Genomic DNA, 57,671 nt, shown 5'->3' with positions numbered 1-57,671 from the left:
ATTATTCAGCCAGCGCCGGCGTGTAAGATTCCGCGCGATTTTCCCTGAGGTCGTCTTTGCAATTGTGCGTGCGGGAACAAAGACAATAGTGTGGAGTGAGATGCCGCACTCTGCTTGGATCGCATGAGTAATTTCAGCGGGATTCGGGAGATCCCTGGAGTTATTTATCTCAGCCACTACCGCTAACGTTTCTCCCTTCGCACTCCCCTCTCCGTTGAACGCTACGACTCCTCCACGTCGTATCTTCTGCGAGGCCAGCTCGACAATACTCTCTATATCTTGCGGAAAGTAATTGACTCCACGGATGATGACGAGGTCCTTAATTCGTCCGCATACGAATAACTCGCCCTTCTCCATGAAGCCAAGATCGCCGGTACGAAGGTAGGCATTGTGATCAGCCGGGTCATGCGCGATGGTGTTGCCGAAAACGTTCCGGGTCAACTCGGGACGATTCCAGTAGCCCTGGCAGATGCTTTTTCCGGCAAGCCAGATTTCGCCTATTTTTTTGTCGCCCATCACAACGGGGGATTCCGGATCAACGATGCGCACCCGGATCCCGCGCAACGGTTTACCACAGCTGACCAAGCGAAGTTGATCGTTATTCGGTAGCTGAGCATTCTCGATATTCAGCGTACCTTCCTGAAGAAGCCGCTTGTTCACTATCACCAGCCGCCTTCCATGGTGCGTCACCGCAAGTGTGTTCTCAGCGAGCCCGTAGGCGACAACATGGGCTTGCCTTCGCAGTCCATAGCGAGCGAACCGCTTGAGGAAGCGGTGGTATGTTTCCGCAAGGACGGGCTCCGACGCATTCATCAAAATACGCAGTGAACCGAGATCCAGGTCACCTAGCTGGCCGGATGGAACCTTGTCCTCCCGCAGGCAGTACTCAAATCCGAAATTTGGGGAAGATGCGTAGGTTGCACGAACCCGGGTCAACGTCTGGAGCCATAAGAGCGGCCGTTTGAGAAAATCCATTGGTGAAAAGCCATAGATCGTTCCGCCCGTGATTATGGGGTACAGGTAGTACCCGATAAGTCCCATATCGTGGTATTGAGGCAACCACGAGACGCCGATTGGAGTGTGATCAATGGTGGCCCTGCAATTGTGAATCACGTTCTCGTGAGACACAATGACCCCTTTTGGATCGTTTGTTGATCCAGAGGTATATTGCAAGAATAAAACGGAGCCTGGCTCGTTACGAAAATTGTCCGACGCGCGTCCTCTCACATCGTCCGTCGTGACCCAGTCCAGATTCGGCAATCCGAGGGAACTGTCTGGGAGAAACGAAATCTGTTGCTGTTCCAGGAGCAACTGATAAGACCGGTAATACCCGCATGTAGTGAGGGCAATTCTCGTCTGGCAGTCATGCGCGACAAACGCGAGTTTTGCAAGGCCTCGCGAGCCATTCGCGTGCAGGGGAGGGTAAACCGGAACCGGGATTGCGCCGATACGTACGCATGCGAAGAAGGCTACGATAATTTCGAGCCCGGGCGGATAGACGAGTAGCACCCGGTCACCGCGCTTCAATCCTGTTTGGTGGGAAAGGTACTCCGCAAGGTGACGGGTGCGCTCACGGAAGCCCCAGAACGTATAGACATCCGTCTCTTTTCCATGGATATCGAGAAAGCTGCTGAAGCACTTGTCCGGGTGGATCGTCGCCCAGTACTCAAGGTAATCGATGATAGAGCTCATCTGATGCGGTACGTTACCGGACTGGGGTATGAGTCCCGGCGTTCCGGTAGCCGTCTCGGGCTTCCCTGTACCCACAGTCATTGAGAATCTCGCGGCATATATCCCGGTTTTTGTGCCCTGGTATGTTGTGAGCTCGATCCGCCGGCAACTGCCTCCTTGCCGACATTACCCAACGGGTGGCTGCTCATTATCGATCCTTGGTAAATCGGGTAATTCCACCGGCCTGGGACTGAGGCAAGGTTCATAGTTGCACGCGGGTTTGGGTTTTTCAGGGGGGCAGCACCGCTCGATTTGTGTGCGAAGCTCTGCGAGCCGCTGGCGTTCCAGCACCGCTTCGGGATGTTTGGATTCCTCGATATCCCGGATGACATCCGCGTCATCGCGAAGGCTTGTTTGCAGCTGAGTCTGTATCGTGGCTTGGGTAAGTATTCCGCATGTGTTTTTCGAAATATGCTCAAGCGCGCAGATCATCGTATCGGCCTGCTGCGTCAGGTGAAAAAGTAGCTTGACCGCTTCAATGTCGATCTTTGCAATGGTATTTAGCGCGTTGATAGTCGCAGCGAAACCGGCTTTGACATCGGCGTCGAGGGTGTCGACGCTGGCCTTGACCTGGTTGGTCGCACTGATTTCGGCGACACCATCTGCGTGAATCTGACCGAGCGTGGTGTTGACCGCCTGGAGTTCGTCAAAGACGTCGTTAATTGATGCCATGATTTAGTACTCCTTCTTTTCAGTGGGTGTGATGGTGGCCCGTATAACATTGCCATGAGCACGAAGGCGCTTGCGGTGTTCAACGGGATTTTCTTTGCCAAGGGAGGGAATCGGTTCGGGTGCGCTCTGGATATGAAGATCGACTCGGTCAATCTGCACGATGGGTTCTTCCACGAACGCCATGCCGAACCCTTGCCCGGGTATACGCCGCCGCATGACTGCCGGAACCGGTACGTCTAGCGTGGCGCTGCTTCCGGCATTGACCAGTACTTGCTTCGGTGTGCGTGGATGGTTCGAGATCATCTTGATGCCGGGCGGTAGCTCAGGAGTATGTTCCGTAAGATAGAGCGTGAGTACGTGAGTGGTCGTGTCATAGTCATATGCGCGCCGGCTTGCCCAGACATGGAGCGGTTTATCGCCCGGATTCTCGACCTCGACGGCCAGATGCAACTCTTCGTGGACGCCTCGCGCCGCTTCGGCTTCGGAGACCGGCGCCGGGCGGCGAATCGCGGTGCCAAGTATCTTTAACTGTTTCTCCTTACCAACAGTTTTCGATTGTTTGATCATCATGTACCTCGTTGTTGGATAAAACCGTGTCGTTCGAGTATGGCAACGGCCTCCGGCCATGCAGTTGCCAGCCGCGTACCAATTTGCCGTCGTGCTGCCGGCTTGAAATTGAAAAAGCCCGCCAAGCCACCGAGATCCAAGTCAAGCAGTTCTGTATCGCTTGGCCGTGCGAGTAGCTCCAGCGGTGCGGTCGCAAGCCATTGGGCTACCTCGTCGGCTACATCGTGGTGACGCACTGCCGATGTCCATACGCGCACGAGCGGGTCGAGGATCGCCCACGAGGCGAAGCGCAATCTCGCCGCTTGTTGAATTCGGGGAGCGAAATCGATCAATAATTGAGGGGCATCCGCAGGCAACGGTTCTCCTGAACGGAGCGTTTCAAGCAGGGTTACGATTGAAGACCCGCCGAGAAAACGCGGGCACGCCTTCAAAACGTCCCGCTTAGCCTGGCTGACCGCTTTCTGATCGGCCTGTTCGAGAGCAAGAGCCCCGGCAAGGGTATACCAGGCGAGCAATGGCCGCACGACGATCCACAGTACCGCCTGCCGAGCAAATGCATCCTGCTCAAGCTCGCCCGCAATTCCCGGACTGAACTGAGCATACTCGTCATAGATCACCGAAATGAGTTGAGCACTCAGCCCTGACACGCCGGCAACATCATCCCGTAGTTGTCTGAGACGGTTAACCTCGGCCGATTCGGACGAACCTGTCGTGACTGAAACGATGAAACAGCCACCATCATCGTTACCCGCGGCGCAACCGCCAGCGGGCGGGCCCCCATCGGGACCGCCGTCGCTCCCGCCGCAATCAGCGCCGGCAGCGCAATCTCCATCGTGATTATTGACGTCTCGCAGGCATAATCCGAGCACGCCACGCATGACGTTCTCATCGGTTGTGGCCGGAGGCTCATCATTATCCTCCTGTGTGCCCGTCACTTCGCGGAAGGCGTGAGAAAGTTCATGATAGAGAATGACGGGATTGGGTGCCGTAATGTGATTTCCGTCTGTGTCAAATAGGGCAAGCCCCGCTCCACAACACTGGCTAACATCACAAACATTGCGAATTACGGGCGAGGGGCCGCTCTCGTCAAGGTAACTCAACGCGTTCCCCGTAATATCCAAGCCCGAGTATGGATCGATTCCGCCGTTTAACGCTGTGATGATAATATCCTGGGTGGTTACAACCGGCGCGCCGAAATTGTTGTTCACGAGCTGGTTTAACCGATCGGCCGTCGCCGGCTGACCTGTGGTTTCATCATACGTAATTTGGAAGACAGTAGAGTCGCCCGGAACATCGGTCAGACCGAGGCCGCCGTCTTCCCCGGAAATTGTGAAGAGATTAAAAAATGCCGTCCCTGACTTTCCAGCTAGATCGAGAAAAATACTCACTTTCCTAACCTCCTCTGCGGCTCATTTGAAAGTTCACTGCCTACGTAAAACAACACTCCGAAAAAAACCTTCGGCGTCCACTCAACCGCCACCCGGATATTTCGACGTTCTTGTCACACCTGCTACTTCTCCCAATCCAAGTCTGAAATTCCTGTAACGCTTTTTTTAAGAGTAGGCGTAATTTATTAGATGTCAACCCAGATATCGGCACGCAAATTGCCTGAATTGGGGCATGCAAAATTGGAGAGGCGCTTGGTATTGTGAGACGCTAATTTCCAGCCAATAATTTAAGATGGTAGCCTGCGATAAAAAGGAGCAGGTCGACGGTTCACCAAAACCCTCATCGTCATGCTGTCAGTCCCCTTTTCATTGGTGGGAGGCGTCTGGCTGATATGGCAGCTTGGCTACAATCTCAGCGTTACGGTAGCAGTGGGCTTCATTGCACTCGCGGGCGGCAGCCGACGGTGACCGACCTCTATACAGCGGTGATGGAAAGTGTGGTAGAGCGTGTGCGGCCAAAGATCATGACTATGGCGATCATGGTGGGTCTGTTACCGATCATGTGAGACACCGGTACCGGTTCGGAAGTGATGCGGCGCATTGCCGCGCCTATGGTCGGGGCGTGGTGTCGTCCGCGCTGCTCACCTTGATCGTAATTCCCGCCATTTATGCGATTGTCAAGGAATGGAGCTTGCGCAAACAAATGGATTTATGACGCATAATTAATATAGTTTTCACAAGGCATAAATTAACCCACTTTACCGGGTGTTTCACTCAAAGAACTCTCTTTAACTTTAATATGTAATATTATGAAAAAAATGATATATCTACTATAGATAATAGAAGTGAAGAGAAGCGTAACCCATCAAAGATCAGCTCGGTAGGGCGGGTTGAGCGAAGCGGAACCCGCCAAAGCAACTGTGACATTCACCGCAGCTATCGCTTCGATTCAAACCGGTAAAGGGAGAATTAAGGATGCCCGTTCGGAAATGGATACAGGCATTGAGACAACCCCGAGGTATCGACTGGCATCGGGACCATCGGAGTTTCGGGCCGAAACCCGGAACTACCGAGATTTCGAAAGCGGCACTAACTACTGGATTCAGGATCAGTTTTCATAAAAACGGGCTTCTCGCTGGAGCAAATCGTCGATTGTGATGCCTACCGGCAAAAAACCGTCGAATACCGTCCCCAACCTCTTCGTCTTGAAGAATTCCGTATCGGCTCTATAAGCTCTGGGTGGTAGCGGGAAATATTGGGCGCCTCTCACCAGGGCGGAGGCATTTTTGATGTAGAACGTAACAAACTCCTTGACTTCAGGTTTCTCGGCTTTCTTCATGTTCACGTAGATAAAAATGGGCCGGGACAAAGGTCGATAGGTTCCGTCTTCCACCGTTTCGACCGATGGAACGATTCCTTCGCCTCTACCATCGTCTATGGCGACAGCCCTGACTTTCTCCTGATTTTCTATATAGTATCCAAAACCGAAGAACCCCAACGCGTTCTTGTCGCTCGCCACGCCCTGGACCAATACGTTGTCGTCCTCGGATGCCGTAAAGTCGCCGCGGATGGATCTTGCCTTGCCGACGATGGCTTGCGTAAAATAATCAAACGTGCCGGAATTCGCGCCGGCGCCGTAGAGCTTGAACGCCTCATCTGGCCATGCCGGATTTACCTGGCTCCATCTGGTGATTTTACCTTGAGCGGCGGGACTCCATATTTTCTTCAATTCGGCCACAGTCATGGTTTTGGCCCAGTCATTCTTCGGATTCACCGCTACTGTTATTGCATCAAATGCCACCGGCAATTCGACATATTCCACGTCGGCCTTATTGCAAACCTTCATTTCCTTTCCCTGAATGGGACGGGACGCATTGACGATGTCTATTTGACCGCGGCAGAATTTCATGAAGCCGCCACCCGTACCGGAGACGCCGACCGTTACTTTGATCGCATTTTTTTGGGTTGCCTGGAAATTTTTAGCCACCGCTTCGGTAATGGGATACATGGTGCTCGAACCGTCAATTTTTATAATCGCATCGGCGCCTGCAAAGCCAGCAGTGCTGATTAACGCACTTGATACAGCGGTCATGCCTAACAATTTAACGATACGTGAAATAAACATTTTTTTTCTCCCTTCGGTTAACTCGGATTAGTCGCCACACATCACCGCCTAAGGCCCCTTGTTACTCCGCCCAGTGTTCACACAGTTTCATGTAAAGGGATTACAGTTTCATGTAAAGGGATGAAACGTGTGAAATGGCTGGCGAAGCGTTCGTCAACTGATAAATATCAGCGTGACATGCTCATCATGGCAGTGTTCCAGCGAAACGTCGAGAAGTTCCTCCTGCCTCGCCGCAAGCTCATCAGCAATGATCAGCTCGGGTCTCGGGTGCTCGGTGCACGTAACCGGCAACACAATAATTCACCTAAAATCCATTCAAATATCAAAAAGTTGGCCTAATATGAATCAGGGCCGAGGAAAACGAGTTCAGTTCGGTGCGTCCTGGTGAGCACTGCCTTGCAAGCCTGTTCCACCTATGGGAGATACTCTCCAAGAATCAGCGATGAACATGGATCCGAAACATTCACACCCGCCACACGCAGACGATCAGCATTATCACGATCACCAGCCTGTGGATTCTGCGCCGCCAGGCGTTGAAGCGGCGGCAGCGGGAGCTCAATGGACATGCCCCATGCACCCGGAAATCGTACGGGATTCAGCGGGCGATTGCCCCATCTGCGGCATGACGTTGGTGCCCATTGCCGGTACAGGTGCGGGCGTGGGCGAAGCGGATGATTCCGGGTTGCACGATCTCGCACGGCGATTATGGGTCGGTGTCGCATTGTCATTCCCGCTGGTGCTGGTCGCGATGTCGCCGATGATCGGCATTCGTGAACCGTTCGGACTTGAGCCGCATTCACGTGGATGGATCGAATTCTTGCTGGGAACCCCCGTTGTGTTGTGGGTTGGATGGCCGATCTTGCACAAGTTCTGGTTGTCGCTTATCCAACGCGCGCTCAATATGTATACGCTGATCGGTCTGGGAGTGGGGTTGGCGTATCTTTTCAGTCTGGCTGCCGTGCTTGCGCCTGGCTGGTTCCCATCAGAGTTCCGCGAGCACGGCGGCGTGGTGAGTACCTATTTTGAGGCTGCGGCTGTTATTGTGACATTAGTGACACTCGGCGAATATCTCCAGACACGGGCGATGGGTCAGACCAGCCGGGCCATTCAGCAATTGCTGACGCTTGCGCCCAATCAAGCCTGGCGTCTGCGCGAAGACGGGATGGAAGAACAGGTGCCACTTGAGGCGGTGGCGGTGGGAAACCGGTTGCGCGTAAAGCCGGGAGAGAAAATTCCGGTCGACGGCACTGTGCTTGAAGGCGCCAGCCGGGTGGATGAATCGATGATAACCGGCGAGCCCGTGCCGGTGGCCAAGGCTGAGGGCGATAAAGTCACCGCCGCTACGATGAACAGCAACGGCTCGCTGGTCATCCGCGCTGAGCGCATAGGCGCAGACACGCTGCTTGGGCGTATTGTTCGCATGGTCAGCGAGGCCCAGCGCACCCGCGCACCGATACAACGTCTTGCCGACACCATCGCGGCGTATTTCGTCCAAACCGTTATCGCTATTGCCATCGTTACCGCGCTTGCCTGGTGGTTTCTCGGCCCGGAGCCAAGATTCACCTATGCGTTTATCAACGCCATTGCGGTCCTTATCATCGCCTGTCCGTGCGCCGTCGGTCTCGCTACGCCCATCTCCATGACGGTGGCGATGGGGCGGGGCGCCCGAGCGGGCATTCTGTTCCGCAATGCGGAAGCAATCGAACGCATGCGTGACATCGATACCGTCGTGGTGGACAAGACCGGTACGCTGACCTTGGGCCGACCTACGCTAACGGATTTTGATGTGGAAGGCATTGCGCATGACGAGGCGCTTGCGCTCATGGCAGGGGTGGAGCAGCTTTCCGAGCATCCAATAGGGCAAGCAATCGTCGAGGGCGCCAAGGCCCGCAATTTGAAAGCCGGAGCCGCGGAAGCTTTCGATGCAGTCAATGGCCTCGGCGTGCAGGCCGATATCGGCGGCAAGCGCGTGCTTGTCGGTAGCCGCAATTTCCTCGCGCAGCATGATATCGATACGCAGCGCTGGGAAGCGCGTGGGGAAGCTTGGCGGACTGAAGCCAAGACGGTAGTGTTCCTTGCGGTCGATGGCATCGCCGCCGCCATTGCCGCAGTTGCCGATCCGATCAAGGATGGCACGCCCGAAGCCATCGCGACGCTTCGCAGCATGGGCGTGCATATCATAATGCTGACGGGCGATTCAAAACGCACAGCCGAGGCGATTGCCCGGAAACTCGGTATTGATGAGGTGCTGGCTGAAGTGCTTCCCGAGCACAAGGCCGATCACATAAAGCGGCTGCAGGCCGAGGGGCATAAAGTGGCGATGGCGGGGGATGGCATCAATGATGCGCCTGCGCTGGTGCAAGCAGATGTGGGGATCGCAATGGGCACCGGTACCGATGTGGCCATGGAGAGCGCGGGCATCACGCTTGTCAAGGGCGACCTGCGCGGCATCGAGCGTGCCATGGCACTATCGCGCGCCACCATGCGAAACATTAGGCAGAACCTTACCTTTGCATTTGGCTATAACGCCCTTGGCATCCCCCTGGCAGCCGGTGTGTTTTACCCCGCTTTCGGTCTGTTGCTTTCACCGATGTTTGCCGGTGCGGCCATGGCGATGAGTTCGGTATCCGTGCTAACCAATGCCTTGCGGCTTGATCGCGTCAAATTATGAAAAAACGGATGCGGTCGCCGATTTTTTACGGATTTATTGGTATGCTCGATCAATCTGGCAAGCTGCTGCTTATATATCGCGAGAACCGGGCAGGGTCGGAGGCTGCCCGACCAGATGGCCGAGCAGATGAAGAAATAGCGTTTGATAACCAGTATGGAGACCATCATGAAATCACACGTATTTTTCGCCATTCTGGTTGCCCTCGCCCTGTCGGCCTGCGCGCATATCGATCCTCATCCGATGGATATGAGCAGCGCTGTCCGCAACGCCAAGACCAGAGCAGACCATAACGCGCTGGCCAAACACTACGAAGCTGCAGCGGAAGCCATGCGTGCGCGAGCACAAGAGCAGAAAAACGGCCTCGCGGAATACCGGGAGCATGGGTACTACTATGGAAGGCAAACTGAAGATCTGGAAGAGCATGCCAAGGCTTTGGTGCGCGTGTATGAAAAAGCCGCGGAGGCCAACATGAGCATGGCGAAAGTTCATCGCGAGATGGCAGAGGAGGCGCAATGATGCCCGCAATAGGCTTGCCTATCATCGGCTTGGCTCATGATTATGAATGAAGCAGAAACAACCCGCGGTTACCGTGTTTATGCCGGCTGATAATATACCAATTCTGGAGTCGATACTGACGTGCCCCTGCTGCGGGTACGTCAAACGCGAGATAATGCCGACGGATGCCTGCCAGTTCTATTATGAATGCAACGGCTGCCGGTCTCTGCTGCGCCCGATCCCTGGCGATTGCTGTGTCTTTTGTTCTTTTGGGACTGTCAAATGCCCACCGGTCCAGATGCAATCATGCCGCTGCGGATAACAAGCAGGGAACTCAATAAAAACCGGCAGGATCAGGCTGGATTGTTACAGGTATTTTGCTATTGGACGCAAGCCAGACGGCTGCGGATGCGAGCCGGAGTGAGTTACAAGGCTCATGATTAGTAACGCCCCATAACAGAATGGCTAGCGATGCCCGCCGAAGCAGATCATCGCTAGCCTATCGAAGCTGGCGACGGAGCTTGATGCCTCCCCCATGAAGGACTTCGCCAGCACATCGACACTTACCCGTGTCATCGTAGCTTAGCTTTATCGCCTTAGCGTATCCTGGCGCACTTTCCAGCAAAGCCATACGATAACGCAGAATCTATAATGGAAGCTTATCTCTTGTGTTTTTCAGCTTCCTTGTTTGTCAATTTCCTTGACTGAACCATATTTCATGTAACAGCTTCCTTTTCCATTGCTCTTTGCTGCCGAAATAGCCTAGGGGCGGCGGGACGCACGCCACTGCTTCATCCGTTTCGAGTGCATGACTTTATACCCGAGCAAGCTCAATAGAAGCACCACGATCAGCGGCCCTATCGCGGCACGAAAAGTTTTCGCATAATTAACCAGCTCTACGCGCAACGGATATTGATAGCGCACAGGCGGGACGGCCTCTCCAGTAATGAATACCGTATATTCACCCTTATCCAGACTGGTCTCTCCCTTGATCACACCGTCAGGGTGGTAGGTCGGATGCAAATAGGTCACTGTTTCATCTTCTGTCTCGTGGCTCCCTTTGACGATTCGTACACCTATCGGTATGTCACGGAGCGCGGGATCCACGAGGTCCACCACCAGAAAAGTGTCGCCCCCCTTCGGAATTTCGGTGCAGTACTGATCGCTGGGCTCGTACTGAGGCTGGTAGGCGCTTAGATGCACCATGCTGTTGTCGCCAAGCCGGCGCATGCAGGTGTCTTCTTCCATGGAGACTCTTCCATGCGCAGCCACCACACCGCTGTAGAGCGCTGCGGCGAGCGCAAGAGTCGATACGCCGACCCGTATCACTTCCTTGATCATCATTGAATTACTCCTCTCTGTTTATAACGCTCGCCCCTGCAATGAACCCTTCTATGAGTTACGATTTAGCAGAGGCCAAGCCATTGTCTGGTGGAAGAAATCTCACTCGCACCAGCCATAATGATTTTTCCGGAAAAGCCCGGATAAAGTAAAATACGCTTTGAGTCCTTTACAGCAGCATTAGCTGTCTTGCCGGCTTGGCAGGATAATTTTAAGACGCCCTACATCTGTAAAAATTCGCCCCGCCGCCAAGTTTATTTTATCCTGTATATGAGTTGCGCAAGGAAAGTATAATTGATTAATTGCATAGTGCAACTAAAATAATACGCTGAGGCTGTCATGGTTAAACAAGATCAGATCAAACGCTCTTCCTGTCCGGTCAGTTGTGCACTCGATATCTTGGGCGACAAGTGGACCCTGCTTGTCATTCGCGACATCATGTTTATGCGCAAGCAGTATTTTGGGGATTTTTTGACATCACCGGAGAAAATCGCTTCCAACATACTTTCCGACCGGCTAAGAAAACTGGAAGAGTCCAATATCGTTTCACGCCAGCGCGATCCCGACAATGCGCGTAGAGTGATTTATACACTCACCGAGAAAGGCCATGATCTGTCGCCAGCAATCCTGGAGTTGTTGCGCTGGGGCTCCAAGCACGATCCTGCGAGTGATGCGCAAGAATTTTTGAGCCAGCACTCAAATGCGACCTCTCACAATTAGTAGTTGACGCAAGATCAAGCTCGCTATGGATTGCGTGGAAGAGGGCAGTCTGTGGCAGGGTCTTTGAGCGCGCACGTTATAAAACTTCAGTAAAAAATCATATTCGTTTTACTTGCCGATTTCTTGTACCACGGGGTATTTATGGCCCATCAGTCGGAAAAGCACAAAATGCTCACCGGGCAGTTGTACCGGTCCAGCGATGAGTTGCTGTGCAGGGAAAGAAGGCACGCCAGAAAATTGCTGAAGACATTCAATGATACCTTGCCGGACGAGCTTGAGAAGCGATCGATCATTCTGGGGGAGCTACTCAGTACGTTAGGCCAGCGTGCGGTGATTGAGCCGCCTTTTTTTTGCGATTACGGCTATAACATCCACATCGGCGATAACTTTTATGCCAATTTTAACTGCGTGGTGCTCGATTGCGCAGAAGTCACCATAGGCGATAACGTGTTTCTGGGCCCCGGTGTTCAGATCTATACCGCAACGCATCCGCTGGTGGCGGAAGAGCGTAATACCGGGCTGGAAGCGGCTAAGCCCATTGAACTGGGAGATAGCGTCTGGATTGGCGGCGGTGCGATTATCAATCCTGGTTTGACGATTGGCCGAGGCACAACCATTGGATCGGGCAGCGTCGTAACCAGAAATATCCCGCCGAACGTTTTCGCTGCCGGGAACCCTTGCAGAGTAATACGGCATCTTGGTTAACCGGCATTTCTGCTGGATAAACACGTCTGAAGCGCTTTTTCTTATAAACCGGAGAACTAGGAACAAGGTTGGGAATTGCTGCAAGGATAATACCGGGATTTTTATTTGCCACGGTCTAAAATTACCGGCGACCTCGTCGCCGCTTACCGCTCAGCTCACTATCGGGTTGACCAGCAGGTTGACTGCCGGACAGACCCCGGTGCGATTATCTTGCGCGTAGATCAGTATTCCGAACCGCTATCGCGGCTTTTTTCCGCTTCGGGTCATCGATGTGCCGCGTTCATCACTGCTTGCAATCCATTTGGGCAAATTCAGAGTCCTGAGACAAATCGGGAGGCTTGTGTGCATCTTTTCGGCAAACTGTGCAGCCTGGTCGGGCCCGGCCGGACTATCGAGGGTGAAGGCTTCGATCCCTCCGGGAAGTGGCCGGCCGAGAAGAGCTTTCTTGCGCTTGGGCTGGATCTTGAGGCATCGTGTGCGCTTGGGAAAGAGTTTGGCCAGAACGCTATAGTATGGGCTGGCGCCGACGCCGTCCCCAGACTGATCCTGCTCCAATAATCTCCTCATATATTTTAATGATATTAGAATAAGTGATGATATCCAGAAAAAGCCTTCCAAACAAATCGTTGGAATGCTATTATCAGGTTGTTTCTATCTAGTCAAATCCAGATAAAACCCGAATGGAATAAAACAATGAATATAGAACAACTGAATGCCGAATACGGAATTGCCGACCAGGTTAAATTCATCGAAGGTGTGGGAGGATTCCCTTTCATCAAGATTGATAACGTCAAGGCAAGCGCTCTGATCTCTATTTATGGCGGCCAGGTCTTGTCCTTTCAGCCTGCCAATGAGCCGTATAACCTGATGTTTCTCAGCAATGCTGCATATTATCAGGCGGGTAAGAGCATCAAGGGTGGAGTGCCGATCTGTTGGCCCTGGTTTGGGCCGGACCCCGAGCAACTGGGGCGCCCAGCCCATGGTTTTGTGCGAAACCGGCTCTGGAATGTGATGGAAGCCGAAGTCACCGCGAATGGGGAATGCAAGATTACCCTGGGTCTGACAGATACACCCGAAACACTGGCGATATGGCCGCATTCATTCAAACTTTCGCTGGAAATTACTGTTGGGGAATCGCTGAACCTGGAATTGATTACGCACAACCCGACAGCCCATACATTTCACGTAACTCAGGCGTTGCATACTTATTTCAAAGTAGGGCATATCGATCAGGTAGCGATATCGGGTTTGGAGGGGATCAAGTATATCGATAAAGTTGACAATGGCCTCCAAAAGTTCCAGGCAGGTTCGATAATAATCGATACGGAAGTCGATCGTATCTACCAAGGCACACACGGTGAGGTGCTGATCGATGACGTAGGCTTCGGCCGCCGGATACGAATCACATCCACAGGGAGCAAAACCGCGGTAGTGTGGAACCCTTGGGCAAAAATTTCGGCGGAAATGGGCGACTTGAAAGATGACGATTACGAGCGCTTTGTGTGCGTAGAAACCGCCAATGCGGGCGTGGATATCCTGCAAGTCGATCCGGGCAGGGAAGTGCGATTGGCGGCAAACTATCGCATAGAACAGCATTTGACGGAGTTCGAGAGCGAATTTCCATCTGCCGCTTAGCTGAATACTGCCAAGTACCGCGCCGATTCAAGCGCTTATTTCTTCCCACAGTTTCTGCAGCCGTTTGGCGGAAACGGGGTAGGGCGTTTTCAACTCCTGAGCAAATAGCGAGATGCGCAGTTCCTCGATTTGCCAGCGGAATCCGGCCAGGGCCGGATCGCTGATTCCGGCCTTGAGATGTTTTTCCATACGCTGCTCATACTGGTTCCATAACCCGGCAATAACGGCGCCGTGGCGTGCGTCACGCTCCGGGTTGGCCGCGTATTTATCCAGCCGCAGAATCATGCCTTTCAAATAACGCGGCAGATGTGGCAGCTGCTCCCATGGGGTGGTATTTAAAAAACCGGGATAAACGAGGCTGTGCAGTTGAATGGAAAGCTTGTCCTTAAGTTTAGGAGTAGCTGATCCCGCTGTAGAAAGACTGCTCGACAATGCCTGGCATTCACCCGCGATACTTTGTACCGTCCGGATAACAGCTTCAGTCACGGCGGGTAGCCGTGCTCTCGCCCGTTGCCGCTGGGCAATAAACTCTTTTTCGCTGCGCGGCAGCGCATCGTCGCCGATGAAAGCGCGATCGGCGATAGCGTCCAGCATGTCTTCCCTGAGTAGTTGGGGGCTGATAAGGGTTTGCAATTGCAATACAGCCTGGCTCTGGTATCGATTTTGTCCTGACAAATCTTTTTCCAATCGCTTCATTTGCTCCTTGAGTTCGAAGCGCAGCAACTGCCGCATTCCTCCGCGCATATTTGTTTGTGCCGCATGGCGCGTATCGAACAAATGGATGGCTACTTTTTCCTCTCGCGTGACCAGCGCCGGGTAGCCGGTCAGTTTCTTCCCATTCCGGATAAAAGTGATTTCTTCGGGCAGGTCGCCAAAATCCCAGCGTTTCACATCGTCACGCTCGATTGGGCTGCGCTCGCCCGAATCGAGCCGGGCGAATGTCAGTTGCGCGGCCTGGCCAAGTTGCGCCTTGAGTTGCGCGAGATCACGGCTCATCGCCAGTTCACGCCCTGCATCGTCCACAACGTTATAATTCATCAGCAGATGCAGCGGGGGCTTTTCGTCGTGCCACCTATCCCGCGAAACGGTGATTCCTGTCTTGAGCGAGATAAAATCCGCCAATGCTTCAGTCAGAGGCGTAGGTAAAGGCACAAGGGCGGAAGCTGTAACCGTTGACTCATGGCGTTCCAGAAACTGCGTCACGAAATCCGGTATCGGTACCAGATGGCGGCGTATCTGTTTGGGAAGGGCTTTCAAATACCAGGTTATTTTTTCGCGGATCAGCCCCGGGACGAGGCTGTCGAACCGGGCCGCCTGAAGCTTGTTGAGCAGCGGTAACGGCACGGTAATGGTGACGCCATCCAATAGATGCCCTGGTTCGAAGCGATAAGCAAACGGTAGCCGTACTCCATCCACGACCGTGCTATCGGGAAAACGCGTTTCCGTAACGTTACCCGCCTCATGACGCATCAGGTATTCCCTGGTGAGATAGAGCAGGCGCGGGTTTTCCCGCTCGGCCTGCCTGCGCCATTTTTCGAATGTTGCGCCGTTGCATATCCCGTCAGGGATGAGGTCGTCGTAAAACGCAACGATTTCCGCTTCATCCACGAGCACATCCGGGCGGCGTGTCTTGTGCTCCAGCGCTGCGACATCGGCGATGAGTTTGCGGTTATGCTGATAAAACGGCGCCTGGGTCACGTATTCACCCGCCACCAGTGCCGAGCGTATAAAAATTTCGCGGGCTTCCTTCGGATTGATGGCGCCGTAATAAATCCGCCGCTTCGGCATAATCGTCAGGCCGTACAGCGTTATGCGCTCGAATGCCGACACCTGTGCCGGTGTCTTCTCCCAGTGGGGGTCGAAATAGTGCTTCTTGCACAACCCGCCTGCGATTTTTTCCACCCAAAGGGGGTCGATCCTGGCCACGCTGCGTGCGTAGAGTTTTTTGGTTTCGGTCAGTTCGGCAGCCATTATCCATTTAGGTTTGGCCTTTTTGAGTACCGAACCCGGAAAAATAGAAAACTTGATTCCACGCGCTCCCTGATACTCGCCATCCTCGTCGGCCTTGAAGCCGATATTGCCGAGCAACCCCGCCAGAAGTGCGCGATGGATTTCGTCATAATTCGCGGGAATCTCGTTTGGTCTCAGCCCGAATTCGGCCACCAGCGTATGTAGCTGACCATGGATTTCACGCCACTCCCGCATTCTGCGGTGGGATATAAAATTTTCCTGGCACTGCTCCATCAGTTTTCGATTGGATTTTTTATGTTTCAACAGTTCATCGAAGAAATCCCACAGCTTCAGGTAGCCGATGAAGTCGGACCGCTCATCTTGAAAGCGCTGATGCGCCCTGTCGGCGGCCTCTTGCCGCTCGAACGGCCGGTCGCGCGGATCTTGCATGCTCAAGCCGGACGCGATGATCAGCACTTCGCTCAAGCAGTTCTCTTCCTTGCCAGCCAGGATCATGCGTGCAATCTTGGGATCGATAGGAAACTTGGCCAATCGCCAACCTATGCTGGTCAGCGAATTGCTGTCGTCTACAGCGCCGAGTTCCGCCAGTAATTGGTAGCCATCCGCGATCATTCGGGGCAGGGGCGGATCGAGGAACGGAAAATTCTGCACTTCTCCAATTTTGAGAGACTTCATGCGCAAAATCACGGCCGCCAGCGATGAGCGCAGGATTTCCGGATCGGTAAATTCCGGACGTGCAAGGTAATCCTCTTCCGAATAAAGACGGATGCAGACGCCGCTCATCACGCGGCCACAACGCCCCGCTCGCTGGTTGGCGGAAGCGCGCGAAATTTTCTCGACCTGTAATTGCTCCACCTTGTTGCGATAACTATAGCGATTGAGCCGCGCAAATCCTGTATCGATCACATAGCGAATGCCGGGAACGGTGAGCGAAGTTTCCGCTACGTTGGTAGCCAGTACGATACGTCTCAAATTGCTGCCACCGGGTTTGAACACCCGCTCCTGCTCGGCATAGGATAATCGCGCGAACAAAGGCAGAATTTCCATACCGGATATGGCGGCGCCACGGGGGCCGGACCTGTTCATGCCATGCTTGCGCAGCGCCTCGGCGGTCTCGCGGATTTCCCGCTCGCCGGGGAGGAATATCAACACGTCGCCAGTACTGGAACCGGCGGAGCCGGTGATCTCATCCATTGCATCAAGAATGGATTGTTCAATATCGTCTTCTTCCTTATCCTCATTCTGGGCTTCATCCTTACTTCGGTTTTTCGCCTGATATTCAGGATCAATGGAATCGCGCGATTGGATGGGCCGGTAGCGCACTTCCACCGGATACACTCTGCCCGATACTTCAACCACCGGCGCATCATCGAAGTGGGCTGAAAAGCGTTGCGCGTTGATGGTGGCGGAAGTGACGATCAGTTTCAGATCGGGCCGCGCGGGTAGCAACTGCTTGAGATAGCCGAGCAGAAAATCAATATTGAGGCTGCGTTCATGTGCCTCATCAATGATGATCGTGTCGTAGGCCAGCAGGAAATGGTCACCTTGGGTTTCCGCCAGGAGAATTCCGTCGGTCATGAGTTTGATATAAGTTTCCGAACTCACCTTGTCGGAAAAACGCACCTTATAGCCTACCGCGTGCCCCAGCGGACTATTGAGTTCCGAAGCGATCCGGGCTGCCACTGTGCGTGCCGCGATGCGCCGAGGCTGCGTATGACCGATCATGCCGGCAACCCCACGCCCGAGTTCAAGGCAAATTTTGGGTAACTGCGTAGTCTTGCCCGAACCGGTCTCGCCGCACACAATTACCACCTGGTTTTCCTGGATTGCGCGCGCTATCTCGTGGCGCCGCGCAACCACAGGCAGATCTTCCGGATAGACCGGTTTAGGCAGGTTGGCGAGGCGCCGCTCAGCATCGATCACAGAAATGGCAGGAAGTTTTTTCATCAACCGGTTATTCAAGAAAAGACGCGTATTTTAGCGCAGCGGAAGGGCCGGGTACGAAAAGCGGGATGGGGCAGCGGAAAGCGATTTATTCTTGATTTCTCATTCTCGTCAGCTATGTTTAAAACGGGTGCCTCAATCGGCCACACCTATTCGAATAGTAAGTAAATATATGTCTGCGTTATGCCGGGCAACTGGTTTGTGATGAGGCGACGACCTGAGCCGCTATAGATAAGGTAGCATGACTGAGCATGTTTACGCTTCGATAAGCTGCCAAAGGCCGGTCCAGGTACCCGATGAGTTGGAGCTTCTTTTCGAACTGTCCAGGCCAGCCTGAAAAGATCAGCCAGCCGAACATGGGGCGCCGCCTTATCGATTTGTCAAAGCGAAGCCATGCTTATATAAGGCACTCATTTTTTATCCGGGAAAAATCCAACATGCGGGCTACCATTCAATTTATCCAGCCGGACAGGAAACTGGCTATCCTCACGAAGCTGCTGGGCATCATCCAAGGTATCGGCAGCTTGCGGCCGCATATCCTTGCGCATGGCGTATTACTCGACAAATTGAATAAAAACGATCTGGAGATATTAAAAAAAGCGCTGACAAACCTGGGATATTCGAGTTATATCGCCACAGACAGCACCATTCGCCTGCTTATCGCCAATGGTGAATTGCGTACCCTGTTTGGGCTGGTGATGCCCATCGGGCGTAGACAAAACGCTTTTGCGGAAATTTTTTGGGAACGTGGTTTTACAATTGAGAATCTTCCACCCGATCAAGCCGAGGATCTGAAAAAACGACTCGAAACCATTGCTACCGTTATTACCGCACCGGACATCCCTCAGCCATCTATTCATACAGTTTGCGGCCAGGTCAGTCAAGCAGACGGCACCCCGATCAGCACTGTCGGCTTTACCGTGCGCGCTTTCGATGCACTGTCGCCGACTAATCTTGTCCCACGCGGAAATACGGTTGCACTTCAGACCAATGGAAATTATCGCATCGATTTTGCCTGGCAGTCGGACGGCAGAAAAGGGCCCAATCTACTGGTTCACGTCTTTGATCCGCAAGGAAATATCGTTGCGGAAGGCAGAAAAACCTCAGCGGCTATTCAGGAATTCCTCGACATCACGGTCCACCACTTCGAACCTGAAACCTATGCGTTGACAATAACGGTTAAAAACCATGCGACGGATGCTTCTTTGCCGAGGGTACAGGTTGACGCCGTGTTCCAGATTAACGGCCAGCAACTGATTCGCTCAGGCACGACAGATGCCGAAGGCATGACGCTTATCCCGGTTGACGAATCTTTTTTCGGCATAGGACACACTGTCGAGGTTCTGTTCCGCGTACATCAGGATGATCAAGCGCTCGATACCGATACCTTTATCGAAAACCTTCTGCCTGGAAACCAGGCGGTGGAAATTCTGGTTACGGTGCCGAAAGCCGAGGGAGAGCTGCGTATTGTCCGGGGCGCCGTTCGACAGACGGATGGCTTTCCTTTGCCGGATGTCATCGTGCAGGCGTTCGACCGGGATATGCGGACAGAGACGTTGCTTGGACAGGCGGTGGCCGATACTCAAGGGTTCTATGAGATTGCCTATACCACCGGCCAGTTGCGGCGGCCGGAAAAAGCGCGGGCCGATCTGGTCATCCGCGCGTTCGAACCCGAGGGGAAGGGGATGGGGGGTGAAATCGCCGTGTCGGGTATTATATTCAACGCTTCGCCGCAACAAACTGTCGATCTTGAGGTTGAACTGGAAAAATTTCGCGGGCCGTCGGAGTACGAGCGATATCTTGCCGAGCTGCAACCGCTGATCGAAAGCGTGCCAACTCGCGAATTAACAAAGGAGGATCTGCATTTCCTGGGCGGTAAAACGGGCATTTCGCCCAAGCAGCTCAATTATTTGCGGCTGGATGCGCAATGGTCATTTCAATATATGCTGTTACCCGCGGTACCCTATGCTCTTTTTCGCCAGGGACTGCCGCCGGACTTACGTCGCTTGCTGATGGAGAAGCCGTTGCGCTTACAGGAAGCACTTAAGGCGTCGCTGGCGCAGAACATCGTTCCGGCAGCAATCACTCCCCAAATTGATCAGGTTATTGAGCAGCTTTTATCCCTTGATGATTCGCTGGGCTTTGAGCTGGAGCTGGAGTTGGAGGCGGAGGCCAGGCAAGGTGCAGTCAGCGGAGGATGACGCCCAGGCTTCGGACTTGCTGTACGAAACCGTGGAAACGCATGCTTGTTGCATCCGCCTGGATTCCCGCATTCGTTGGAATGATGGTATTTTTCCGAGTGGGGTCTATAGTGATATATCATCTTATCCACGATAGGTTTCCAAATCATGCCCAGAAATCGTCGCACTAAACGATTTTTATCCATTTTGCTGCTTGTGCTGGGCGGCATGCTGATGTTCCTGGCGCCGGAAAACATCTGGATCGGCGCCATTCTTTTCATGCTTGGTCTCGCCATGGAAATAGCAGGACTGGTGCTCAGGCGCGATAAATAACGAAACAAACGAGATAAAAAGCGGTAATTGTTGCTACGTGGAATGGCGTTGACCAACAATCTTTTGGTTGTGATCCAAGGTTACGGGTCGCGGTTATCGCAAAGTCATCGATTAAATTAAAGCCGGATGGCCGTGACTTAGAGGCGTGGGGCGCAGCCCGCGAGCCCGACGGCGGAATGTCAGGTCTTGCGCGGTATCAGCAAGGACGCGGCGTGCAGCTTCAAGGTGTTGCGAGTTAAAAGGGGCAATCCGTATCGCCACAGTGTCTCCGTCGTACGGCCAATCTCGTATCAGATGATGGCCTGCAAGCCCTTGTCAGCGATGATGTTGAGTAGCTTCAGGGCAGGCCCCGCCGGACGGGTATCGCCTTGCTCCCACTTGCGTACAGTCGATGCTGTCGTATGCAAGTGATGCGCGAACACCGGTTGGCTGAACTTCAATTCTTCGCGCAGCCGCTTGATATCGGCAGCACTGAACTCCCGCACCGGCGGCGGGCAGATCGCGTCGAACTCGCGCATCGTCACCTTGCCGATCGCGCCAGCATCGTGCAATGCGGCCAAATCGCCACGCAGGGATTCAATGATCTTGATCGTCACAACACACCTCCACTAACACGTCAGCCTGCAATGTCTTCGCCGGTTTTCGGCCGATAGCTCCAGAAACACCTTGCCGGCAAATTGCAGCGCCTTCTTCTCATCCTGCGTGATGTTCGCCTTGTCGCTTTTCGGGAACCCGTGCAGGAACACATAGCGGTCGCCGATTCGGGCTGACAACAGCGTGCGATAGCCACCACTCTTGCCACCACCTAGACGCGCTACCCGCTTCTTGTAGAGGAAGCCGCCCAAGTCAGCATCAATCAGGCCGCCTTCCATCTCCTTAACCGCCTTGCACAAGGCCGCATCAGGTAGCTTCTCGCTCGCTTGCCACCGTGCAAAGTCTTTGCGCTTGAGTACGTTCATACTACGTTGGCTCCTAACTATACCCGTAACGGGCATGATTTTCCAGCCCTGCTGCATGCACTCAAGAGGCAAGTCCGAATTGTCGCAACACTGTTACGACAATTCGAAGGCAGGCTCGATGCTCGCGCCGAAATTCGGTGCTGGAGTCATGGTGAAATAAAAAAACCCGAAGACGGACGGGCCGGGTTCGGGTTTAGAGTTTCCACTTACAAAGGAGGGATCACTTATCCAACGACTACATGATAAAACTACCAGAAATAAAGTCAAGCATTTTTGCGGCATGTCCCGATCAGCAGAATCAGACCGGGCATGCCGATTTATGTTGATCAGTCGATAAAAACCTGGGATCTTTCTTTTCCCTTCCTAAATCGAAGCGCGGCGTCGGATCAGCAGACCCAATACCCCAAGCCCAACGAGCATCATTGCATAGGTTGATGGCTCCGGAACCGGTGTCAGAACGCCAAATAATCCGTGGGCTTCTTCATTGGGCCCGGCAGTGAAATACAACAGGTGGCTGCTCCCGGCCAACATATCGTTTCCAGGGGAAAGTGCCCATAATCCATCGACCGCCAGCGGTCTATTGCTGGCATCGAGCACTTGTCCAAGATACGCGTGAGTATTCGGGTCGTAAATGTTTATGTGACCGTCGCCGAAATTACCCACCAGCAGGTCGCCTGCCATCGGGCCGAACGATGATGGCGCGGTAGCTACCGCCCATGGCGCGTTCAATGTTCCGCCTGACGCAACCCGCTCCGCAAAGTCGCCATTCAGGTTATATCTGTCGACGAAGCCCAGTCCCAAGCCCGCGACTTCATCCTCCTTGGCTGTATCCTGCAAGGCGTATGTGACATAGAGCGAGCCGTTGAGATTTTGAACATTGAAAGGAGCATATCCCACAGGAAGACTCGGGTCCGTGAATGAGCCTGTCAACGCCGGGGCCGAGGTAGTGCCCTTGTAGACATCCACGGTGCCGGCTTTGAAGTTGGCTGCGTACAGGTAATCCTGTCCCGAAACGCTACCGATGGCTGCGCCCTTGTAAATATTATTCGTCGAAGCCGGGGCGATGGTTTCGGCATTTATCAATCCGGTTGTACCCAGCGCCGGGCGCCAACCGGAAACACTGCCGTTTTCACTGACGAACAGAAAGCGATTGCCATTGAATGATGCGGTGCTGTTGAATACTTGCCCGGTAACGCCGCCGCCAGGGATCGAAACTGTCAACAGTTGCTTGGCAGTAGCTTGTGTTGCCGGGTCCACGCTATATAAAGGCGATGTTCCAGTACCATTCGAGGAGACCCAGAACGGGCCGTTCGGAAAGTATGCAATCCCCCATGCATTCTTGAGACCGGGATCGGTAAGTTGTGCGGGATTTAACGCCTGATTATCGGTCACAAGACCGGTCGCCGTGAATGGAACAGCCCAGGCAGGGATAGAGAGCAGAGATGCCACTATCCCTGCTCCGAGTGAAGGCAAAAAGGATCGAACTTGTCGCATGATATTTCCCCTAAAATAATTATAAGACCACGCTAGTTTGTCCCCTCTCTATTCTTCTCTATCCCGTTCTGTCCCTTACTTTTTTCTCTTGAAAATAAAAGCTTACGACCTGTAGAATCGACATTGCGTAGAATTATCCATGACCGTTCGGGCGCAGCATTTTCCGGGATGAGAGGCGTGGTTCTCATTTAACACAGCCTATGTGATGAAATTATTGTTTTACTATAAAAGTTTTGTGAAATTTCAATCCAGTCATTTTTCGAAAGGCGATTTCGGCAGCTTCCGTGGAGTTCTTGCCGGAAGGCGGAGATCGATATGACCCGGTGTTCAGCCCTTGAGGTGCGAAAGCCTGTTCCAGGCACCAGAACTATTGTCCGAAAGCCTTCCTCATGGGCTTGAATATCTTTGTCACTGGAGCCGGCGGTTATCTCGGAAATGTGCTGGTTGCTCATCTTGCCAATATGCCAGAGGTTGAGCATATAACCGGCCTGATTAACAATACATCGCCGCCAACGCCCCTGTCGGCTAAAGTAAATCTGGTCAAGATGGATATCCGTTCACCTGGACTGGCGAGTGTAATAGCCGGGCATGAGGTCGTTGTACACACTGCGTTCCTTGTGCAGTGGGCATCCAGGATGCCGGCGGCAGTTCGCGATGACATCAATTTAAGAGGCACGTGGAATCTGGCTCGGGCGGCGGTCGAAAGCCGTGCTCAAAAGTTTATCTATGCCAGCAGTATCTCGGCGTACGACCCCACCCTGGTGCAAGGAACAGATAACGTAAAAGAAGAATTTCCTACCGGAAAAGGTGATTCCTCCATGTACTACTGGAACAATAAGGCGATCGCGGAGAAGATACTGACAGAGGTTGTGGAACCGTCCGGGATCGTGTTGACCTTGCTCCGCCTCAGCTACATCATTGGTCCGCGCAATCGCGTGACAGTGGCGGGGTTTCGCGAGAATGCAGCAAATTTCCCAGGCCGGGATCCACGTGCGCAATTTGTGCATGAAGAGGATGTGGCTGAAGCTTTTGGGCAGGCAGTGCGCACCGAAATGCCTGGCGCCTTTAACGCTGTTCCAGATGGCAACATCCGGCTCAGTGAGGTCTATAAAATTATCGGTGCGAAGCCCATACTCGCCCCATTATGGCTGGCGCACCTGATAACATTCGTTCGCTGGCAATATCTCGGTTCGCCCATACACCCATCCTGGATCCGGTCGGCTTTGGTGGATGCGACCTTGAGTAACGCAAAACTGAAAGCCACGGGATGGCGCCCGCGATACAGCAGCAGGGATGCCATTCTCGCCGCCATCGAAAAATAACGGATTTTTTCAATTCATTCCACTCGGAAAACATCGAAGGGAGCTTGTTCAGGCCCTGAAGAACCATAACTGTGCGTACAAGGTCAAAGTTTGTAATAACCGAAGGAGGATTCCATGAATCGACGCGCCGTACTGCAAAGTCTTGCCACGCTGGCGGGGCTGCCGTTGATTTCGGCATGCTCAAGCAGCAAAACAGCGGTAAATTCGCCAACTGCGATAACGGTAAAACCCCTGAACAAACCGCATGAAGATTGGCGGGGCCTGGTTTCGCCCGCCGCATATAAGGTATTGTTTGAAGAAGATACGGAGCCTCCGGGCAGTAGCGCGCTGAATCGTGAAGACCGGGAAGGCACTTTTATTTGTGCCGCGTGCTATCTGCCGATGTTCGATAGCGCGAACAAATATGAAAGCGGCACGGGATGGCCCAGTTTCACCCAGCCCATCGCAGGACATATGGAAACAAGGCGCGATTTCAAGATGATACTGCCGCGCACGGAATACCATTGTGCGCGTTGCGGAGGTCACCAAGGCCATGTATTTAACGATGGACCCCTTCCCAGGGGAGAGCGCTGGTGTAACAATGGCCTAGCCCTCCGATTCGTGCTGAAAGGTGAACAGCTGCCGGCACTCAGAGGTTGATTAACCCCCAGCCCCGGACTATGTTCAAGCCATTTATATTTTACGCCATGCCTCAAGCCCATCCTTTCCGCCGGATGTTCGATACCGTGATGATGAGCGTGATGCTGGTTATGTTAGCCGCATGCGAACCGCCGGGTGCACATATCAACGCCTCGGCTGTCGGTCCCTCAGCGAGTCAACATGCCAACTCGCCCGCCGGGTCTTCCGTTACGGATACTGCCATTTTCGCTGGCGGTTGCTTCTGGTGTACGGAAGCGGATTTCGACAAGGTGCCCGGCGTTATATCCACCACATCCGGTTATATCGGCGGCAAGGTGGCCAATCCAACTTATAAGCAGGTATCTTCAGGAAAAACCGGTCACATTGAAGCAGTGCAGGTGCGCTTCGATCCGGAAAAAACCAATTTTGCCAAGCTGCTGGCTGCATTCTGGCCGACGATCGACCCCCTCACTCCCAACGGTCAATTCTGTGATGAAGGCTCGCAATATCGCAGTGCAATCTTTTATTATGATGCCGATCAAAAGCGGCAGGCCGAGGCATCCAAAGCCGAGCTCGAAGCCTCTGGTCGTTTTACACAGCCTATCGTGACCGAGATTTTACCCGCCACGAAGTTTTACCCGGCGGAGGAATACCATCAGGATTATTACATCAAAAATCCCCTCCGCTATTCCTATTACCGCAGCAGTTGTGGTCGCGATGCGCGTCTTACCCAGATATGGGGTATTCACGAATAGCCGGGAGGGCGGGGATCAAGGGAATGCTCACGCGTAGCAATGTGCTACGTTTGTTGTAACTCTATACTTTAACTCACTTTGAGACTCGGTTGCAGGCAGCATGCCTGTAACCTTTTACCTCCCGGACCCCTCGAATAATGGGCAATTCTCCCCTTATTTTCCTACCCTGCTTCGTGGGATCAGGTGTGAGTTCCTACAAGGGGTTGCACAAGATGTCTTAGTGCACAGCGTTCAAGGCTGGGCCCGATGTTGGGCCCGGAGTCAAGCCCGGATTCGAACGACCGCTCCCGTCGCGCCTTTCCCTGAGTTCCGTGGTATCCATATCCATGATTCGGGGATCTTTAGCCGTATTGTCGTCAGCTTCCAGATATTGCGTCCTGGGTTCTCTGGTTTTTACCTTCGTTCCCTTCTGGTCTTTCACCTTCGAGGTCTTGACCTTGGCAGGCTGCGTCTTTGCATCTTTACGGCCTTCGGCTGTATCCTGCGGGTTCCTTGAAGGGTCGATGGTATCGTGCCTGGCTTTGAGATTGGCGTTCATGGCCATATAGTTGCGATATTCATTCTGCATTTGAGAGTGTAATTGCGAATATTGACTGCTGTAGGAGTTCCGTGCACTTTCCAACTGCTTTAGTTTTGTTTCCAACAGGCGCCGGTTATGGGAATTATCTTTTGCCTCGACAGTCTTTACTGCCAGTGAGACCTCCTGGATTTTTTGATTCAGTTGCTTGAACAACTGGGCCATACCATTGGCAGCATTGCTGTAGCGCCGGTGGTACAACTCCAGTTTCTCGAAATCGGTGAGCGGTTCCCCGATAGGACGCGAAGCGTCTTCGGGCACATCATTTGCCGACGGCTCCTGCTCTACCTGTTCTGCGAAAGCATTGGGCAAGGATAGTAGTCCCAAAGCCAGAGCAATCATAGCCGCGTATCGCGTCCATAAGCGCTTCATATGCCGTGTCATGGGTGAGCTCCTGAATATGTTGGTCCGTCGAATATGATGGTATACCTGTTTAATGCGGGACTCCAATTTCCGGTGCTTATTGTTTAGCTTAGGGGTCGGCTTTGAGCTTGGTAAAATCAGGATATCCGACAAGGCTACTGCTGCTTGCGAGTATAAGTTAAACTGCGCGGAGAGTAACAATACGGGGGGAAAATGAAAAGCAGTCTTCTAATACACCGGCCATCCGCCTGATCAGCAATCCCGAGAATGACAGTTTCCAAATTGTCCAAGAATAAATTCATTACCCTGGAAGGCATAGACGGTGCAGGCAAGAGTACCCACCTAGGCTGGCTTGCGAGCCTTTTGCGTAGCAGGGGAAAAAGCGTAATCGTGACACGCGAGCCGGGTGGCACTCGTTTGGGCGAAGGGTTGCGCGAGCTTCTGCTTGACAGCGACCAGGCCATGCATGCGGAAACCGAAGCTCTGCTGATGTTCGCAGCACGGCGGGAGCACCTGGACAAGGTTATCTTGCCGGCGCTGGATCGTGGCGATTGGGTGATTTCGGATCGGTTCACCGACGCCAGTTTCGCCTATCAGGGCGGTGGCAGGGGTTTGGCAACAGAGAAACTCGATAAGCTCGAGCATTGGGTGCAAGGGGAATTTCAACCCGACCTCACGCTTTATTTCGACGTAACAGTCGAATTAGGCAGGCGGCGGATAGATGCAATCAAGCTGGCTGATCGGTTCGAAGCGGAACAGGATGAGTTTTTCCACAGAGTGCGAAATGCATACCTGGAGAGGGCCCGTCGGTTTCCGCGACGTATCTCTGTGATAGATGCAAACCAGCCTCTTGAGGAAGTTCAGAAATCAGTTGAAAAAATCATTCTATCCTTCTGTTAATGAATAATATTTATTCATGGCAAAAAGAAACTTGGCGGAGATTGGCCCAGGATGTTCAAGGAAGCAGGAGGGCATCAGTCCATGCCTTGCTGCTGAGGGGCAGAAAGGGCTTGGGCAAACTCGCATTCGGCCGTTACCTGGCCAAATCCAAACTCTGCGAGCATCCATCCGTTGAAGGCGAGGCATGCCAAACCTGTTCAAGCTGCCACTGGTTTGAACAAGGCAGTCATCCGGATTATCGCCTGATCGAGCCGGAAGCCATATCGGCACCATCCACGATGGCAGGATCGCCCGATGATACCGGGGACGATGGAAGCAGCGATATCAGGCCGGGCTCCACGCCTGGGTCTGCCTCAGGCGCCACGACAGAGGCCAGCGGCGCGAAATCGAGGAAAAAACCGAGCAAACAGATCAGTGTCACGCAAATACGGGATCTGGCCGATTTCATCAATATATCCAGCCATCAGAACGGTTACAAGATCATCCTGCTCCATCCGGCGGAAACCATGAATGCAGCCGCTGCCAATGCGCTGCTGAAGAACCTGGAAGAACCGCCGCCCCGAACACTGTTCATCCTCGTTACCCATCACGCGCAGTATTTGCTGCCGACCATACGCAGCCGGTGTCTGCAAGTTGCAATGCCCGTGCCTGATCCTGCAACCGCCATTGCCTGGCTTCAACAGCAGGGGATCAAAGATCCGGAAGCATGCCTGGCTTCCGCTGGATATGCGCCTTTGTTGGCACTGGAATTCAACGATGACGATTATCTGGAGCGGCATGGCGATTTTATCGGACAGATCAGTAAGCTCGCCGATCTCAGCCCGATTGCGCTGGCGGAAGAGTTGCAAAAATCAGACTTGCCCACGGTGGTCAACTGGCTACAGAAATGGTGCTACGACTTGATGAGCTTTCGTACAACCGGCAAGGTTCGTTACCATCTGGACAGGCTGGCCGCCATAAAATTGCTGGCGCCAGGGATTGAGCCGCGTTCACTGGCAACGTACTCGCGGACCCTGGCCGACGCGCAACTGCTGGCAAACCATCCTCTCAATGCTCGATTATTCCTGGAAGAGTTGCTGTTTTCCTATGTCATTGCGCTATCAGCGGCATCACCATCATCTCAAGTCGAAGCATAAGCAACCATACTTGACTTGCACCGGTGCAATATCCACGCCCAATGCGTTGCACTCCTTGGCATCGTAGACTAAGCTATCCCCTTCGTCGTACGCTTGCAATCACCCCGGGTTTGCGGCCAGCTACCGCCGATAGTCTACGGGAAGTACTTGTTCAGAGGTTCCATAGTCATGTTTGTCGATTCTCATTGCCACCTGGATTTTCCCGATCTGTCGAGCAACCTCAACGAGTTGCTGGAGAAGATGCGGGCGAATGATGTTAGCCATGCGCTCTGCGTGAGCGTTAACCTGGAAGACTTTCCTCGAGTGCTTGCGTTGGCGGAAGCCCATCCGAACCTGTTTGCCTCAGTGGGTGTTCATCCTGATTATGAAAATCTGGCCGAGCCACAAGCAGCGCAACTGGCATCCCTGGCCGAACACTCCCGAATCGTCGCCATCGGCGAGACGGGGCTGGATTACTTTCGCCTGAAGGGCGATCTGGAATGGCAGCGGGAACGCTTCCGCCAGCATATCCGTGCTGCCAGGCAGTGCGGTAAACCGCTCATCATTCATACACGCGAGGCAGCTGCCGATACGTTGCGTATCATGGCGGAGGAGGGTGCGGATAGTGTCGGCGGGGTGATGCATTGCTTCACGGAAAGCTGGGAAGTGGCTCAACAGGCGATGGAAATGAATTTTTATATTTCTTTTTCCGGGATTGTCACTTTCAAGAATGCCGTTGCTTTAAAGGATGTGGCCAAGAGAATCAAACTGGAGAGAATGCTCATAGAAACAGATTCGCCATATCTTGCGCCGGTGCCGCATCGCGGCAAAATGAACCAGCCTGCCTTTGTGCGGCATGTGGCGGGGGAAATAGCCGCATTGCGCGGTATCAGCATCGACGAAGTGGGCATAGCCACGACCGAAAATTTTTTCAACTTATTCAAGGCGGCCTGAACGATGAGCTTACCAGGAAAACTCTTTTTCGCTGCCGGTCTGATGCTTGCAGTCAGCTTGTGGCAGCAGCCGGTTGCCCTGGCAGGCGTCTATGAGGATTTACGTTGGGCGGCTGAGGACAACAACGCCACGGATATGGCGAAGTTGCTTGCCAAGGGTGCCGACCCCAACACACCCGATGCGCAGGGAAATACGCTTTTGATGGTTGCGGTCCGTAACAAGAATGCCGAGCTTGTTGATTTGCTGATAAAGGCTGGTGCAAAGCTCAACTTGCGCAATAAATATAGCGAAACCGCCATTATGCTCGCCAGCTATAACGGGCTTGGGAATATCGTCGAGAAACTGTATGTCAAGGGTGCGGAAATCAACCATAAGGGATGGAATCCACTGCTTTATGCCGCCATCGCCGGTCACACGAAAATCGTCCAATTATTACTGGAAGGAGGCGCGGAAACCAATTCGGTATCCGACAACGGATCAACCCCATTAATGATGGCGGCCAGAGGCAACCATGTGGATACCGCAAAGGTGCTCCTGGAAAACGGCGCCGATCCCAACATCAGGAACGAGTCAGGAAAAACGGCATTGGACTGGGCTTTGGGCAAAGATCATCAGAAAGTCGCTGAATTGTTGAAAACCAATGGAGCGACGGAATAACGAAATTCTTCCAGGTAAACCGGTAATTGTCAGGAGCGACATGAGCACGATTGGATTCAATCATTATAATTTGCGCGGTCCGCGCGAGCTGATAGATGAGCTCAAGGATTTCTATTGCGAAATAGTGGGACTTGCGCAAGGCCAGCGTCCATCTTTTGAGAGCTTTGGGTATTGGCTTTATGCAGGCGAGCAATGTGTTCTCCACTTGAGCCAGGCACGCCCGGATGAAGTGCGCCTTACGCATATCGCCACCACTTTTGATCACGTGGCGTTTACCTGTACCGATCGCCCGGAAATGGAGGCGCGCCTGAAACGGCACAATGTGGAATTCCGGAAAGGCCAGGTACCTTCTCTTGGTATCGCCCAGCTATTTTTCAAGGACCCGGCAGGGAACGGAATAGAATTGAGCTTCGCCGAAGGCCAAGTCCAACCTGACGGAATTAATCGCTGACTGATGCCGCGTTACAAGTGACAAACAGATAGCAGAAGCAGCGAAAACAAGTACCACGCGCGGAACACCGCCGTATTTAGCATTCACCCGGAAATACAGTAGTGAAAAAACCGCTTCAGGATAAAGTTGCCATTATCACCGGCTCGTCGCGGGGCATCGGCGCGGAAATTGCCCGCACGCTGGCTGGTGCGGGCGCAAAGGTCGTGGTTAACTTTACCGCGAACCCGAGTGCCGCTGAAGCGGTATGCGCCGCGATAGCGGAAGCAGGCGGTGAATCGCTGGCAGTCAAAGCAGATGTCAGTGACTCGGCTCAAGTTCGAATGTTGTTCGATGCCGCAATCGAACGCTTCAAGCATCTTGATATTCTGGTCAATAATGCAGGCGTGCTTCTATCCAGGCAAATTGCCGACATCAGCGATGAAGAGTTTGACCGCGTCCTGAACATCAATATAAAAGGCGTTTTTTATGCCCTGCGAGAGGCTGCCAAGCGGATCGCGGATGGCGGGCGCGTGGTCAGCCTCTCCAGCACTGTTACTCGGCTTATGCTGCCGAACTACGGTGCATATGCGGCAAGCAAGGGCGCTGTCGAGCAATTGACCCGCGTCTTTGCGAAGGAGATGGGAGAACGCGGCGTTACGGCCAATATCGTTTCACCGGGGCCGGTCAATACCGAAATGTTTATTTCGGGAAAAAATAAGGAAACGATCGAACGGATGGCCGCAATGTCCTTCCAGGGTCGCATCGGCGAACCGGAAGACATTGCGCGCCTGGTACTCTTTCTGGTCAGCGAAGAAGCGGGCTGGGTTACGGGGCAGAATATCAGCGCTAGCGGTGGAGCTGCGTGATCTCCATGACAAGCTTATCAGTGCGCCAGGCTAATGAATATAACGGCAAGCCAATCCCAGCTTTTGCATACCCTCTCTTAGGTGTAACAGCCTGCATTTGAAACTGTCACCTTGCGACGGCTACAGCAGATTCTGAAGGATGAAAATCGCGTGGCCGTCGCCAAATCGCTATCGGTGGAAAAGCATAGTATCAAGCTCGCGACCCTGATTACGGCACTCTTCTATGACTTGATGCAGGACAAGCTGGTACAGATTCCCAAGCAAGGCGAGCGACGCGAGCGCGAGTTGCAGGAGCTGGTGAAGAAGGGGAAACGCCCGGTGGCACTGTTCGTTGATGAAGCGCATGACTTGAATGGGCACACGCTCATCGGCCTCAAGCGCCTGATGGAAGTCGTGGAAGATGGGGTGGCCGCCTGTCGGTGATCCTGTTCGGTCATCCAAAACTGCGCAATGACCTGCGGCGGCCGACGATGGAGGAAATTGGCTACCGTACCGATTCTTCACCCTGGGCAGCATCGCCGGGAGCCAGCGCGAATACATTCATTGGCTGCTCGGCGCGAGCTTTGTTACCAAAACCAAGCCAGAGTCAATCCTGACGACTGAAGCGATCGACATGCTGGCCACCAAGCTGCGCACGTCCAGCTGCACCTGATATTAGCACTGGAGGCCGGCTTCCAGACGGGTGAAAAGCCAGTCACGGTGGAACTGATAGTCGCAGTTATTTCTGGTTCAAAATTGTGTTGAATGCTTGTTGACGCTGTTTCAAATGTAGGTCGTTACACCTACCTGAATCTGCAAAGGTGCTGACACGGTCGATCAATTATTTCTTGATAGGTTCAACCTTTTCTGCCGGACCAGATTGATCAGGCTGCCCGCCAGCGCCATTTCCACTTGGCGCGGCGTCATCGGGTGCTCGGTCTCATAGGTCTCGTTCTTAGTCAGATTGATCACCCTCACCCGATTTCCTTTACGGATAGCATTTCGCACATCCGGGATGGAAAGCACATCGCCTTGGGCGATCTTTTTACAATCCTCCGGATCGACAAAGGTCAATGGCAGGATGCCGAAGTTGCTCAAATTCTGCAGGTGTATCCGGGCAAAACTTTTCGCAAGCACCGCCTTGAGGCCCAAATAGCGGAGTCCCAGGGCCGCGTGCTCGCGACTCGAACCCTGGCCATAATTGGCGCCGCCCACGATGAATGAGCCCCGCTTTTGACAGCCCATGGCTCTTGCGTAGTAGGTCTCGTCGATCTGGCTGAAAGCAAACTTGCTGAGTTCCGGGATATTGCTGCGGAGAGGCAGCGCCTTGGCTCCGGCTGGCATGATTCCGTCCGTGGAAATATCGTCCGCTACTTTCAATAGAACCGGCCCTTCGAGTTGATCGGGCAGGGGCTCCAGAGTCGGCAGCGGTTTTATATTGGGGCCCTTCTCCAGTTCATACGGCGCGCCTTCCGACGCGGGAGGAACCAGCATCCCGGTATTGAGTCGGTTGGTCTCCGGCTCCTTGAAGCGGGGGTACGCCATGTCCAGCATGCGCGGATCGGTGATGACGCCGGCTAGGGCCGAGGCGGCGGCGGTTTCCGGACTGCACAGATAAACCCGATCTTCCTTGGTGCCCGAGCGACCAGGGAAATTCCGCGGAACGGTGCGCAGGCTAATGCGTCCAGTGGCTGGCGCCTGTCCCATGCCGATACAGCCGCCGCAACCCGCCTGGTGCAGGCGCGCACCGGCACGGATGAGTTTTCCGAGAATGCCCAATTCGATCATGTTCTCTAAAATCTGACGGGAGGTGGGGTTGACGTCGAAGGAAACGCGGTCGTGCACCTGTTTGCCATCCACGATGAAGGCGGCAATGGCAAAGTCCCGGAGCCCCGGATTGGCGGACGATCCGATGTAGGACTGATAGATTTCCCTGCCCGCCACCTCGCGCACCGGCACCACATTACCCGGACTGCTGGGCAGCGCGATAAGCGGCTCAAGCTCTGACAGGTTGATTTCGGCGTGTTCGTCGTATGCCGCATTTTCGTCTGCGAGGATTTCCCGCCAGGCATCACCCCGTCCCTGGCTCTTCAGGAACTCCTTGACCGCCTCGTCCGATGGAAAGACCGTCGCGGTGGCGCCCAATTCGGCCCCCATATTGGCGATCACGTGCCGGTCCATGGCGCTCAGGGCCATCAATCCGGGACCGTAATACTCGATGATCTTGCCGATTCCGCCATCCACATCGTGTCGGCGCAGCATTTCCAAGATCACATCCTTGGCGCTCACCCAGTCAGGAAGCTCCCCGACCAGCTTGACGCCCCAGATTTTCGGCATTTTGATGTGGAATGGCTCCCCCGCCATCGCCATCGCCACCTCCAGGCCGCCCGCCCCGATGGCCAGCATCCCTAACGAGCCGGCTGCACAGGTGTGGCTGTCCGAGCCCAATAAGGTTTTCCCCGGCACACCGAAGCGCTCCATATGTACGGGATGGCTCACGCCGTTACCGGGGCGGCTGTACCAAAGGCCGAACTTCTTGCAGGCGCTACGCAGAAACAGATGGTCGTCGGGATTCTTGAAGTCTTCCTGGAAGAGGTTATGGTCCACATACTGGGCGGAAAGCTCGGTCCGGACGCGCGGAATTCCCAGGGCTTCAAATTCCAGCATAACCAAGGTGCCGGTCGCGTCCTGGGTCAGTGTTTGATCGATTTTCAAACCGATCTCTTCGCCGGACCTCATACCACCTTCAACCAAGTGACTTGCGATCAACTTCTGAGCTACGTTTTTGGCCATTGCCGGATACTTCCGTAGGTTGTATCAATAAACTGCTGTAAATTGCTGCGGAACCAGTTGGACGAGAGCATGGGCTGGGCATCAAGCTACGCAAGCGTTTTACGCCAAAACAAAATGGCAACGAAAGTGGCACCCAATTCTTCCCCAACCTCTATCACAATGTGATCCCCGGGTTGCCCGATCAAGCCTGGGTCGCTAATATTACGTTCGTCCGTATTCAGACGGGTTTCGTCTACGTGGCGGTGATCCTGGATGCCTGCAGCCGCAAGATAGTGGGCTATGCGATTTCCCGACAGATTGACACAGATCTGACACCGGCCGCGTTAAAAGCCGCTGTGCGAACTCGCCAACCGGCCCCCAACAAGGTTTATCCACCCTACAGACCGTGGAAGTCAATACGCCAGTTGGCGTTATCGCCAGGCGTTAAGCGAATACGGGCTGACGGATTCCATGAGTGCGTCTGGAAATCCCTATCACAACGCCCAAACCGAAAGCTTTATGAAAACCTTGAAAGTGGAGGAGGTATATTTGGCCGGCTACCGGACGTTTGCCGACACGTCACGTCTACCGCGCTTTATTGAGGAAGTTTACAATGCCAGATGGGATGCACTCTGCTTTAGGCTATGTATCGCCAGAACAGTTTGAATCACAACTTGCCAGGCAAGCGGCTTAAATTCTTTATCGCAAGTCGTCCAGTTCCAAGGGTTTATTCAAAAGTGTATCAGTTTTAAATCGGCGTTGACACTCCCCAACCCCCGATACAGGATCATTATGGCCCTGCTGAGGAAATTGAGGAAATCACGTCATGATCAAAGGTAAAACCACGCACGCTGAAAAACAATCGCGCGCATTCCTGCCAGCGAATCCTTGACGATTAATGCCACTACCACTAGTCTAAAACAGCGTGGTTGCCTAGTTATGCCGCGGCAACTATCGCGTCGAGTTGCGTGGTTTTGTGTGGCGAAGGAGATCAGGTTTGACTGAACGGCAGACAACAGAACAAGCAGCAACCACGGAAGATGCGGCTGGCATTCTACTGGAAACCGTGCGGCAGCTAGCAGCCGAATTGCACGTACGCTCCGGTGGAGAAATTTCGGCAACGCTCGACGATTCCCTGGAGCGGGATCTGGGTTTTGACAGCCTTGGACGCGTGGAACTGATTGCACGCATTGAGCGCGCCTTTGGAATTAATCTACCGGAACAGGTGGTAGCCAATGCCGAAACGCCACGCGATCTATTGCAAGCGGTGTTGACTGCTGCTCCCGCAGCGGCGCCCCTGAAGGGAGTGCAGCGGGGCGAAGCCCCAGTTCGGGTACAAGCCGAACCATCGGATGCGCTTACTCTGCCTGAAGTTCTTGATTGGCATGTGCGCACCCACCCGCACCGGACACATATTACGCTGCTGGATGCAGCGGGCAGGGGAGCCGGGATCTCCTATGCGGCATTACGGAAAGGTGCCGTGGAGGTCGCGTCGGGGTTGCTGGAACATGGGTTGCAACCCGGACAGTCCGTGGCGATCATGCTGCCGACCAGCCACGACTATTTCTTCTGCTTCTTCGGGGTGTTGCTGGCAGGTGGAGTACCCGTGCCAATTTATCCGCCTGCTCGCATCTCACAAATCGAGGATCATTTGCGTCGGCATGCTGGCATTCTGTCCAACGCACTCGCTGCAGTCCTGATTACGGTGCCCGAGGCAAAGCCTGTCGCGAGGCTGCTCCAGGCACAAATTGAAACATTGCGCGCAGTTGCCAGCGTGGCCGAGCTTTCCATTCCCGGGCAGGCACCAGAGTATCCTATCCAGCCCGAGCAGATTGCGCTGCTCCAGTACACTTCCGGCAGTACCGCCAACCCAAAGGGTGTTGCGCTGACTCATACCAATCTACTGACCAATATCCGTGCAATGGGACAGGCGGAGCAGGTCACGTCCACGGATGTGTTTGTCAGTTGGCTGCCGCTATACCATGACATGGGATTGATCGGCGCCTGGCTGGGCAGCCTGTACTATGCCTGCCCGTTGGTGGTGATGTCCCCCATCACCTTTCTGGCGCGGCCGGAACGCTGGCTGTGGGCGATTCACGAGCACCGCGGCACCCTTTCAGCGTCCCCCAATTTTGGCTATGAGCTGTGCCTGCGCAAGATACCGGACGATGTTCTCGACGGATTGGATCTTTCGAGTTGGCGTATGGCTTTCAACGGCGCCGAGCCGGTAAGTCCCGAGACCATCGTCAATTTCACGCAGCGCTTCGCACGCTACGGGCTGCACCCGGAGGCAATTGCGCCGGTATATGGGCTGGCAGAATGTTCAGTAGGGTTGGCCTTTCCGCCGCCGGGACGCGGGCCGCTGATCGACCGTATTAAACGGGACAAATTCATGCGTTCCGGTCAGGCGGAGCCAGCCGGCAGCGAAGAGGCGGATGCATTGCGCTTCGTGGCCTGCGGCCGGCCGCTTCCCGGCCACCAGATCAAAATTGTTGATGCCACGGGCAGCGAAGTGGGGGAGCGGGTGGAAGGACACCTGGAATTCAAAGGGCCTTCCGCTACCAGCGGTTACTTCCGTAATCCGGAACAGAATCGCCAGTTGTTCCACGACGGCTGGCTGGATTCTGGCGACTTCGCCTATCTCGCTGCAGGCGATCTTTATCTGACTGGGCGCGCAAAGGACATCATCATCCGTGCCGGGCGCAATATCTACCCCCATGAACTGGAAGAGGCCGTGGGCAATATCACCGGCATTCGCAAGGGGTGCGTCGCGGTTTTTGGCAGTCCGGATCCAGTTTCCAGCACGGAGCGATTGGTGGTGCTCGCTGAAATACGCGATGCCGATTCCGGGAAGCGTGAGGAATTACGCGACCAGATCAATGCCCTGACCATGGATATGCTGGGAATGCCAGCAGACGATATCGTGCTGGCGCCCGTCCACAGCGTGCTTAAGACTTCGAGCGGCAAGATCCGCCGGGCGGCCTGCCGCGAGCTATATGAAAAGGGGGCGGCTCCGCCGCGCCCGGTGTGGTGGCAGCTGATCCGGCTGACGTACACTGGTGTGCTGCCTCAGTTGCGCCGCAGCAGCAGGGTGGCGTCCGACATTCTCTACGCTGCATATGTGTGGGCACTATTCTCCCTGCTGGCACCAGCAACCTGGCTGGCAACCGCGCTGCTGCTCCGTCCCGCCTGGGGTTGGGCGGTGAGCCGCGGGAACGCACACCTCCTTACACGCCTGTCGGGAACATCATTAGCAGTTCACGGATTGGAAAATCTGCCCCATGAGACGCCTTGCGTGCTGGTGGCAAACCATGCCAGCTATCTTGATGGAATTGCGCTCGTCGCGGCCCTGCCGGGCGCGTTCAGTGCCAAGGGGTATTTCAGTTTTGTGGCCAAGCGTGAGCTGCTGGACAATATTGTTTCGCGCGTATATCTACGGCATATCGGATCGGATTTCGTCGAGCGCTTCGATCCGGAACGCGGTGTGGAGGAATTGAAGCAGGTGGCACTCTCCCTGCAGTCGGGCCGCTGCCCGATATTTTTCCCGGAGGGCACATTCACCCGCATGCCCGGCTTGCTACCGTTCCGCATGGGCGCATTTGTGGTTGCGGCCGAGGCGGGTGTACCAATAGTGCCCATAAGCATTCGTGGCACCCGTTCCATCCTTCGCGCCGACCACTGGTTTCCGCGCCGCGGTGTTATCACCATCACGATCAGCAAGCCAATCGTGCCGGATGGAAAGGACTGGGCTGCCGCCATTCGTTTGCGGGACGCAGCTCGCACGGAAATCTTACGTCTGTGCGGAGAGCCGGACCTCGCGCCGAGAGTTTAGGCCATGCACGCTTCGAATAAACAGCACATGTGGAAAAATAAGGGCATCAGGAAAAATAGGGTCAGACAGGGTATCGCCCCCGCTACCTACGCTCTTTCGTTCGCTGGCGGACGGATATCATTAAATAGCAGAGCTCAGCCGTTTAATAGCTGTAGAATCTTACAGGTGAGCTAGAGCTAGCCCGGCTGGTTTCACGCAGCTTTTTTCGAGTGGAAACTTGATGGCCCCAAGCAGGGGATAGGTTTAGCCAAGGATGGGTCTGGGCAAAAAAAAGAGGATTCCCAAAGAATCCCCCTCGTGCATGGAGAAATTACCGGTAGATACCGCTACTGGCGGCCTCTACATCAATAGCCGGTCTACTTCCGTTATTGCAGCGTCCTCTACTCCCTTGATTCCGTGGGATTTGACTATATCCATCATCAAGCAGAAGTCCCTCATTTGCATGCAATCCAGAGCCCATTCTCCAGGTTCCGATTCGTATACCGCGTCTTCCATCGTCGATGCAGCGGCAGCCCAGTGACCATGCGCGATCTCCAGCATGGCAATCTTGCATCGCGTCACTTGCGTCGGCGGCGCCGCCATCAATATTTCATGCATTGTTTTCATGGCGATCTCCTTGCCAAAAAATTTCACCTATACTGAATTTGACAGCATTACCTCGATCGAGTGCCACAGGTCGAAATTTTTTATACAATGGTGTTGTCGTGCCACTATCCCGCTATCCAGTTATCACAAAAACAATTACTTTCATCATCTTAAAGGATAATCCTCATCATTAGGATTAATAACAGATATGATGCCTGACGGCACAGGCTGAAGGCTGTGACTATTCGCTCAGTTGGTTGTCAAGGATCACAATCGTGGAATCCATTATGAACATCGATGGCGATTTCCTGGTAATCGCCATGCATCTTGTCGCAGCGTTGGTGGCAGGGGGTGCCATCGGCATGGAAAGAAGCTTGCACGGCCATCCTGCCGGTTTCAGAACGCATGCGCTCGTCAGTCTCGCCTCCAGTTTGCTGATGCTGATCACCTTATATCAGTGGAAATGGCTCCCGAATGTTCCGATCGACGCCATCAGAATGGACCCGACCCGAATGGCTCAGGGAATTATGACGGGTATAGGTTTTCTGGGCGCGGGCGTGATTTTCAAGGAGGGTTTAAGCGTTCGCGGCCTGACCACCGCTGCTTCGATCTGGATTACGGCAGGCATCGGCATTTTGATGGGTATAGGATTTTTTCTGCCCGGCATTCTTGGAACCATTCTCACCCTCGGTATTCTCTCTCTGTTCCGCCTGATTGAGGACAGACTCCCGCGTCATCTATATGCTCAATATCATGTCAGCTTTGATCGCGGCAACATCATGTCGGAAAGCGAAATCCGAAAACTCGTGGTTGACCACGGGTTTGAAATTGTCACGATGAGTTATCGCATCACTTCGGCGGCCTTGTTTGAATACCGCATGGATATTCGAGCCACAGATCTTGGCAGATCTTCAGCACTTGCGAATGTGATGCGTGAAATGGAATCAGTCCGCGAATTCCGCATCTCGACGACCGGCATCTGATTTAATGCATCTCACTCGTGTAGCAATGGAGAAGGAAACGGGGAAAAATAAGCTGGATGGATGCGCATGATAATCTGTTACCGTCAGCAGAACCGGTAATGGAGTATCGTACGGGAACATCTCTCCATCCTGTTCGACACGGAGAATGCCGAGTGATTGCTCGGCATCAAGCCATGGCAATATCCGGGGTCTGACCGATTCCAGGCTGAATTTAAGGTAACCCCTCGTTAAGTCTCACGCGGTATGGAAACCGTATCCGAAATCCCCCTAACGCGAAATTAAACGGAGAAATTACCATGAAATTCATGATCTTGCTCAAGGCCGATAAAAATACCGAAGCGGGCGTCATGCCAAGTGAAAAGCTCCTTGCCGATATGAGCAGGTATAACGAAGAGCTCCTTAACGCTGGCGTATTGCTTGCGGGCGAGGGGCTGCACCCAAGTTCGAAGGGCGCGCGCGTGAAATTCTTGGATGGGAAGAGAACCGTAATTGAAGGACCCTTTCCCGAGGTAAAAGAGCTGATTGCCGGCTTTTGGCTGCTCCAGGTAAAATCCAGGGAAGAGGCGATAGAATGGGTTAAACGCTGTCCCAATCCCCTTGAAGGAGAGGCTGAGATAGAAATTCGCCAGGTCTTTGAAGCGAGCGACTTCGGTGCGGAGTTCACTCCCGAACTGAGGGAGCAGGAGGCGCGTATGCGAGCGCAACTTGTGGGAAAGGGCGAACCTGAAACGTGACGGAACCGCTCCGCCAGAATAATGCATATGGCCGACGCAGAGCTATAAAAACCGGAGGCGGGCACTTGCCGGATTTAGGATATTACACGATACGGCCTGGTTTCTCGAATCATCAACTACTTTAAGGAGCGTGCTATGCAATTGAACCCTTATCTTGTTTTCAATGGTCAATGCGAGGCGGCTTTCAAATTCTATGAGGAGCGCCTCGGCGGAAAGATCCTGGTAATGCTCACCCACGGAAGCTCGCCGATGGCGGAGCAGGGACCACCTGAATGGCGCAATAAGATCATGCATGCTCGCCTGACGGTGGGAGACGCGGTATTGATGGGTTCCGACAGTCCACCCGATCACTTTGAGGAGATGAAAGGCTTTTCCGTAGCGCTGAATATCGAGGCCCCGGCAGATGCAGAACGTATTTTCCACGCATTAGCGGAAAATGGAACAGTGCGAATGCCGCTACAGGAAACCTTTTGGGCCGCTCGGTTTGGCATGCTCGTCGATCAATTCGGCGTGCCATGGATGATAAACTGCGAGTAAATCGGTAGTGTAAATCGCGCGCAGCCAACGTATTTACTGAAGCAACGAATTGCGAAAGCGGTTGACCGGGCGCAGTATGAGATATGGGAACAAGATGTTCGTTGGGGGCTGTAATCGCGCAGGATTGACACCGCGCGGGTGGACATATCGGCGTAGAGCGATAGTTGGACGAGAGCGCAACGATGCCGGCTGCTTTGCCTGTTCCTTCATCTGAACCTTCATCTGAAAACCTTGCCATTACAGACTTTTATCGGGGTCTGTAGTGGTAGCGGTCGGGCTCTATTAGTTGCGCACATAGAGCCCGACCCGCTAGTAATCTCCGCAAAGATATTCTTTCCTATTTGCATCTTTACCCAAAATTAACTTGTATCTCAATTCGCTCTGTCTTGCTGCGTAGAGCTTTATTTGACCCAAGCCCAACCTTTCCCTTTTCTTAATCATCGCCCGCACCCTATTTCGTCATCTTGTGCAATTCGGCAGCCTAATATCACCGCCGTAAGTACTCTCGGGTTAAATGGCAAATGCTTCTTTGCGCTATCAACCATTAAGAATCGCCACTCTTTTTCATATGCCCAGCCAGGTTGTTTTCTCAGCAGCAAAATTTGATATTGCTCGTAGTCCCCTCTGTCAAAATAATCAAGCTCTGGATAAACATCTGAGTACTCGACTGGCAGGATGTGGAAAAAAGATTGAATGTGCCACGCTTGATTAAACTGAAGTGCTATGCCGCGATGATTATCGGCATAATGGCTCCACATCTGTATGCTGCAAGGAATCGTGCTTACACAAGCGACGCCGAAGTTACTCGCTGTTTTTTTCAACATCACCTTGACATGCGCATTAAAAGCTATCGGATCAGCAGAAACATCCCTAATCATGAGTTTCCGCTGGTAAGCAGATAAGTCTGGATATAAGTTTCTTATTCTCTCCCTCAAAACATCTTTTTTCTTGTCTATGGGCATCCTGTCCAAGATTTTTCCTTGCATATCAAACGGATCATTAAAGTCCACTGCTGAGCTTAGATAAAAATATTGCGGAGATGATCCCATTTCTCTTCAATATTTTTTGGATTGCAAGAATGCAGAGAGTGGTATTTATAGAAAAAAACCGGAAATCTTTTTTCCTTGAGTTTTTTCACTCTTTTTTCGTAGGGAAGCAGGGAAAATAGATAATCATCTTTTTGCTTAATTTTGATATTTTGATCAAATTCTGCTTCTGTCATCATGATTTATTTTTAATTATGGTTAGAACACCTTCATTAACGACTCGATCACCAAAATATTTTCGTGTAGAAAAAGCCCTGGCAGGGCGCTATTTCCGGCACATGTTCAGGGAGTGGGGAGGGTAATCATTCCTGCTGGCGGTTGGTATGAGTGGACGGTCGAGAACGGAAAAAATAGCCCTGATACATCACACGTAAGATCGAGGAGGTGGTATTCATGGCTGGCTTGGCCAACTTCAGGCCGTACACTCAGCAAGCCGTTGAGGCAGGGTTTGAACCGCCCCGGGTTTTGAGGAGGCTCCAACATCTGAGAGAATGGAGCCATGAAAAATCAAACAAGTTTTCCCCCGAGGTACGTTGAGCGTGCGGTACACATGGTGCTCGAACACCGCGGCGAGTACTCCTCCGGTATCTACAGGGGCTCTGTTGCAAAAAATAAGAAATAGCTATATTTTAATTTTTAACTAAATATTTTAATAACTTTTAAATTCACTTTTTATCAAAAATCATTTTTTGCAACAGAGCCGAAAACATGGCCCAGTTCATCAACACCAAAGAAAGCATCGTCACCGAAGCCGTCGATGGTCTGGTCGCGGCGTCTGGCGGTAAGCTGGCGCGACTCGACGGCTATCCGCATATACGGGTGGTCGTACGCAATGACTGGGACAAGTCCAAGGTCGCGTTGATCTCGGGAGGCGGATCGGGCCACGAACCGGCACATGTGGGTTTCGTCGGGGAAGGGATGCTGACGGCTGCGGTGTGCGGCGACATCTTCGCCTCGCCGACAGTCGACGCGATACTGGCAGGCATCCTTGCCGTGACGGGATCGTCCGGCTGCCTGCTCATCGTCAAGAATTATACCGGTGACCGATTGAATTTCGGGCTGGCGGCCGAACGCGCTCGCCAGTTTGGCTTGAATGTCGAGATAGTCATCGTCGACGATGATGTGGCGTTGCCCGACTTGCCCCAAGCCCGCGGCGTCGCCGGCACGCTTTTCGTGCACAAGATAGCCGGCGCGTTGGCCGAGAATGGTGCCGACTTGGCGCACGTCGCCGCGGCTGCGCGCAAGGTCGTGTCAAAGACAAAAAGCATCGGCATGTCGCTAAACACCTGCACCATCCCAGGTTCGCCAAAGGAGGATCGCATCCCGCCCGGCATGGCCGAGCTTGGGCTTGGCATCCACAGTGAAGCCGGGGTCGAGCAGGTCGAGTTCAAGGACGCGAGCGGAGCTGTCGCTGCCATGGTCGAGCGCCTGTCAGCTGCAATGGAAGAAAAGCCGCATGTCGCTATAGTCAACAATCTCGGCGGCACGTCGGTCATCGAGATGTCGATCATCCTCAACGAAATCCGGCGGTCAGCGATTGGCGAGCGGATAACCCACGTCATCGGGCCGGCAGCCATGATGACATCGCTCGACATGCATGGCTTCTCGATTTCGGCCTATCCTGCCGACGATGCCGAGGTCGCCCTGCTCAAGCAGCACACGCCGCTGGCGGCATGGCCACGGGTCTCCCGGCTAGGCCAGGTCGCGATTCAGGCGCTTCCGGACGGCCTGACGGCTGTCGTTCCGATGCCCTCGATGCACAAGCCGACCAGGGAGCTCCTGACCAGTTGCTGCGAGGTTCTGATCGCCGCCGAGAACGACCTCAACGCGCTCGACGCGAAGTCAGGCGATGGCGACACCGGCAGCACGCTAGCCGGCGCGGCATGCGCCCTGATCAGCGCCGTGGACCGATTGCCGCTTGCCGACCATACCCAGCTCTATCGAGCCATTGGCTTGGAGCTTTCCCAAACCATGGGAGGCTCGTGCGGTGTGCTCCTCGCGATCTTCTTCGCCGCAGCGGGCGATGCCGCCTCAAGCGGCTTGCCAATGCGCGAAGCGTTGCAGGCCGGGTTGCGGAGAATGCAGGAGATCGGCGGGGCACGTCCGGGTGACCGCACCATGGTCGATGCCCTTGCGCCGGCCCTTGATGCCCTGGAAGAGAGCCTGCCCGAGGCAGCGAGAGCCGCGCGTGCGGGTGCCGATCGCACTGCCCACATGAGCAAGGCGAATGCGGGCCGCGCTTCCTATGTCAATGCCAAGCATTTGGTCGGTCACGCTGATCCAGGTGCTGAGGCGGTCGCGCGACTGTTTGAACACTTGGCCTAATTTTAGATTGTAAGCATCTATTTATAACCATAACATGTTTTATGTGTGATGGAATTAGGACAAACCCCTCGGTCAGTTATTATTGATAAAATACGTTATCAATAATGGAATAGGGCGCATGAGTTCTTCTACATCTTGGCTGCAGCCGGATCTCATCACCTGCTCACCATAGCTAATTAGGGGGAGCAAGTCAGCACCCAAAGTGCGGGTAGTTGAGGAACTGCTGCACGCCTGACACCGACTGCTTCACGACTTTTGCCGCAACATTAGAAGTTACTGGCGCGAGAAAGGAGTGAAGGCAAACAAGATCACGCTCAGCACTAAATGCCGGTGCTGTTCGCCGCGCCTCGCATTTGGTGTGAAGGCCGAGCGCAAATTCCGTGGTGGTTCAGCCGTCGTTGGCGGTAATGCCATCGATTAGCGGGATTAACCCCAAGGCAGCGCAGGAGAGAAGGGCAGTAACCTCAAGCCGATGTTCCAAAACCATTCGCCTGCATGGCAGCGGTCGTCAAAACGAGTTTTCCGATATGCGCGCCGGATTCCATCAGCGCATGGGCCTCGGCTGCGTCCTCCAGCCTGAAGGTGCGGAAAATCAAGGGTTTCAGCTTTCCCTTATTCAACATCGGCCAGACTTGTTGTTCCAGTTCCCGCGCAATCTGCGCTTTCTCCAAAACGCTGCGCGACCGTAATGTGGAACCGGTATGCGTTAGCCGTTTTTTTAGCATGGTCATGAGGTTCAGGTCTTTGGCGGGACCATTCTGGACGCCGATCTGGACAATGCGGCCATTCAGCGCAGCCGCCTTATAGTTTCGGGCGACATAGTCGCCGGCAATAATATCAACCACGACGTCCACTCCTGCGCCAGCCGTGAATTTTTCAGCTTCTGCGACGAAATCATGCGTGTGGTAATTGATAGCCAGATCGGCGCCCAGCGTTAGGCAGGCCTGGCGTTTCTCTTCCGAACCCGCCGTGACCAGCACGACGGCGCCGAATGCCTTGGCCAACATCGTCGCGGTGGTGCCGATACCCGATGTCCCGCCATGTATCAACACGGTTTCGCCGGCTTTGAGTTTGCCGCGCTGGAAGAGGTTGGTCCAGACCGTGAAGAAGGTTTCCGGCAAGGCCGCGGCTTCTATCATGCTGAGCCCTTGCGGCACCGGCAGCGCATTACTTTCGTGCACGGTGCAGTATTCGGCGTAACCCCCTCCTGCAACGAGTGCGCATACCTTGTCGTCTATCTCGAAGCGCACGGTTCCTTTACCCAACGCAACAATCTCCCCGGCGATTTCGAGCCCTGGAATCTCGGAAGCCCCGGGCGGCGGTGGGTACAGTCCGCGCCGCTGCAGAATGTCCGGACGGTTGACCCCAGCGGCCTCGGTTTTGATCAGAATTTCTCCACTCCCAGGTTGGGGAATAGGGTGTAACGCGCACATCAATACCTCCGGCCCTCCTGGATTCCGGATTTCGATGGCCAGCATAGTCTGCTTGCTGCCGAGTTTGAAAGTCATGCCTATTCCTGTTATATGTAATATTGTTTGGTGGTGGGGCAGAGCGCCAAGGCGTTATCCGCTCGGCTCTCAAGATAGCTCAGAGATTCAGCTATTGTCGTTCTGCTTGCTGGCAAAGTCCCACAGGCTTGCCGACCCACGATGCGATGGCTTTCCGGCAAGTGAACTTGAAAAACTATACGCTTGAATTCTGACAGTCGCCAATCACGTCCTTGAGACCCGCACTGTCTCCTGCTAATCGTCAGGGTGAGCGAAATATGAACCAGCAGACACTTTGCAGCCAATTTCCTTTAAGTCCGACAGGCCGCTGGATCCTGCAGCGGGACGGAGTGGATTCAGGATAATGGCTTTCTAACTAGAAGGAGGTGTGTGATGAAGATTCTCATTGTTCTGACATCTCACGATCAGCTTGGCAATACGGGAAAGAAAACTGGCCTTTGGCTGGAAGAGTTCGCCGCACCGTATTATTTACTGAAGGACGCCGGAGCGTCGATCAAGCTGGCCTCGCCGAAAGGCGGCCAACCGCCGCTTGATCCAAAAAGCGAATTACCGGAGAACCAGACTCATGCGACCAAGCGTTTTCGGACCGACGGCGCTGCACAGGCTGAACTGGCGAATACGGAAGAGCTGGTTTATCTTCTGGCAAGCGATTTTGACGCGGTGTTCTATCCTGGCGGCCACGGCCCGATGTGGGACATGCCCGATAACGCGGCATCCATTGCGCTGATCGAAGACTTCGTCAATGCCGGCAAACCCGTTGCGGCAGTGTGTCACGCGCCCGTTGCATTGGTGAATGTGCGCGGGAAAGATGGCGAATATTTGGTTAAAGGAAAGCGCGTGACCGGGTTTTCAAATGCGGAGGAAGAGGCCGTGGGTTTGACCACGGTCGTCCCTTTCCTGCTGGAAGACCGGCTAAGGGAACTGGGCGGAAACTACAGCAAGACCAGTAACTGGATGCCCTACGTTCAGGTGGCCGGTAACCTGGTGACCGGTCAAAACCCCGCCTCTTCGGGACCCGCGGCGGAAGCGCTGCTGGAATTGCTTCGCCGCTCCACCGGAACCAGTGCATCCACGGGCAAAACCAGTCGTTAACAACGCTAGACCGGGAATTTACGCGTTTGGTCTGTTCGTGATGATGAAGAGCCCAAGCAGTCCAGTTATCCTGAGATGAAGCAAATCCCCTGAGGCAAGGATTCGTATTCAAAGGGGCAGGGCGGAGTGTTCTACAATTGTGGCGGAAACCAGTGACCGGACACAGCAGCAGTGACATCGATGGAGCAATCAGCGTGGACAATAGCGAATGGTATTATCAAGTGGGGTACGTGGAGGTTTTGTACGCGGCAATGGTGGTGGGCATTATTATTGCCTTATATCTTTTTCGCCGTCTTGATCGCGTGTCTGCCTTAACGGCTAATCTGATGGGGGAGAGCGGCCGTCTGCTCGGCTTGCTTACCCTAGCCGTGATGCTTTTTGTGATTAACAGAGTGCTGGGGGATTTATGGTAATCCGGGCTATCTGTGACAGCCTGCATTTGAAATAACGTCCGATTCCATTCAGCGTGCTCGGGCAACTCGAGGTTCAAACTAGGCGTGTGTCATGTGCAGCGCTTCAAACGCTTGCACCTGTTCAACCGCGTTTCCCAGCAGGTCGCAGCCTGCTTAATTCCCACCCCATTTGCGCGTTGCCCAAATAGACAGGTCGTCCAGGTAGGAGTAGATCACCGGCACCACCAGCAGGGTCAGCAGCGTGGAAGTGACGAGGCCTCCTATGACGGCGTGAGCCATGGGCGAGCGTTGTTCGCCGCCTTCTCCCAGGCCCAGGGCGAGCGGCAGCATGCCGAAGATCATTGCCATGGTGGTCATGAGGATGGGGCGAAGGCGTACGTTGCCGGATTCGATAATTGCCTCGTGGCGATCCTTGCCCGCCTTGACGGCCTGATTGATGAAATCGACCAGCAGGATGGCGTTCTTGGTAACCAGGCCCATCAGCATGATGAAGCCGATGATGGAAAAGATATTGAGCGTGCTGCCCGTGATCAGCAGCGCGAGAAATACGCCGATCAGCGAGAGCGGCAGTGAGACCATGATCGCCACGGGTTGAAGGAAACTGCCGAACTGCGAAGCCAGGATCAGGTAAATGAAAATAACCGCCAAAGCGAGCGCGATAGCGGCGTAGCCCATGGTCTCCTGCAGATCCTTGTTCGCCCCGCCGATCACGAACCGATATCCCGGCGGCACCTCGATATCCTTTAGCGCGATGCCGAGTTCCCGGCCCAGATCGCCCGGTGGTCGACCGGAGGGGTTGGCGCCGATCAGGACTTCGCGATGCAGATCCTTGCGGTTGATCTGGGAGACGCCGAGCGTCGGCACGAACTCGGCAATCTGCCGCAGGGACACCATGCGCGGGCTGCCGTCGGCATCGACGAGCGTGCTGGTCAGATAGAGCCTGTCCAGGTTGGCGGCCCGTGCGCGTTCCTCGCGCGGCAGGCGCACCGTTACATCGTAGTTCTCCCCGTCCGGCGCTTTCCAGGCGCCGGCGATTTCACCGGCGACGAGCGGGCGCAGGGCATTGGCAATCTGTTCAACCCCGAGCCCCAGATCGCTGGCCAGTTCGCGATTGATGTCCACTGCCAGCGTCGGTTTCGCCGCCTCCAGACTGGAATCGATATCGACGAGACCGGGAATCCTGTGCATGGTCGCCATTACTGCTTGCGACAGCTTCTCCAGTTGCGCAATATCGGCCCCTTGTATGCTTACCTGGATCGGCTTGCCGCCCCCCAGGCCACCCGGCGCACCGACGCTGATCTCGATGCCGGCGATACGGTTCAGGCGTTCGCGGATCGGGTCCTGCAACTGCTTCTGGCTGCGGCTTCGCTGCTTATGATCGGTGAGATGCACATAAATGGTTGCTGAATTCTTTCCTACGGCACCGCCGCTGTTCACGGTGGCGTAGGAATATTCAACTTCCGGAAATTCGGCCAACGCCGCCTGCGCCTGCTGCACCTTGGCTCGCGTGTATTCGATGGACGAACCGACGCGCGTCTTGATAGTGACTTGGGCTTCGCCGAGATCGGCCTGGGGCGCGAACTCGGAGCCGATCAGCGGCACCAGCGCGAAGCTGCCGAAGAAGGTGACGAATGCCAGTGCCAGGATCCACAAGCGATGTTTCATCGCCCACTGCAACAAAGTGCCGTACACGGCATGAATGCCATCGAGCAGTGCGTCGCGGCCGGCTTGCAACCGTCCCAGTACGGGTCGGGGCCTGCCTCCCTGGGTCGCCGGGTCGGGCCAGACGCTGGACAGCATCGGATCGAGGGTGAAACTGACGAAAAGAGAGAGCAGCACCGCTGCGGAAACCGTGACGCCGAACTGGAAAAAGAAACGCCCGATAATGCCGCCCATGAAAGCCACCGGCAGAAATACCGCGACAATGGTGAATGTGGTGGCGAGCACCGCGAGACCGATTTCCTGCGTGCCTTCGAGCGCTGCCTGGCGGTGATTCTTGCCCATCATGAGGTGGCGCACGATGTTTTCGCGTACCACGATAGCGTCGTCGATCAGCAATCCCACGCTGAGCGAGAGCGCCATCAGGGTCATGGTGTTAAGCGTGTAGCCGAACGCATACATGGCAAGAAACGTCCCGATCAGTGCGATCGGCAGGGTCAGGCCAGTGATCACCGTGCTGCGCCAGGAATTGAAGAATAAGAACACGATGGCGATGGTGAGCGCCGCCCCCTCGATCAGTGTCGCCTTGACATCCGCCACCGAATTGCGGATGCCGGTGGAACTGTCGCGTACAACCCTGAGTTTTACATCGGGTGGCAGTATGCTGCCCAGTTCGGCCGCTGCCGCGCGCACGCCGTCGGCTACTACGATGGTATTGGATCCCCGTACTTTGACGATATCGATGCTCAGGGCAGGTTTGCCGTCTACCAGGGCCGCCGTGGTCATTTCCTGGCGGCCGTCTTCGATACTTGCCACCTGATCGAGGCGCACCGGTGCGCCGCCGCGCTGCGCCACGATCAGGCTGCCGAACTGATGAGGTTCGGCAATGCGCCCGCGCACCTGGACCATGGTGTCCTCCCGGCCGGTGGAAATGCTGCCGGCGGGGAGTTCCTGGTTTTCGCGCGTGATGGTTTCGAGGATCTTGTCCGCGCCGACACCGAGCGCGCGCATCTGGTCGGGTTTGAGGTAGACCTTCACCTCGCGCATGATTCCGCCGACCAGCGTGGCCTGGCCGACGCCGCGGACGGTTTCCAGCCGTTTGCGAATGACCTGGTCGGCCAAAGTGGTAAGTTCGCGCAGGTCGCGCGTACCGGAATCCAGCGCCAGCGAGATGATGGGCGTGTCGTCCGGGTTGAAACGGCTGATCCTGGGTTCCTTGACTTCGCGCCGGAAGCCGGGGCGCACCAGCGCTATCTTGTCCCGCACGTCTTGTGCCGCCACCGCCGGGTCCGTGGTCAGGTCGAACTCCGCTATTACGCGCGAGCTGCTTTCAAAAGAGCGCGAACTGACGGTCTTGATGCCGCTGACCGTATTCACGGCTTCCTCGATCTTGCGCGTGACATCCGACTCCACCGTCTCGGGGGATGCGCCCGGATATTCCGTTTGCACGACGACGATTGGAAAACTGACATCCGGAAACTGATCGACATTGAGACGCTGGTAAGAAAACAGCCCGAGCACCAGTAGCGCCGCCATCATCATGGTGGCGAAAACGGGGTTATTGATGCTGACGCGAGTGATCCACATGGCTATGCGCTGAAGGGTGCGTAATGGGTTTTATGAATGCTCAGGCAGCGGCGGTTCTCGAAATTCGAGCTGCGGACGTCATTCGTCGGAGACATTCATAACGCGTACCGGTTGCCCCGTATGCAGGTTCACCAGGTTGCCTACCACCACTCTGGCGCCGGAAGAGAGGCCTGATCTGATTTCGATGGTGTCGGTCGCCGCATCGCGCATGCCGGTTTCCACAGACTGTTCGGTCAGCACGCCCGCTTCGATGCGGAAAACGGAAGCGTGGCCGCCTTGCTCGCGCACTGCGGCCTGCGGTACGACAATGGCCGAAACGATGCTGGATACGCCCAGCGTGCCCTGCCCAAACATTCCTCCCTTCAGTTGACCGTCCGTGTTGGCGATCAGCAGGTGCACCATGATCGAGCGCGACCCTTGTTCGGTCGAAGGATTGATCCGCTCCACCTTGCCGATAAATACGCGTTCGCCGAATCCCTCGATCAGCAATCGGGCCTCCTGCCCTACTTGTACCGCGGGAATGTCGCGAGCCGGGACCAGGGCTTCGATACTCATCAGGGAAAGATCGTGTACGGTGAAGAGTTTCGTGTTGACTGCGACCGCGAGACCCGGTTGCGCCACGCGTTCGGCGATTACACCGGCAATTGGCGAGCGGATGACGGCATGAGCAAGCGCTTTGCGCGCTTGTTCGACCTGAGCCTGAAGCGAAACCAGCGTCGCTTCGCCGATGTGAAAATTGCTTTGTAAATTGTCGAAGGCGGTTTGAGAAATGAAATTACGCTCCAGCAGTGACTCATTAGCGTGGAGGTTCTTTCTGGCAAGCGCCAGCTGCGCTTTGCCCACGTCCAGCGCGCCGAGCTTGTCGCGCAGTTTGGCTTCAAGGTCTGTAGTGTCGAGCCGGGCGAGAACCTGTCCTTTTTCCACCGGCTCGCCCTCGCGGACCAGCACTTCCTGGATTTCGGCGGCCTGCTGCGATCTGATCTCCGTTTGATTGAGCGGCTGAATCGTGCCCGTGAGAGGAATAGTTCGTTGCAGTGCCCGTACCGTTGCCTCGGCGACGTCGCGCGGCAGCAACTCCAGCGCCGGAGCCGCTTTGGGGGCGGGAGCAGCGGAATTAGTGCCCGCATGACCGAAGATATGCAGTGCGCCCGCGATGCACAGCAGCAGGAGCAGCACGACGGCTACGATACGTGCAGCGCGACGTGCGCTGGATGCTTTTTGCCGGGTGTCGCCCGGGAGAGGCCGATCGCTGCCGGTATGGTCAATATCCATCGTGGGAGTCTGTGATATATCCGTCGGTCGTATCTGGACTATCGGTCATATAGATAAGAATGGAGCACCGTTCTGTCTACAGGCGCCGGTCCTGGTAGATCAGGCCCGTCAATATGAAGTTGGTAATTTCGTCGCAATACTTCGCCTTGTCGCGCTCGTTCAGATAGCCGCTCCAGATCAGTTGAACCGCTCCCCAGAACGCCGATTGCGCTCCGAACATCAGCATGTCCAGCGGTTTGCGCGGAAACAGCCCTTCCTCGACGCCTTGCATGATAGTGGCATTGATCGCCTTGTTTGTCGCTGCCTCGACCGCCTTGAGTTCCTCACTGATCCGCGCCGGCAGGTTTCGCCTGAACTCTGCACGTCCGCAGTAGAGCACTACGCGATGAAGCTCCTTGCTTGAAAGATGGGCCTCCCACGCAACCCGGGTCATTTCGCGGAAGCGTGCGATCACGGGCAATATATCCGCTTGCTGGATTTGCGCCAGCAACTTGCGGTTGAATTCCAGCGCAAGCCGCGCATAAATTTCATCCTTACTCTCGAAGTGTTTGTAGATCGTGCCTTTGCCAACCTCGGCCTTTCGGGAGATTTCTTCAACCGTTACCAACTCCCAATCGGCACGGCCAAAGAGGGCCAGCGCCGCGGTGAGAATTTCACTTTCCCGGCGATTGAATTCTCGTGCTTTTCGTTCCTGGATGCTCACGGCTTCGAAGCTCCTGATAAGTGACCGTCGGTCATTATACGACTGCTAGCCCAAACACTTCATGATTATTAGTGATTTGGCCAGATTCAGTTTTGAGGGCCTGGGAAAGAGTTGGGCAGTTGCAGCACACACTTGGGTCAATAACTGCAACTATTCGTCTCCCACACCGGGATTAACTACAAATCAACCTGCATTTACCCCCTAGCTGTAACAACCTGCCTTTCAAACTGTACCGACCAGCATTCAACGCAATTTTGAGTCAGGGATAACTGCAACTATTTATCCTCGCTTAACTGTTAATGCACCTGCGTTTATCGACCTGCATTTGATCTTGCGAACCAGGATTAATTGCAATTGAACAAGCCAAGGTTGAAGGAGGCCGTATTCTGTCCGCTACCCCAATCTTGGTTCGCTTTCGCTTTACCCATCGTACCGCCGCTACAATTCAGTGCTCGTTATCGAGTCACTTACCTTGACAATCTGTATTCATGATCTAGCTTCAAATGAAGGAGCCCACGACAATTTTAAAGAAGGAGTGACTCGTCATGAAAACGACCTGGAGTTCCAAGGTGCGAAGCTTGGTCCTTGCCGCCTCCCTGAGCGCGAGTGCCAGTTTCCTTTCCCCTGCCTTCGGGCAGGTTTTCAGCGCCTCGTACCTTATCGACCTGAACACGAAAGAATGGACCAAATTGGAAACTTTGGGGGAATTCACTTCCGCACGGGCCATCAATGATTCCGGGCAGGTCGTCGGTCAGACTGGCCAAGGAATCTGGCTTGTCACCTCTCCATTTGTCCGTACTGGTTTTGTTACCGGTCCAAATGGAGCCGGCATCACCAGGTTGAGTATGGATGATTCCAACGATATCAACAATGTCGGACAGGTAGTGGGGACTGCCATGGCAGCTCCAGACGCGCCCGTTACCTACTCGTATATCACTGGACCTAATGGTGAGGGAAGGACTTTGATAGAGCCTTTAGGTAAATTTAGCACCGCTGTAGCTTATAGTATCAATGAGGCAGGGCAGGTGGCAGGGTGGTCCTCGACGGGGGAAGGTGGTTCGCGTGCTTTCATAACCGGTCCAAATGGTGTAGGCACAGTAGATCTCGGTTATTTCGGTGGATATGTCAGTGTTGCTGTTGACATTAATAATACGGGACAGGCAGCAGTTTGGGCAGATATGGCCGACGGTTCGCAGCGCGCTTTCATCACTGGTCCGAATGGCTTTGGCATGACTGACCTCGGTACTCTTGGTGGAGCCAGCAGTTTTGTTTCCGGAATCAATGACACTGGGCAGATAGTGGGAAGTTCTGAAACTGCCGCAGGTTCCAAGCACGCTTTTATCACCGGTCCGAATGGCCAGGGTATGATCGACCTTGGTACTCTCGGCGGTAGCTTCAGTGGTACGGCGGATATCAATGAGGCCGGACAGGTAGTGGGAAGTTCTGAAACCGCAACAGGTGCCGAGCATGCTTTTGTCACTGGCCCGGATGGCACTGGCATGATGGATTTGAATTCCCTGGTGGATCTGCCCGAAGGCGTTATCCTAGCCACCGCAACCGGGATCAATAACGTTGGCCAAGTTATCGCGATTGCCATGGTCCCGGAACCCTCATCCTACGTCCTGATGCTCGCGGGTCTGGTTCTCGTCGGGGTGATGATTCGACGCAAGGAGGTTGTTTAAAGCAGCGGCAGTTTGGGTAGCAATAGGTCTTGCGGAGAAGCTGCGCCACATTGAAGGGGAGCGCTGCCCCACACTTCGCGTTCGCCGCAGGGCAGGGGGCAAAACCAGCCTTGACCCTGCCTGAAAGCTTCAATTCGTATTCATCCGTGTTGCTGCCAAACCTCTCCGCCTATGTCGTCCGCGGCGAGGCGTGGCCCGCATACAAGCGTGCTTTCGACGCTCGGTTGGCGGCTTTCACCGCCGCATCGCATCGGCAGGCAGGCAAAGGGCCGATTTGGCGAAGGGTTTCGACGTTAAAAGAAAGATGCGGAGGGGGAAGACATGGCTGAGCTTATACTGACAACGTTTGATTGGGTTCCGGAATTGCCGCGCGGCTATGTTCGCGACCTGCGCGTCCGCTGGGCGCTGGAAGAGGCCGCATTACCCTATCGGGTGGAGACCACCCCATTTCGCGATAGAAGCGCGAAGCATTTTGCGAACCAGCCTTTTGGTCAGGCACCCTGGCTGACCGATGGAGAGATCAAGATTTTCGAAAGCGGAGCGATCCTTCTTCATCTGGGCGAGAAAAGTAACGCACTGATGCCGTCAGACCCAAGCGGCCGCAGCAAGGTCATTGAATGGCTGTTTGCCGCGCTCAATTCCGTCGAGATGGCCAGTCTGCCGTGGTCTCTTTTCAAGTTTACCAATGACACGATTCAATCGCCGGGGCGAGAGCTTTTGGAGAATTTCCTGCAGGGCCGCCTTCAGCACATGGAGACGATATTAGCCGGTCGTAACTGGTTAGCCGGGTCGTTCTCAGCAGCCGATATCCTCATGGCGGACGTGCTGCGTCTTGTTGATCGATTCGATGGTCTGGCGGATTATTCAGCCTGTCGCAACTACGTCGAGCGCGCAACTGCACGCCCAGCCTTTGTGAAAGCACGTGCAGACCAGATGGCACATTTCGCGGCGGCTGACTGAACGGGGCGCGGCTAAGACAGAGGGTAAGCGGACTTCCGCTACAGCTTCAAGAATGTCTCGGAAGGATCGCAGCATGCTGTCCACGAGGTGCCCGTCCAAACACCGTTGTATGGCGGAAACCGGCCATATCCCCGTCGTGTGAACATTGCCATGGCGCTTAGGGTGTCATTTCGTCCCCTACTGGAATCGAACCCTAAAAGAGAGCTGGCAGCGTGTTCGCCGACCTTGTCAGTCAGTTGCAGTTAATCCTGGCCCAAAATAGCGCTGAATGTGTCGGCGCTATTTCAACCGCAGGTTGCTAAAACGACCAGTTTGTTTTTAACGCCGCCCGTCATACCAGACCGGTAACTGCTTTTTGTCTTGCAACGACCGGCGCGGGTGCAGCATGACGCGCAGGATCTGGCCGGTAATCTCTCCTGCGGAGTAAAGCTGCACCTTGCGCGGTGACGACTCCAGAGGATGTTTGGTCAAGATGACGAATTGAAGCCCGCGCTGTTGTCCCCATTTTCTGAGTTTCTGACTCAAGCCTATCTCGTCGGCAGCGTAAAGTTCCTGGTCGAAGCCGCCGACGTCGCGAAACGCATCGCTGCGGGATACGACCAGCGCCCCGGCCGCCCAGCCAAATAGAACCGATGTACCTGTCCAGAGCTTCAAAGTCGCGCTCGCCCACCACGGCAATCCCGGCATTTGTATCGTGCTGCCACAGCCCACGCTCTTGCCTTCTTCGATAAGCCGCAGGATATCGGCCAGCAGCCCGGTATTTAAATAACTGTCCGCATCCACAAACAACAGCCAGTCGCCTGTCGCCTCAGCCGCGCCGGTATTGCGTGCCCGGCCGATCTGATTGACCGGCTCAAACACAACCCGGGCGCCTGCCTGTCTTGCCAGATTGGCCGTGTTGTCAGTGGAGTTGTTGTCCACCACAATAATCTCCGATGTAAAACCGGGTTTGTAATTTGCGGCAAGTGATGTAGAAATGGATTGCAAGCATTCTTCAATCAGACGCTCTTCATTAAAAGCCGGAATGATAATTGAGAGGTGCATAGGAGGCATCTGATTTGTCCAAGTGGAACGTCCATTATCCCGCAAAATATCGCTCCATACGAAAAAGACACGGAAGATATTTGCGTAAAGAATGGAATGGGAGAGCTCGGGCGAGTTTGCCCATGAACCGGATTTTTCGGATTATTTAAGCGTATCTTTGACTCAACAAGACCTGCTTTAAACACTAATTATTGGGTACTGCGAGCTCAATCGATAAAATCAAAAACTTATGAATTTTCATCATCTTGAGATGAACAATTCGTTCGGAGATCATCTGAGTGAATTCGGGGTTTTACAATGACTGGGGTAGCACGAGTTGTGGCATAGGGTAGGCTTTCCGGGCGCGGTCAACTGAAAGAGTGTTTCTTGTACTCGTTCCAGCGCCTTATAGCAGGCTACCATCTTAATTTTCTGCCGGGGTCCATTATAGGTACGATGCTGACAGAACCTCCAGTAGTTGGATTTACCAGGCCGACTAATTGGAGCTGATCTTCGGTTGGAGTCAATTTGGCCATAAGATCAACTGAAGCTGTTGCCCCTTCCAGGACATGAAAGGTGTACGGAAAAGTATTACCTACGAAGCTCACGATATCAGCATTGGCTTCAGGGGTGCCGATGTTTGGATTGCTGATGTTTAGCGTATTGTTAATGCTCAGACTTGTGTGATAGGTAAAATTTTTGCTTGTGTCGTCAAAGTTGAGCGGGATATCTAACCCGATTCCGGTAACGTCTGTTCCTGAAATCGTTGCGCCGTTATGATAGGTTAATGTTCCTAATTTGAAAGTTTCTCCTGCCGAAGGAGAAAAACTATCTCCAATAAAGGTCAGGTTACCTTGTGAACCAAGAAGACCAGACGTAGGCTCACCCCAATTAAAAGAATTCATTTCTACCCCGCTACAAGTTGCAGGAGGGCATGACGGTGTCGGGTCGAGAAAAATTCCGACCGAGGTTCCAGCATCGGTCGCGTGTCCATAAGCTGGCGCAAGCGCTACCACTATAATGAGACTTAACCACATTGATTTGCAACGATGTGACTTATCAAGTTTGAGATTCATTATTCCTCCCCGTTTTTTTGACTCTAAACCATGGACCTATAGGTATACGACATGGAATTTAGGAGAAAAATGCTTTGTTGTGAATTGAACCCGGATAATTCATGAGTCCTAATGGATTATCCGGGTTGAAATGACTTACATTGTTTATAGCTAATTTATAGCTAAAAAAACGGGAAAGACAAGAAACCTTTCCGCTCGACACGAACCGGCCGATCAAGCCGTTCATTTACCAGGAGCGGAAGGTACTGGAATGTGTCTCATAAATCAGCATCAGCGCGGATGGGTTTTTAGTCGTAGGAAGTTCAAGTTCGGGGTGGAAGTGACCTGCCCCTTTCATTAGCTTCATGATGTAGTAGAGTCCGATTCTTAAAAAGGAGCGGATTTATGAAGAAACGATTTAGCGAGGAGCAGATTA

The 57,671-nt window shown here is 54.1% G+C and carries 48 protein-coding genes and 3 pseudogenes (1 of these 51 running past the window's edge); 31 read left to right on the top strand and 20 right to left on the bottom strand.

Annotated features, from left to right (window positions below; translation table 11 throughout):
* The 4 genes from BLP78_RS05475 to BLP78_RS05460 form a co-directional block, all read right to left on the bottom strand.
* Positions 1-1,773: the 5' portion of a thioester reductase domain-containing protein gene (locus BLP78_RS05475; protein WP_218118917.1), read on the bottom strand. The gene continues 1,599 nt to the left of window position 1, outside the view; 1,773 of the gene's 3,372 nt are visible here — the first part of the coding sequence; the start codon lies at positions 1,771-1,773; its stop codon lies off the left edge, out of view.
* An 84-nt stretch (positions 1,774-1,857) separates the two neighbouring features.
* Positions 1,858-2,403, bottom strand: a complete 546-nt coding sequence (locus tag BLP78_RS05470; RefSeq protein WP_090457305.1) for a hypothetical protein — start codon at positions 2,401-2,403, stop codon at positions 1,858-1,860.
* 3 nt (positions 2,404-2,406) lie between these two features.
* Positions 2,407-2,973, bottom strand: a complete 567-nt coding sequence (locus tag BLP78_RS05465) for a hypothetical protein (RefSeq protein WP_143002894.1) — start codon at positions 2,971-2,973, stop codon at positions 2,407-2,409.
* Complete coding sequence (locus BLP78_RS05460) at positions 2,970-4,358, bottom strand: type III secretion system effector protein (RefSeq protein ID WP_090457301.1); 1,389 nt, start codon at positions 4,356-4,358, stop codon at positions 2,970-2,972. The genes BLP78_RS05465 and BLP78_RS05460 overlap by 4 nt, the downstream gene beginning before the upstream one ends.
* A 321-nt stretch (positions 4,359-4,679) precedes the next feature.
* Here BLP78_RS05460 and BLP78_RS05455 point away from each other — a divergent pair.
* Positions 4,680-5,073: pseudogene (locus BLP78_RS05455) on the top strand (efflux RND transporter permease subunit); the annotation flags it as partial.
* Positions 5,074-5,466: 393 nt separating this feature from the next.
* On the opposite strand, the gene BLP78_RS05445 reads toward BLP78_RS05455, so the two are convergent.
* Positions 5,467-6,483 (bottom strand): PstS family phosphate ABC transporter substrate-binding protein, encoded by a 1,017-nt coding sequence (locus BLP78_RS05445; protein ID WP_090457297.1) that lies wholly within the window; start codon positions 6,481-6,483, stop codon positions 5,467-5,469.
* Between the two features lie 120 nt (positions 6,484-6,603).
* Here BLP78_RS05445 and BLP78_RS05440 point away from each other — a divergent pair, with 120 nt between their 5' ends.
* The 4 genes from BLP78_RS05440 (at position 6,604) to BLP78_RS15930 (ending at position 9,971) form a co-directional block, all read left to right on the top strand.
* On the top strand, positions 6,604-6,822 hold the full coding sequence (locus BLP78_RS05440; protein WP_090457295.1) for a hypothetical protein: 219 nt from the start codon (positions 6,604-6,606) through the stop codon (positions 6,820-6,822).
* Between the two features lie 109 nt (positions 6,823-6,931).
* Positions 6,932-9,154, top strand: coding sequence for a copper-transporting P-type ATPase (locus BLP78_RS05435; RefSeq protein WP_218118916.1), 2,223 nt, complete (start codon positions 6,932-6,934; stop codon positions 9,152-9,154).
* Between the two features lie 165 nt (positions 9,155-9,319).
* The gene (locus BLP78_RS05430) at positions 9,320-9,670 is read left to right on the top strand and encodes a hypothetical protein (protein ID WP_090457510.1); all 351 of its coding nucleotides are present in this window, start codon (positions 9,320-9,322) and stop codon (positions 9,668-9,670) included.
* Between the two features lie 79 nt (positions 9,671-9,749).
* The gene (locus BLP78_RS15930) at positions 9,750-9,971 is read left to right on the top strand and encodes a GDCCVxC domain-containing (seleno)protein (RefSeq protein ID WP_090457508.1); all 222 of its coding nucleotides are present in this window, start codon (positions 9,750-9,752) and stop codon (positions 9,969-9,971) included.
* Positions 9,972-10,411: 440 nt separating this feature from the next.
* Here the strand turns inward: BLP78_RS15930 and BLP78_RS05420 are convergent, their stop codons facing one another.
* A complete protein-coding gene (locus BLP78_RS05420) occupies positions 10,412-10,993 on the bottom strand; it encodes a hypothetical protein (protein WP_348529550.1) in 582 nt (193 codons plus the stop codon).
* A 336-nt stretch (positions 10,994-11,329) separates the two neighbouring features.
* Here BLP78_RS05420 and BLP78_RS05415 point away from each other — a divergent pair, with 336 nt between their 5' ends.
* The 4 genes from BLP78_RS05415 (at position 11,330) to BLP78_RS05400 (ending at position 14,050) form a co-directional block, all read left to right on the top strand.
* Positions 11,330-11,710, top strand: a complete 381-nt coding sequence (locus BLP78_RS05415) for a winged helix-turn-helix transcriptional regulator (protein ID WP_090457290.1) — start codon at positions 11,330-11,332, stop codon at positions 11,708-11,710.
* A 141-nt stretch (positions 11,711-11,851) separates the two neighbouring features.
* The gene (locus BLP78_RS05410; protein ID WP_090457288.1) at positions 11,852-12,415 is read left to right on the top strand and encodes a sugar O-acetyltransferase; all 564 of its coding nucleotides are present in this window, start codon (positions 11,852-11,854) and stop codon (positions 12,413-12,415) included.
* A gap of 105 nt (positions 12,416-12,520) precedes the next feature.
* The gene (locus tag BLP78_RS05405) at positions 12,521-12,973 is read left to right on the top strand and encodes a DUF3293 domain-containing protein (RefSeq protein ID WP_090457286.1); all 453 of its coding nucleotides are present in this window, start codon (positions 12,521-12,523) and stop codon (positions 12,971-12,973) included.
* A gap of 135 nt (positions 12,974-13,108) precedes the next feature.
* Positions 13,109-14,050: a D-hexose-6-phosphate mutarotase gene (locus BLP78_RS05400; RefSeq protein WP_090457284.1), complete on the top strand. Its 942-nt coding sequence runs from the start codon at positions 13,109-13,111 to the stop codon at positions 14,048-14,050.
* Positions 14,051-14,077: 27 nt separating this feature from the next.
* On the opposite strand, the gene hrpA is transcribed toward BLP78_RS05400, so the two are convergent.
* Positions 14,078-17,968: an ATP-dependent RNA helicase HrpA gene (hrpA, locus tag BLP78_RS05395; RefSeq protein WP_090457282.1), complete on the bottom strand. Its 3,891-nt coding sequence runs from the start codon at positions 17,966-17,968 to the stop codon at positions 14,078-14,080.
* Between the two features lie 434 nt (positions 17,969-18,402).
* Here hrpA and BLP78_RS05390 point away from each other — a divergent pair, with 434 nt between their 5' ends.
* Both BLP78_RS05390 and BLP78_RS15515 read left to right on the top strand, forming a co-directional pair.
* Positions 18,403-20,166 (top strand): hypothetical protein, encoded by a 1,764-nt coding sequence (locus BLP78_RS05390; protein WP_143002893.1) that lies wholly within the window; start codon positions 18,403-18,405, stop codon positions 20,164-20,166.
* Between the two features lie 147 nt (positions 20,167-20,313).
* A complete protein-coding gene (locus BLP78_RS15515; RefSeq protein WP_176752786.1) occupies positions 20,314-20,478 on the top strand; it encodes a hypothetical protein in 165 nt (54 codons plus the stop codon).
* A 290-nt stretch (positions 20,479-20,768) separates the two neighbouring features.
* On the opposite strand, the gene BLP78_RS05385 is transcribed toward BLP78_RS15515, so the two are convergent.
* From BLP78_RS05385 to BLP78_RS05375, 3 genes and pseudogenes are all read right to left on the bottom strand, one after another.
* The gene (locus BLP78_RS05385; protein ID WP_090457278.1) at positions 20,769-21,074 is read right to left on the bottom strand and encodes a helix-turn-helix domain-containing protein; all 306 of its coding nucleotides are present in this window, start codon (positions 21,072-21,074) and stop codon (positions 20,769-20,771) included.
* Positions 21,055-21,437, bottom strand: a pseudogene (locus BLP78_RS05380) (type II toxin-antitoxin system RelE/ParE family toxin). The gene BLP78_RS05385 and the pseudogene BLP78_RS05380 overlap by 20 nt, the downstream one beginning before the upstream one ends.
* 363 nt (positions 21,438-21,800) lie before the next feature.
* On the bottom strand, positions 21,801-22,931 hold the full coding sequence (locus BLP78_RS05375) for a TIGR03118 family protein (protein ID WP_090457276.1): 1,131 nt from the start codon (positions 22,929-22,931) through the stop codon (positions 21,801-21,803).
* Positions 22,932-23,320: 389 nt separating this feature from the next.
* Between BLP78_RS05375 and BLP78_RS05370 the strand changes: the two genes are divergently transcribed.
* The 3 genes from BLP78_RS05370 (at position 23,321) to msrA (ending at position 25,626) form a co-directional block, all read left to right on the top strand.
* Complete coding sequence (locus tag BLP78_RS05370; RefSeq protein ID WP_090457272.1) at positions 23,321-24,253, top strand: NAD-dependent epimerase/dehydratase family protein; 933 nt, start codon at positions 23,321-23,323, stop codon at positions 24,251-24,253.
* 114 nt (positions 24,254-24,367) lie between these two features.
* On the top strand, positions 24,368-24,892 hold the full coding sequence (gene msrB / locus BLP78_RS05365; protein ID WP_090457270.1) for a peptide-methionine (R)-S-oxide reductase MsrB: 525 nt from the start codon (positions 24,368-24,370) through the stop codon (positions 24,890-24,892).
* A 20-nt stretch (positions 24,893-24,912) separates the two neighbouring features.
* Positions 24,913-25,626 carry a peptide-methionine (S)-S-oxide reductase MsrA gene (gene msrA, locus BLP78_RS05360; RefSeq protein WP_256330091.1) on the top strand — a complete coding sequence of 238 codons (714 nt, stop codon included), beginning with the start codon at positions 24,913-24,915 and terminating at the stop codon, positions 25,624-25,626.
* 217 nt (positions 25,627-25,843) lie between these two features.
* On the opposite strand, the gene BLP78_RS05355 is transcribed toward msrA, so the two are convergent.
* Positions 25,844-26,587 (bottom strand): hypothetical protein, encoded by a 744-nt coding sequence (locus BLP78_RS05355; protein ID WP_090457268.1) that lies wholly within the window; start codon positions 26,585-26,587, stop codon positions 25,844-25,846.
* Positions 26,588-26,833: 246 nt separating this feature from the next.
* Here BLP78_RS05355 and tmk point away from each other — a divergent pair, with 246 nt between their 5' ends.
* From tmk to BLP78_RS05320, 7 genes and pseudogenes are all read left to right on the top strand, one after another.
* Positions 26,834-27,466, top strand: coding sequence for a dTMP kinase (gene tmk, locus BLP78_RS05350; RefSeq protein ID WP_256330089.1), 633 nt, complete (start codon positions 26,834-26,836; stop codon positions 27,464-27,466).
* The gene (holB, locus tag BLP78_RS05345; protein ID WP_090457265.1) at positions 27,466-28,602 is read left to right on the top strand and encodes a DNA polymerase III subunit delta'; all 1,137 of its coding nucleotides are present in this window, start codon (positions 27,466-27,468) and stop codon (positions 28,600-28,602) included. The genes tmk and holB overlap by 1 nt, the downstream gene beginning before the upstream one ends.
* Before the next feature lie 168 nt (positions 28,603-28,770).
* A complete protein-coding gene (locus tag BLP78_RS05340) occupies positions 28,771-29,535 on the top strand; it encodes a TatD family hydrolase (protein ID WP_090457263.1) in 765 nt (254 codons plus the stop codon).
* Between the two features lie 3 nt (positions 29,536-29,538).
* A complete protein-coding gene (locus tag BLP78_RS05335; RefSeq protein WP_090457261.1) occupies positions 29,539-30,192 on the top strand; it encodes an ankyrin repeat domain-containing protein in 654 nt (217 codons plus the stop codon).
* A 40-nt stretch (positions 30,193-30,232) separates the two neighbouring features.
* Complete coding sequence (locus tag BLP78_RS05330; RefSeq protein ID WP_090457499.1) at positions 30,233-30,643, top strand: VOC family protein; 411 nt, start codon at positions 30,233-30,235, stop codon at positions 30,641-30,643.
* A 101-nt stretch (positions 30,644-30,744) separates the two neighbouring features.
* A complete protein-coding gene (locus BLP78_RS05325; RefSeq protein ID WP_090457258.1) occupies positions 30,745-31,488 on the top strand; it encodes an SDR family oxidoreductase in 744 nt (247 codons plus the stop codon).
* Positions 31,489-31,587: 99 nt separating this feature from the next.
* Positions 31,588-32,214 (top strand): annotated as a pseudogene (locus BLP78_RS05320) (AAA family ATPase); the annotation flags it as partial.
* A gap of 90 nt (positions 32,215-32,304) precedes the next feature.
* On the opposite strand, the gene BLP78_RS05315 reads toward BLP78_RS05320, so the two are convergent.
* Positions 32,305-34,260: an aconitate hydratase gene (locus BLP78_RS05315; RefSeq protein ID WP_090457256.1), complete on the bottom strand. Its 1,956-nt coding sequence runs from the start codon at positions 34,258-34,260 to the stop codon at positions 32,305-32,307.
* A gap of 161 nt (positions 34,261-34,421) precedes the next feature.
* Between BLP78_RS05315 and BLP78_RS16210 the strand changes: the two genes are divergently transcribed.
* Positions 34,422-34,841, top strand: coding sequence for a DDE-type integrase/transposase/recombinase (locus tag BLP78_RS16210; protein WP_090457254.1), 420 nt, complete (start codon positions 34,422-34,424; stop codon positions 34,839-34,841).
* Positions 34,842-35,236: 395 nt separating this feature from the next.
* On the top strand, positions 35,237-38,071 hold the full coding sequence (locus BLP78_RS05305) for an AMP-binding protein (protein ID WP_090457251.1): 2,835 nt from the start codon (positions 35,237-35,239) through the stop codon (positions 38,069-38,071).
* Between the two features lie 339 nt (positions 38,072-38,410).
* On the opposite strand, the gene BLP78_RS05300 is transcribed toward BLP78_RS05305, so the two are convergent.
* Entirely contained in the window at positions 38,411-38,677 is a 267-nt protein-coding gene (locus BLP78_RS05300) for a hypothetical protein (protein ID WP_090457249.1), read from the bottom strand.
* Positions 38,678-38,931: 254 nt separating this feature from the next.
* On the opposite strand from BLP78_RS05300, the gene BLP78_RS05295 reads away from it, so the two are divergent.
* The 3 genes from BLP78_RS05295 to BLP78_RS05285 all read left to right on the top strand — a co-directional run bounded on the left by BLP78_RS05295 (position 38,932) and on the right by BLP78_RS05285 (position 40,910).
* Positions 38,932-39,639, top strand: coding sequence for an MgtC/SapB family protein (locus BLP78_RS05295; RefSeq protein WP_256330087.1), 708 nt, complete (start codon positions 38,932-38,934; stop codon positions 39,637-39,639).
* A 296-nt stretch (positions 39,640-39,935) separates the two neighbouring features.
* Positions 39,936-40,373, top strand: a complete 438-nt coding sequence (locus BLP78_RS05290) for a YciI family protein (protein ID WP_090457245.1) — start codon at positions 39,936-39,938, stop codon at positions 40,371-40,373.
* A 135-nt stretch (positions 40,374-40,508) separates the two neighbouring features.
* A complete protein-coding gene (locus BLP78_RS05285) occupies positions 40,509-40,910 on the top strand; it encodes a VOC family protein (RefSeq protein ID WP_090457243.1) in 402 nt (133 codons plus the stop codon).
* 437 nt (positions 40,911-41,347) lie between these two features.
* On the opposite strand, the gene BLP78_RS05280 is transcribed toward BLP78_RS05285, so the two are convergent.
* Positions 41,348-41,959 carry a DUF2971 domain-containing protein gene (locus tag BLP78_RS05280; RefSeq protein ID WP_090457240.1) on the bottom strand — a complete coding sequence of 204 codons (612 nt, stop codon included), beginning with the start codon at positions 41,957-41,959 and terminating at the stop codon, positions 41,348-41,350.
* 705 nt (positions 41,960-42,664) lie between these two features.
* On the opposite strand from BLP78_RS05280, the gene BLP78_RS05270 reads away from it, so the two are divergent.
* Positions 42,665-44,281, top strand: a complete 1,617-nt coding sequence (locus BLP78_RS05270; RefSeq protein WP_090457234.1) for a dihydroxyacetone kinase subunit DhaK — start codon at positions 42,665-42,667, stop codon at positions 44,279-44,281.
* A 464-nt stretch (positions 44,282-44,745) separates the two neighbouring features.
* On the opposite strand, the gene BLP78_RS05265 is transcribed toward BLP78_RS05270, so the two are convergent.
* Positions 44,746-45,789: an NAD(P)H-quinone oxidoreductase gene (locus BLP78_RS05265; protein ID WP_256330086.1), complete on the bottom strand. Its 1,044-nt coding sequence runs from the start codon at positions 45,787-45,789 to the stop codon at positions 44,746-44,748.
* Positions 45,790-46,161: 372 nt separating this feature from the next.
* Here BLP78_RS05265 and BLP78_RS05260 point away from each other — a divergent pair, with 372 nt between their 5' ends.
* Positions 46,162-46,881, top strand: a complete 720-nt coding sequence (locus tag BLP78_RS05260; RefSeq protein ID WP_090457232.1) for a type 1 glutamine amidotransferase domain-containing protein — start codon at positions 46,162-46,164, stop codon at positions 46,879-46,881.
* A 137-nt stretch (positions 46,882-47,018) separates the two neighbouring features.
* On the top strand, positions 47,019-47,294 hold the full coding sequence (locus tag BLP78_RS05255; protein WP_256330085.1) for a hypothetical protein: 276 nt from the start codon (positions 47,019-47,021) through the stop codon (positions 47,292-47,294).
* A gap of 153 nt (positions 47,295-47,447) precedes the next feature.
* Here the strand turns inward: BLP78_RS05255 and BLP78_RS05250 are convergent, their stop codons facing one another.
* The 3 genes from BLP78_RS05250 to BLP78_RS05240 all read right to left on the bottom strand — a co-directional run bounded on the left by BLP78_RS05250 (position 47,448) and on the right by BLP78_RS05240 (position 52,515).
* Positions 47,448-50,540, bottom strand: a complete 3,093-nt coding sequence (locus tag BLP78_RS05250) for an efflux RND transporter permease subunit (RefSeq protein WP_090457230.1) — start codon at positions 50,538-50,540, stop codon at positions 47,448-47,450.
* Positions 50,541-50,618: 78 nt separating this feature from the next.
* Positions 50,619-51,812 (bottom strand): efflux RND transporter periplasmic adaptor subunit, encoded by a 1,194-nt coding sequence (locus BLP78_RS05245; protein ID WP_090457228.1) that lies wholly within the window; start codon positions 51,810-51,812, stop codon positions 50,619-50,621.
* A 76-nt stretch (positions 51,813-51,888) separates the two neighbouring features.
* Positions 51,889-52,515: a TetR/AcrR family transcriptional regulator gene (locus tag BLP78_RS05240; protein ID WP_176752784.1), complete on the bottom strand. Its 627-nt coding sequence runs from the start codon at positions 52,513-52,515 to the stop codon at positions 51,889-51,891.
* Positions 52,516-53,060: 545 nt separating this feature from the next.
* Between BLP78_RS05240 and BLP78_RS05235 the strand changes: the two genes are divergently transcribed.
* Together BLP78_RS05235 and BLP78_RS05225 are read left to right on the top strand one after the other, a co-directional pair.
* Complete coding sequence (locus tag BLP78_RS05235) at positions 53,061-54,197, top strand: HAF repeat-containing PEP-CTERM protein (protein ID WP_090457224.1); 1,137 nt, start codon at positions 53,061-53,063, stop codon at positions 54,195-54,197.
* A 321-nt stretch (positions 54,198-54,518) separates the two neighbouring features.
* Positions 54,519-55,157 carry a glutathione S-transferase family protein gene (locus BLP78_RS05225; protein WP_090457220.1) on the top strand — a complete coding sequence of 213 codons (639 nt, stop codon included), beginning with the start codon at positions 54,519-54,521 and terminating at the stop codon, positions 55,155-55,157.
* Positions 55,158-55,475: 318 nt separating this feature from the next.
* On the opposite strand, the gene BLP78_RS05220 is transcribed toward BLP78_RS05225, so the two are convergent.
* Both BLP78_RS05220 and BLP78_RS05215 read right to left on the bottom strand, forming a co-directional pair.
* Positions 55,476-56,201, bottom strand: a complete 726-nt coding sequence (locus BLP78_RS05220) for a glycosyltransferase family 2 protein (RefSeq protein WP_090457218.1) — start codon at positions 56,199-56,201, stop codon at positions 55,476-55,478.
* Positions 56,202-56,596: 395 nt separating this feature from the next.
* Positions 56,597-57,256 (bottom strand): choice-of-anchor K domain-containing protein, encoded by a 660-nt coding sequence (locus tag BLP78_RS05215; protein ID WP_090457216.1) that lies wholly within the window; start codon positions 57,254-57,256, stop codon positions 56,597-56,599.
* Positions 57,257-57,671 lie beyond the last annotated feature (415 nt).

The organism is Nitrosospira sp. Nsp1 (genome assembly GCF_900100985.1).
Taxonomy (GTDB): Bacteria; Pseudomonadota; Gammaproteobacteria; order Burkholderiales; family Nitrosomonadaceae; genus Nitrosospira.
The sequence above is the reverse complement of the archived record's forward strand: the minus strand, read 5'-3'. Positions and strand labels throughout refer to the sequence as shown.

Excerpts from the sequence above, each read along its gene's own strand:
- BLP78_RS05470 (WP_090457305.1), bottom strand. The coding sequence starts at position 2,403 with ATGGCATCAATTAACGACGTCTTTGACGAACTCCAGGCGGTCAACACC.
- BLP78_RS05465 (WP_143002894.1), bottom strand. The coding sequence starts at position 2,973 with ATGATGATCAAACAATCGAAAACTGTTGGTAAGGAGAAACAGTTAAAG.
- BLP78_RS05445 (WP_090457297.1), bottom strand. The coding sequence starts at position 6,483 with ATGTTTATTTCACGTATCGTTAAATTGTTAGGCATGACCGCTGTATCA.
- BLP78_RS05440 (WP_090457295.1), top strand. The coding sequence starts at position 6,604 with ATGAAACGTGTGAAATGGCTGGCGAAGCGTTCGTCAACTGATAAATAT.
- BLP78_RS05435 (WP_218118916.1), top strand. The coding sequence starts at position 6,932 with ATGGATCCGAAACATTCACACCCGCCACACGCAGACGATCAGCATTAT.
- BLP78_RS05430 (WP_090457510.1), top strand. The coding sequence starts at position 9,320 with ATGAAATCACACGTATTTTTCGCCATTCTGGTTGCCCTCGCCCTGTCG.
- BLP78_RS15930 (WP_090457508.1), top strand. The coding sequence starts at position 9,750 with ATGCCGGCTGATAATATACCAATTCTGGAGTCGATACTGACGTGCCCC.
- BLP78_RS05420 (WP_348529550.1), bottom strand. The coding sequence starts at position 10,993 with ATGATGATCAAGGAAGTGATACGGGTCGGCGTATCGACTCTTGCGCTC.
- BLP78_RS05415 (WP_090457290.1), top strand. The coding sequence starts at position 11,330 with ATGGTTAAACAAGATCAGATCAAACGCTCTTCCTGTCCGGTCAGTTGT.
- BLP78_RS05410 (WP_090457288.1), top strand. The coding sequence starts at position 11,852 with ATGGCCCATCAGTCGGAAAAGCACAAAATGCTCACCGGGCAGTTGTAC.
- BLP78_RS05400 (WP_090457284.1), top strand. The coding sequence starts at position 13,109 with ATGAATATAGAACAACTGAATGCCGAATACGGAATTGCCGACCAGGTT.
- hrpA (WP_090457282.1), bottom strand. The coding sequence starts at position 17,968 with ATGAAAAAACTTCCTGCCATTTCTGTGATCGATGCTGAGCGGCGCCTC.
- BLP78_RS05390 (WP_143002893.1), top strand. The coding sequence starts at position 18,403 with ATGCGGGCTACCATTCAATTTATCCAGCCGGACAGGAAACTGGCTATC.
- BLP78_RS15515 (WP_176752786.1), top strand. The coding sequence starts at position 20,314 with ATGCCCAGAAATCGTCGCACTAAACGATTTTTATCCATTTTGCTGCTT.
- BLP78_RS05375 (WP_090457276.1), bottom strand. The coding sequence starts at position 22,931 with ATGCGACAAGTTCGATCCTTTTTGCCTTCACTCGGAGCAGGGATAGTG.
- BLP78_RS05370 (WP_090457272.1), top strand. The coding sequence starts at position 23,321 with ATGGGCTTGAATATCTTTGTCACTGGAGCCGGCGGTTATCTCGGAAAT.
- msrB (WP_090457270.1), top strand. The coding sequence starts at position 24,368 with ATGAATCGACGCGCCGTACTGCAAAGTCTTGCCACGCTGGCGGGGCTG.
- msrA (WP_256330091.1), top strand. The coding sequence starts at position 24,913 with ATGTTCAAGCCATTTATATTTTACGCCATGCCTCAAGCCCATCCTTTC.
- BLP78_RS05355 (WP_090457268.1), bottom strand. The coding sequence starts at position 26,587 with ATGACACGGCATATGAAGCGCTTATGGACGCGATACGCGGCTATGATT.
- tmk (WP_256330089.1), top strand. The coding sequence starts at position 26,834 with ATGACAGTTTCCAAATTGTCCAAGAATAAATTCATTACCCTGGAAGGC.
- holB (WP_090457265.1), top strand. The coding sequence starts at position 27,466 with ATGAATAATATTTATTCATGGCAAAAAGAAACTTGGCGGAGATTGGCC.
- BLP78_RS05340 (WP_090457263.1), top strand. The coding sequence starts at position 28,771 with ATGTTTGTCGATTCTCATTGCCACCTGGATTTTCCCGATCTGTCGAGC.
- BLP78_RS05335 (WP_090457261.1), top strand. The coding sequence starts at position 29,539 with ATGAGCTTACCAGGAAAACTCTTTTTCGCTGCCGGTCTGATGCTTGCA.
- BLP78_RS05330 (WP_090457499.1), top strand. The coding sequence starts at position 30,233 with ATGAGCACGATTGGATTCAATCATTATAATTTGCGCGGTCCGCGCGAG.
- BLP78_RS05315 (WP_090457256.1), bottom strand. The coding sequence starts at position 34,260 with ATGGCCAAAAACGTAGCTCAGAAGTTGATCGCAAGTCACTTGGTTGAA.
- BLP78_RS05300 (WP_090457249.1), bottom strand. The coding sequence starts at position 38,677 with ATGAAAACAATGCATGAAATATTGATGGCGGCGCCGCCGACGCAAGTG.
- BLP78_RS05290 (WP_090457245.1), top strand. The coding sequence starts at position 39,936 with ATGAAATTCATGATCTTGCTCAAGGCCGATAAAAATACCGAAGCGGGC.
- BLP78_RS05285 (WP_090457243.1), top strand. The coding sequence starts at position 40,509 with ATGCAATTGAACCCTTATCTTGTTTTCAATGGTCAATGCGAGGCGGCT.
- BLP78_RS05280 (WP_090457240.1), bottom strand. The coding sequence starts at position 41,959 with ATGGGATCATCTCCGCAATATTTTTATCTAAGCTCAGCAGTGGACTTT.
- BLP78_RS05270 (WP_090457234.1), top strand. The coding sequence starts at position 42,665 with ATGGCCCAGTTCATCAACACCAAAGAAAGCATCGTCACCGAAGCCGTC.
- BLP78_RS05265 (WP_256330086.1), bottom strand. The coding sequence starts at position 45,789 with ATGACTTTCAAACTCGGCAGCAAGCAGACTATGCTGGCCATCGAAATC.
- BLP78_RS05260 (WP_090457232.1), top strand. The coding sequence starts at position 46,162 with ATGAAGATTCTCATTGTTCTGACATCTCACGATCAGCTTGGCAATACG.
- BLP78_RS05250 (WP_090457230.1), bottom strand. The coding sequence starts at position 50,540 with ATGTGGATCACTCGCGTCAGCATCAATAACCCCGTTTTCGCCACCATG.
- BLP78_RS05245 (WP_090457228.1), bottom strand. The coding sequence starts at position 51,812 with ATGGATATTGACCATACCGGCAGCGATCGGCCTCTCCCGGGCGACACC.
- BLP78_RS05235 (WP_090457224.1), top strand. The coding sequence starts at position 53,061 with ATGAAAACGACCTGGAGTTCCAAGGTGCGAAGCTTGGTCCTTGCCGCC.
- BLP78_RS05225 (WP_090457220.1), top strand. The coding sequence starts at position 54,519 with ATGGCTGAGCTTATACTGACAACGTTTGATTGGGTTCCGGAATTGCCG.
- BLP78_RS05220 (WP_090457218.1), bottom strand. The coding sequence starts at position 56,201 with ATGCACCTCTCAATTATCATTCCGGCTTTTAATGAAGAGCGTCTGATT.
- BLP78_RS05215 (WP_090457216.1), bottom strand. The coding sequence starts at position 57,256 with ATGAATCTCAAACTTGATAAGTCACATCGTTGCAAATCAATGTGGTTA.